Annotated in this window: 54 protein-coding genes (2 of these 54 cut by a window edge); 29 read left to right on the forward strand and 25 right to left on the reverse strand. The window is 55.3% G+C overall.

Going from position 1 to position 57,671, the window contains the following annotated elements:
* From ACEE09_RS05905 to holA, 5 genes are all read left to right on the forward strand, one after another.
* Window positions 1-857, forward strand: partial view of a DegV family protein gene (locus tag ACEE09_RS05905; protein WP_449082949.1) — the 3' portion only. The gene continues 52 nt to the left of window position 1, outside the view; the window shows 857 of its 909 coding nt (coding positions 53-909); its start codon lies beyond the left edge, outside the window; its stop codon occupies window positions 855-857.
* Between the two features lie 167 nt (window positions 858-1,024).
* Window positions 1,025-1,930, forward strand: coding sequence for a helix-hairpin-helix domain-containing protein (locus ACEE09_RS05910; RefSeq protein WP_449082951.1), 906 nt, complete (start codon window positions 1,025-1,027; stop codon window positions 1,928-1,930).
* Window positions 1,927-3,522 (forward strand): ComEC/Rec2 family competence protein, encoded by a 1,596-nt coding sequence (locus ACEE09_RS05915; protein WP_449082953.1) that lies wholly within the window; start codon window positions 1,927-1,929, stop codon window positions 3,520-3,522. Before ACEE09_RS05910 ends, ACEE09_RS05915 begins: the two co-directional genes overlap by 4 nt.
* Complete coding sequence (locus ACEE09_RS05920) at window positions 3,519-4,460, forward strand: ComEC/Rec2 family competence protein (RefSeq protein WP_449082954.1); 942 nt, start codon at window positions 3,519-3,521, stop codon at window positions 4,458-4,460. Before ACEE09_RS05915 ends, ACEE09_RS05920 begins: the two co-directional genes overlap by 4 nt.
* A gap of 54 nt (window positions 4,461-4,514) precedes the next feature.
* On the forward strand, window positions 4,515-5,522 hold the full coding sequence (gene holA, locus ACEE09_RS05925) for a DNA polymerase III subunit delta (protein WP_449082956.1): 1,008 nt from the start codon (window positions 4,515-4,517) through the stop codon (window positions 5,520-5,522).
* A 100-nt stretch (window positions 5,523-5,622) separates the two neighbouring features.
* Here the strand turns inward: holA and rpsT are convergent, their stop codons facing one another.
* Entirely contained in the window at window positions 5,623-5,886 is a 264-nt protein-coding gene (gene rpsT / locus ACEE09_RS05930) for a 30S ribosomal protein S20 (RefSeq protein WP_449082957.1), read from the reverse strand.
* 183 nt (window positions 5,887-6,069) lie between these two features.
* A complete protein-coding gene (locus ACEE09_RS05935) occupies window positions 6,070-6,651 on the reverse strand; it encodes a type II toxin-antitoxin system PemK/MazF family toxin (RefSeq protein ID WP_449082959.1) in 582 nt (193 codons plus the stop codon).
* A gap of 143 nt (window positions 6,652-6,794) precedes the next feature.
* On the opposite strand from ACEE09_RS05935, the gene lepA reads away from it, so the two are divergent.
* Window positions 6,795-8,651, forward strand: coding sequence for a translation elongation factor 4 (gene lepA, locus ACEE09_RS05940; RefSeq protein WP_449082961.1), 1,857 nt, complete (start codon window positions 6,795-6,797; stop codon window positions 8,649-8,651).
* On the forward strand, window positions 8,651-9,901 hold the full coding sequence (hemW, locus tag ACEE09_RS05945) for a radical SAM family heme chaperone HemW (protein WP_449082963.1): 1,251 nt from the start codon (window positions 8,651-8,653) through the stop codon (window positions 9,899-9,901). Before lepA ends, hemW begins: the two co-directional genes overlap by 1 nt.
* A 92-nt stretch (window positions 9,902-9,993) precedes the next feature.
* Here hemW and ACEE09_RS05950 read toward each other — a convergent pair whose 3' ends face one another.
* Window positions 9,994-10,410, reverse strand: a complete 417-nt coding sequence (locus ACEE09_RS05950) for a DUF4870 domain-containing protein (protein WP_449082964.1) — start codon at window positions 10,408-10,410, stop codon at window positions 9,994-9,996.
* Between the two features lie 159 nt (window positions 10,411-10,569).
* The gene (locus tag ACEE09_RS05955; protein WP_449082966.1) at window positions 10,570-11,427 is read right to left on the reverse strand and encodes a DUF3097 family protein; all 858 of its coding nucleotides are present in this window, start codon (window positions 11,425-11,427) and stop codon (window positions 10,570-10,572) included.
* Between the two features lie 174 nt (window positions 11,428-11,601).
* Here ACEE09_RS05955 and hrcA point away from each other — a divergent pair, with 174 nt between their 5' ends.
* From hrcA to ACEE09_RS06015, 12 genes are all read left to right on the forward strand, one after another.
* Entirely contained in the window at window positions 11,602-12,594 is a 993-nt protein-coding gene (hrcA, locus tag ACEE09_RS05960; protein ID WP_449082968.1) for a heat-inducible transcriptional repressor HrcA, read from the forward strand.
* A 46-nt stretch (window positions 12,595-12,640) separates the two neighbouring features.
* Window positions 12,641-13,765, forward strand: coding sequence for a molecular chaperone DnaJ (gene dnaJ / locus ACEE09_RS05965; protein WP_449082969.1), 1,125 nt, complete (start codon window positions 12,641-12,643; stop codon window positions 13,763-13,765).
* Window positions 13,766-13,774: 9 nt separating this feature from the next.
* The gene (locus tag ACEE09_RS05970; RefSeq protein ID WP_449082971.1) at window positions 13,775-14,533 is read left to right on the forward strand and encodes a 16S rRNA (uracil(1498)-N(3))-methyltransferase; all 759 of its coding nucleotides are present in this window, start codon (window positions 13,775-13,777) and stop codon (window positions 14,531-14,533) included.
* Between the two features lie 97 nt (window positions 14,534-14,630).
* Window positions 14,631-15,716 carry a PhoH family protein gene (locus ACEE09_RS05975; protein WP_449083057.1) on the forward strand — a complete coding sequence of 362 codons (1,086 nt, stop codon included), beginning with the start codon at window positions 14,631-14,633 and terminating at the stop codon, window positions 15,714-15,716.
* 4 nt (window positions 15,717-15,720) lie between these two features.
* Entirely contained in the window at window positions 15,721-16,227 is a 507-nt protein-coding gene (ybeY, locus tag ACEE09_RS05980; protein WP_449082973.1) for an rRNA maturation RNase YbeY, read from the forward strand.
* Window positions 16,228-16,230: 3 nt separating this feature from the next.
* Entirely contained in the window at window positions 16,231-17,508 is a 1,278-nt protein-coding gene (locus tag ACEE09_RS05985) for a hemolysin family protein (protein ID WP_449082975.1), read from the forward strand.
* A gap of 39 nt (window positions 17,509-17,547) precedes the next feature.
* Complete coding sequence (locus ACEE09_RS05990; RefSeq protein WP_449082977.1) at window positions 17,548-18,630, forward strand: GTPase Era; 1,083 nt, start codon at window positions 17,548-17,550, stop codon at window positions 18,628-18,630.
* A 152-nt stretch (window positions 18,631-18,782) separates the two neighbouring features.
* Window positions 18,783-20,192 (forward strand): LCP family protein, encoded by a 1,410-nt coding sequence (locus ACEE09_RS05995; RefSeq protein ID WP_449082979.1) that lies wholly within the window; start codon window positions 18,783-18,785, stop codon window positions 20,190-20,192.
* Between the two features lie 109 nt (window positions 20,193-20,301).
* Window positions 20,302-22,047 (forward strand): 2-isopropylmalate synthase, encoded by a 1,746-nt coding sequence (gene leuA / locus ACEE09_RS06000; protein WP_449082981.1) that lies wholly within the window; start codon window positions 20,302-20,304, stop codon window positions 22,045-22,047.
* Window positions 22,031-22,789, forward strand: a complete 759-nt coding sequence (gene recO, locus ACEE09_RS06005; RefSeq protein WP_449082983.1) for a DNA repair protein RecO — start codon at window positions 22,031-22,033, stop codon at window positions 22,787-22,789. Before leuA ends, recO begins: the two co-directional genes overlap by 17 nt.
* 3 nt (window positions 22,790-22,792) lie before the next feature.
* Window positions 22,793-23,572 (forward strand): isoprenyl transferase, encoded by a 780-nt coding sequence (locus tag ACEE09_RS06010; RefSeq protein ID WP_449082984.1) that lies wholly within the window; start codon window positions 22,793-22,795, stop codon window positions 23,570-23,572.
* Between the two features lie 45 nt (window positions 23,573-23,617).
* Complete coding sequence (locus tag ACEE09_RS06015) at window positions 23,618-24,703, forward strand: quinone-dependent dihydroorotate dehydrogenase (RefSeq protein ID WP_449082986.1); 1,086 nt, start codon at window positions 23,618-23,620, stop codon at window positions 24,701-24,703.
* 106 nt (window positions 24,704-24,809) lie between these two features.
* Here the strand turns inward: ACEE09_RS06015 and ACEE09_RS06020 are convergent, their stop codons facing one another.
* Entirely contained in the window at window positions 24,810-25,421 is a 612-nt protein-coding gene (locus ACEE09_RS06020) for a DUF3043 domain-containing protein (protein ID WP_449082988.1), read from the reverse strand.
* Window positions 25,422-25,479: 58 nt separating this feature from the next.
* Between ACEE09_RS06020 and ACEE09_RS06025 the strand changes: the two genes are divergently transcribed.
* The 5 genes from ACEE09_RS06025 to ACEE09_RS06045 all read left to right on the forward strand — a co-directional run bounded on the left by ACEE09_RS06025 (window position 25,480) and on the right by ACEE09_RS06045 (window position 30,543).
* Window positions 25,480-26,874 carry a M20/M25/M40 family metallo-hydrolase gene (locus ACEE09_RS06025; RefSeq protein ID WP_449082989.1) on the forward strand — a complete coding sequence of 465 codons (1,395 nt, stop codon included), beginning with the start codon at window positions 25,480-25,482 and terminating at the stop codon, window positions 26,872-26,874.
* Between the two features lie 85 nt (window positions 26,875-26,959).
* The gene (locus ACEE09_RS06030) at window positions 26,960-27,316 is read left to right on the forward strand and encodes a HesB/IscA family protein (RefSeq protein WP_449082991.1); all 357 of its coding nucleotides are present in this window, start codon (window positions 26,960-26,962) and stop codon (window positions 27,314-27,316) included.
* A gap of 234 nt (window positions 27,317-27,550) precedes the next feature.
* The gene (gene ctaC / locus ACEE09_RS06035; protein WP_449082992.1) at window positions 27,551-28,420 is read left to right on the forward strand and encodes an aa3-type cytochrome oxidase subunit II; all 870 of its coding nucleotides are present in this window, start codon (window positions 27,551-27,553) and stop codon (window positions 28,418-28,420) included.
* Between the two features lie 11 nt (window positions 28,421-28,431).
* Window positions 28,432-30,132 (forward strand): aa3-type cytochrome oxidase subunit I, encoded by a 1,701-nt coding sequence (ctaD, locus tag ACEE09_RS06040; RefSeq protein WP_449082993.1) that lies wholly within the window; start codon window positions 28,432-28,434, stop codon window positions 30,130-30,132.
* 9 nt (window positions 30,133-30,141) lie between these two features.
* The gene (locus ACEE09_RS06045) at window positions 30,142-30,543 is read left to right on the forward strand and encodes a cytochrome c oxidase subunit 4 (RefSeq protein ID WP_449082995.1); all 402 of its coding nucleotides are present in this window, start codon (window positions 30,142-30,144) and stop codon (window positions 30,541-30,543) included.
* Window positions 30,544-30,922: 379 nt separating this feature from the next.
* Here the strand turns inward: ACEE09_RS06045 and qcrB are convergent, their stop codons facing one another.
* From qcrB to ctaE, 4 genes are read right to left on the reverse strand one after another with little or no spacing between them, the layout of a single operon-like run.
* Window positions 30,923-32,587 carry a cytochrome bc1 complex cytochrome b subunit gene (qcrB, locus tag ACEE09_RS06050; protein WP_449082996.1) on the reverse strand — a complete coding sequence of 555 codons (1,665 nt, stop codon included), beginning with the start codon at window positions 32,585-32,587 and terminating at the stop codon, window positions 30,923-30,925.
* Window positions 32,587-33,678 carry a cytochrome bc1 complex Rieske iron-sulfur subunit gene (qcrA, locus tag ACEE09_RS06055; protein ID WP_449082998.1) on the reverse strand — a complete coding sequence of 364 codons (1,092 nt, stop codon included), beginning with the start codon at window positions 33,676-33,678 and terminating at the stop codon, window positions 32,587-32,589. Before qcrA ends, qcrB begins: the two co-directional genes overlap by 1 nt.
* Window positions 33,679-33,727: 49 nt before the next feature.
* Entirely contained in the window at window positions 33,728-34,522 is a 795-nt protein-coding gene (gene qcrC / locus ACEE09_RS06060) for a cytochrome bc1 complex diheme cytochrome c subunit (protein ID WP_449083000.1), read from the reverse strand.
* 50 nt (window positions 34,523-34,572) lie between these two features.
* Window positions 34,573-35,211 (reverse strand): aa3-type cytochrome oxidase subunit III, encoded by a 639-nt coding sequence (gene ctaE / locus ACEE09_RS06065; RefSeq protein WP_449083001.1) that lies wholly within the window; start codon window positions 35,209-35,211, stop codon window positions 34,573-34,575.
* Window positions 35,212-35,448: 237 nt separating this feature from the next.
* Between ctaE and trpD the strand changes: the two genes are divergently transcribed.
* Window positions 35,449-36,489 carry an anthranilate phosphoribosyltransferase gene (trpD, locus tag ACEE09_RS06070; RefSeq protein ID WP_449083003.1) on the forward strand — a complete coding sequence of 347 codons (1,041 nt, stop codon included), beginning with the start codon at window positions 35,449-35,451 and terminating at the stop codon, window positions 36,487-36,489.
* A 68-nt stretch (window positions 36,490-36,557) separates the two neighbouring features.
* On the opposite strand, the gene ACEE09_RS06075 is transcribed toward trpD, so the two are convergent.
* On the reverse strand, window positions 36,558-36,941 hold the full coding sequence (locus ACEE09_RS06075) for a DUF3054 domain-containing protein (protein ID WP_449083005.1): 384 nt from the start codon (window positions 36,939-36,941) through the stop codon (window positions 36,558-36,560).
* A 270-nt stretch (window positions 36,942-37,211) separates the two neighbouring features.
* Between ACEE09_RS06075 and ACEE09_RS06080 the strand changes: the two genes are divergently transcribed.
* The 3 genes from ACEE09_RS06080 to ACEE09_RS06090 all read left to right on the forward strand — a co-directional run bounded on the left by ACEE09_RS06080 (window position 37,212) and on the right by ACEE09_RS06090 (window position 39,258).
* Window positions 37,212-37,670 carry an NfeD family protein gene (locus ACEE09_RS06080; protein WP_449083007.1) on the forward strand — a complete coding sequence of 153 codons (459 nt, stop codon included), beginning with the start codon at window positions 37,212-37,214 and terminating at the stop codon, window positions 37,668-37,670.
* 30 nt (window positions 37,671-37,700) lie between these two features.
* A complete protein-coding gene (locus tag ACEE09_RS06085; protein ID WP_449083009.1) occupies window positions 37,701-38,825 on the forward strand; it encodes an SPFH domain-containing protein in 1,125 nt (374 codons plus the stop codon).
* Window positions 38,826-38,919: 94 nt separating this feature from the next.
* Window positions 38,920-39,258, forward strand: coding sequence for an RNA polymerase-binding protein RbpA (locus ACEE09_RS06090; protein WP_449083011.1), 339 nt, complete (start codon window positions 38,920-38,922; stop codon window positions 39,256-39,258).
* An 80-nt stretch (window positions 39,259-39,338) separates the two neighbouring features.
* Here the strand turns inward: ACEE09_RS06090 and ACEE09_RS06095 are convergent, their stop codons facing one another.
* From ACEE09_RS06095 to ACEE09_RS06165, 15 genes are all read right to left on the reverse strand, one after another.
* Entirely contained in the window at window positions 39,339-40,073 is a 735-nt protein-coding gene (locus tag ACEE09_RS06095; RefSeq protein WP_449083013.1) for a polyprenol monophosphomannose synthase, read from the reverse strand.
* A gap of 114 nt (window positions 40,074-40,187) precedes the next feature.
* Window positions 40,188-41,234: a hypothetical protein gene (locus ACEE09_RS06100; protein WP_449083015.1), complete on the reverse strand. Its 1,047-nt coding sequence runs from the start codon at window positions 41,232-41,234 to the stop codon at window positions 40,188-40,190.
* A 38-nt stretch (window positions 41,235-41,272) separates the two neighbouring features.
* The gene (locus ACEE09_RS06105; protein ID WP_449083017.1) at window positions 41,273-44,113 is read right to left on the reverse strand and encodes a DEAD/DEAH box helicase; all 2,841 of its coding nucleotides are present in this window, start codon (window positions 44,111-44,113) and stop codon (window positions 41,273-41,275) included.
* A gap of 108 nt (window positions 44,114-44,221) precedes the next feature.
* On the reverse strand, window positions 44,222-45,070 hold the full coding sequence (tatC, locus tag ACEE09_RS06110) for a twin-arginine translocase subunit TatC (protein ID WP_449083018.1): 849 nt from the start codon (window positions 45,068-45,070) through the stop codon (window positions 44,222-44,224).
* Between the two features lie 99 nt (window positions 45,071-45,169).
* A complete protein-coding gene (tatA, locus tag ACEE09_RS06115; protein ID WP_449083020.1) occupies window positions 45,170-45,424 on the reverse strand; it encodes a Sec-independent protein translocase subunit TatA in 255 nt (84 codons plus the stop codon).
* A gap of 5 nt (window positions 45,425-45,429) precedes the next feature.
* Complete coding sequence (locus ACEE09_RS06120) at window positions 45,430-45,777, reverse strand: hypothetical protein (RefSeq protein WP_449083021.1); 348 nt, start codon at window positions 45,775-45,777, stop codon at window positions 45,430-45,432.
* A 114-nt stretch (window positions 45,778-45,891) separates the two neighbouring features.
* On the reverse strand, window positions 45,892-47,838 hold the full coding sequence (locus tag ACEE09_RS06125) for a helix-turn-helix transcriptional regulator (protein WP_449083023.1): 1,947 nt from the start codon (window positions 47,836-47,838) through the stop codon (window positions 45,892-45,894).
* 71 nt (window positions 47,839-47,909) lie between these two features.
* Window positions 47,910-48,311, reverse strand: a complete 402-nt coding sequence (locus ACEE09_RS06130) for an FKBP-type peptidyl-prolyl cis-trans isomerase (protein ID WP_237185669.1) — start codon at window positions 48,309-48,311, stop codon at window positions 47,910-47,912.
* Between the two features lie 35 nt (window positions 48,312-48,346).
* On the reverse strand, window positions 48,347-49,402 hold the full coding sequence (locus tag ACEE09_RS06135; protein ID WP_449083026.1) for an FKBP-type peptidyl-prolyl cis-trans isomerase: 1,056 nt from the start codon (window positions 49,400-49,402) through the stop codon (window positions 48,347-48,349).
* Between the two features lie 104 nt (window positions 49,403-49,506).
* Window positions 49,507-50,940, reverse strand: a complete 1,434-nt coding sequence (gene pafA, locus ACEE09_RS06140; RefSeq protein WP_449083028.1) for a Pup--protein ligase — start codon at window positions 50,938-50,940, stop codon at window positions 49,507-49,509.
* 44 nt (window positions 50,941-50,984) lie between these two features.
* Window positions 50,985-51,182 carry a ubiquitin-like protein Pup gene (locus ACEE09_RS06145; RefSeq protein WP_449083030.1) on the reverse strand — a complete coding sequence of 66 codons (198 nt, stop codon included), beginning with the start codon at window positions 51,180-51,182 and terminating at the stop codon, window positions 50,985-50,987.
* Between the two features lie 37 nt (window positions 51,183-51,219).
* Window positions 51,220-52,812, reverse strand: a complete 1,593-nt coding sequence (gene dop, locus ACEE09_RS06150; protein ID WP_449083032.1) for a depupylase/deamidase Dop — start codon at window positions 52,810-52,812, stop codon at window positions 51,220-51,222.
* Window positions 52,813-52,814: 2 nt separating this feature from the next.
* Window positions 52,815-54,500, reverse strand: a complete 1,686-nt coding sequence (gene arc / locus ACEE09_RS06155) for a proteasome ATPase (protein ID WP_449083034.1) — start codon at window positions 54,498-54,500, stop codon at window positions 52,815-52,817.
* A gap of 90 nt (window positions 54,501-54,590) precedes the next feature.
* On the reverse strand, window positions 54,591-55,625 hold the full coding sequence (locus ACEE09_RS06160) for a tRNA (adenine-N1)-methyltransferase (protein ID WP_449083036.1): 1,035 nt from the start codon (window positions 55,623-55,625) through the stop codon (window positions 54,591-54,593).
* A 65-nt stretch (window positions 55,626-55,690) separates the two neighbouring features.
* Window positions 55,691-56,836: a site-2 protease family protein gene (locus tag ACEE09_RS06165; RefSeq protein WP_449083038.1), complete on the reverse strand. Its 1,146-nt coding sequence runs from the start codon at window positions 56,834-56,836 to the stop codon at window positions 55,691-55,693.
* Between the two features lie 103 nt (window positions 56,837-56,939).
* Between ACEE09_RS06165 and ACEE09_RS06170 the strand changes: the two genes are divergently transcribed.
* Window positions 56,940-57,671 carry the 5' portion of a PAC2 family protein gene (locus ACEE09_RS06170; protein ID WP_449083040.1) on the forward strand. Its footprint extends 153 nt past the window's final position, so only the first 732 of its 885 coding nucleotides appear in the window; it begins with the start codon at window positions 56,940-56,942; the stop codon falls past the right edge of the window.

Here is a 57,671-nt window from a genome sequence, read left to right on the forward strand (position 1 = left end):
CCCTTGAACAGCTCAAGGCTGAGGGCGGGTTTAGTGTGCTTGAATTACCTGTTACCGTGGCTGGCCGGTCTGTCAGTGGTGTACCTGCCAATCACATAGATGCCGCTATCGCTTTAGCCCATGCTCAGGGGGAGCAGATACTTACCTCCGGTGGCGCACCGGGCGCTCTCGTGGATATCTATGAACAGCTGGCAGCCCAGGGCTACTCAGCGATTATCTCGATGCATTTATCGGGTGAGCTATCAGGTACCTGCGATGCGGCTCGGTTAGCTGCACGACTGGTCGATATACCGGTGGTCGTCATTGACTCACTGAGTCTAGCCATGGGCTTGGGAGAACCGGTATTGCGCCTGCACCGCCTCCTAGCTAAGGAAGAGGATCTGGAGCAGGCTACTGCCCTGGCTGAGGAACTGTGCGCCTCTACTGAGCTTTTCTTTTTCCTACCTACCTTGGATGCTCTTAAGCGGGGTGGGCGTGTCAATGCTGCTTTAGCGATGGTGGGTCAGATGTTCCAGATCCGCCCTGTAGCTACTATGGTTGATGGAAAACTTCATTATGTTGAGCGGCCGCGCAGTACGGCTAAAGCCATTGAGAAGCTGGCGGCGCTAACTGAGCAGGCTAGTTCTCAGAGAGCTGGCGAATTGCCCTTGGACGTGCACCTAAAAGACGGAGAAACCGCTCATTTGCTGCGGCGGCTAGGGCGAGTAGTAGCTATCCATTACAGCGGTAATAAGGAGCAAGCACTGGACTTTAAGCGCTCTTTGGGGTCGATTGCAGCTGAGGCTGTGGTGACTCCCTTACCTGCTGTGCTCTCTGCCCATTCAGGTTTGGGTGCCCTGGCTGCTGTCATTTTTTAGCTGGTACACAACAGCTGTGGATAAGCAGTTCAGCTAGGTCATAATGTGACGCAACCACACCGAGGATGCAGCGTCTGAGGCAAGAACTCGCCCAGAATGTATGGGAGCTTTTTCCACAGGCCCATTCGACCTTGGCCTGAAATAGGGCAGAGCCCTAGCCTAGGTCTATGTCTCAGAAACCTCCATCCTCCACTGACGATTTCACCCCCGATAGAGGAGAAGCCGCCAACGAGCAGGCTACCCGGCCTGACCCCACTGATTATCTCTTGCGCAGTAGACGGCACGGTGCTGTTTCTGCAAGCGCCCCGCCCAGCCCGCGTCATAGGGCTCTTTTGCAGCGTGCTTTAGCGTCCTCAGATTCGCAGGTCCCTGACCGTGCGGTGTATTCTGTGACCCGGTGGAGGGTGCCTACTGGGGCTCTTGTCCTTCTTGCTCTGGTGTTGGGTGTGGTTGCCCTGTGGCCTGTGGTTTTTTCTGGTGGTGGGTCGTCTGTAGCAGCAATTCCTGTGACTTCTACTGAGAGCGCAGAAGGAGAGACGGTAGAGACTAGCCTAGCTCCTGTAGCTGAAACCTTGCCGACGCATAAAACTGTGCAGGGGGCAGGAACACCTCTGGTGGTACATGTTGCTGGGGCTGTGCATAGCCCTGGGGTTTATGAGTTGCCTGCCGGTAGTCGAGTCAATGCCGCTGTTGAGGCAGCTGGCGGGTTGAGGGCTGATGCCGAGACAGCGATGGTTAATCTGGCGGCAGCTGCAAGTGATGGTAGTCAGATTTATATCCCGACTCACGGTGAGGCTTTACCTCAGGTGCAAGAACCGGCAGGAGTAGGTAGCGGCTTAGCCGGTGCCAGGCAGGGGCAAGGCCATCAGATGGACGCCGCTGGGCTGGTGAATATCAATACTGCAAGTGCTGAGGAGCTGCAGGCCTTGCCGAAGGTTGGCCCTGTTCTAGCTGGATCCATTGTGAGTTGGAGGGAACAGTATGGGGGTTTCAGTTCGGTGGATGAGCTAGGGCAGGTTTCTGGTATTGGGCCTGCGACCCTTGAGGTTCTGCGTCCGCTGGTGACAGTATGAGAGGGGCTCTTACTACTATTCGGGGCTGGCAGCAGTCCCAGGCTGAGCGGGCTGAGCACCGGCGGGTGCAGCCGCGTTTGGTTGATGCCAGACTTGTTTTCCCTGCTGTAGGGCTGTGGGGCTTTACTGCTTTGTGGATTCTGGCTGGTGCGCGGTGGACGCTGGGGTTTGGGGCTTTTCTTCTGGCCCTTGCCCTGGGTGCATGGTGTGTTTCTCATCGGTTCTCACCGGAGCGTGGCTGGTGGGGGAGCAAGAAATCTGCCCAGATTTTAGCCCCCTTTGCTCAGGTCTTGGCCCTTACCTGCTTATTGATTGCGGTGCAGACTGTGGCTTTGCAGGGCAGGGGCTATCTGCACCAGTGGGATCTGATGCAGTCTTTACATGGGCAGGGGGTACGGGTCAGCGCGATTGTGGTTGATGCGAGGCCTTCTTCTACTGGTGGGTATAAAGTGCAGGTAGAAACCCGTGAGATTCGCCAGGGCTTGAAGAGCTGGGATGAGCATATTCGGTTAAGCGTGTATACAGACCAGTTACTGCTTCCAGGCAGTAGGGTCAGCGCAGCAGGTGCCTTGAAGGTGAAAGGGAGCTACTACCGGTTGCAAGGTAAGGTGAGCTTGATAGAGCCACCGGGTACGGTAGGGCCCACCTTTTTGCTGAAGACTGGTTTGCGTGATGTGGCAGTAGAGCAACTAGGGGCTGGGCAGGCAGGTCTTCTTTTGGGCATGGCCTATGGTGATGATTCTTCTCTGCCGGCACAGGCTCTTTCATCACTACGAATAGCTGGTTTGACTCATCTGACCGCAGTATCAGGTGCCAACATTACTCTTATTTTTGTTGTGGCCTATCGTCTGTTTTATTCGCTGTGTGCCCGGCCTTGTGTTCTTATCGTGGTGGGGGTGGCAGCATCTACGGGTTATGTGGTCTTAGTTGGGTTAGATGGGTCGGTGCTGCGGGCCTGGGTTATGGGTCTGGTCGGGGCGCTAGGGCTGGTGCTGGGGCATGGGGCCTACCGTCTGACTTTTCTATCAACCTGCCTCATGGCTCTTGTGATTGCGGTACCGCCTTTAGCGACCCACTATGGTTTTATTCTCTCGGTGGTTGCTACTGCTTCACTTGTGGTGCTGGCACCTGCTATTTCTCGTCTCTTGAGCAGGGGCATCCCCCTGCTTCTTGCGGATCTGCTGGCTATGCCCTGTGCCGCTAGCCTCTGGTGTGCGCCGGTGATTCTTGTGCTCTCTGAATCTTTATACCCCTATACTATTTTGGCTAACCTTGCGGTGACTCCTTTGGTGGCACCGCTGACTGTGCTGGGGCTATTAGCTTTTCTTACCTACTCTTTGGGGTTAGCTGACCCTGTGCTCAATCTTCTCTTGAGCCTTGGGGGCTTCTTAGCGCAGGGGCTACTGAACATTGCTGTATGGTGTGCGAGTCTGCCAGGTAGTCAGTTGCCGGTAGAGCTCACCCCTCTCACTGTAGGGCTGACCTTCTTTGCGGTAGTGGGTATCAGCTGGCTGGTTCTTACCTGGGATAGGGTAGCTAACTCTCTGCCTGAGGCTCGTTTACCTCGCTTGCATAGGGGGAATGAACTGTGAGCTGGTATAGAGGAAAAAGCATTCCCCGCTCTCTCATCAATGGTGCCCTGATTGTTCTGGTGATAGTGCTAGCTGTTGTGCTTCTGCAGCAGCGCTGGCGCACCTCTACACACGCTCCAGATAGCTGGCAGTGGGTTACCTGTGATGTGGGCCAGGGGGACGCCCACCTGATACGAACTGGTCAAAGATCAGCCTATCTTCTAGATACCGGCGATAACTTCGCCGCACTCAAAGACTGCCTCGACTGGTCAGGGGTGCAAGAGCTAGATGCTGTGCTCATCACTCACGCCCATCACGACCATGATGGGGCACTGCATCAGGTTCATCACGAATATAGGCAGCCACCTGTCTTCGTCTCGCCCCATTATCTCAAGGCAGGGGAGCGCCTGCCCACGGATCACACTGCGGCTGCCGGCCAGTTGGCTTCGGGTATGGTCTTCTCTGCGGAGGCTGTGGCTACAGGTACCCAGGGGGAGGATGATCAGCCGAGCGGTCAGGTGCTGTGGCCTCCGCGGCAGACTCAGCAAATTCCCGGTGCAAGCGGCTCTTCTAGCTGGATTAATAACTCTTCACTGGTCATCCGCTGGGTTCTGCCAGCCAGAGAGCCTGGGCAGAGGCCCTTGACCGTGCTCACCACAGGGGACCTTGAGGCGGATGCCGCCCACCGGCTTCTTACTGATGCGGCTGCTCAGGTGCCTGCCGACGTCCTTAAAATTGCCCATCATGGCTCGGCCGGGAGCGGCACAGACCTGATAATCGCGGCTAACCCCTCCCTGGCGCTTATCTCGGTGGGGGCCGCTAATAGTTACGGCCACCCGCACCAGAGTATTCTGGGTTTCCTTCAGCGTAGTTCAATTCCCACAGCTCGCACTGACCAATCCGGGCACCTGGCTCTGACAATGAACGACCAGGGCATTATGCTCACCAGCTCAGGCTAAACCTGCAGAAAACCGCTTTATCTGACAAGATATAAAGGCACCCAAGGAGGATACATGGCACGCACACCCCGCAACCGCTCAGCTGCACCAGATCAGGGCTGGCGCACAGTTCCGCTTGCGCCGCTCGTTCTGCTCTACGGCCCCGAAGAATACTTTGCCTTCCGGGCCACCGGGCGGCTACGCCAGCTCTTTGCCGATGCCCACGGTAGCTATGAGCTCACCAGTCTCTCTGCCAAAGACTACCGGGCAGGGCAGCTTGATGTGCTTGCCAGCCCCTCACTCTTTGATGAACCCAAAATCATTGAGGTCACCCAGGTAGCCTCCATGAGCGATGCCTTCTTGCAAGACGCCCTAGACTATGCTGCCTCACCCCACGACTCCACCCTCGTGATACTGCACCACACCGGCGGCAACAGGGGCAAAAAACTCATTGATACCATCAAAGCCAACAGAGCCTACCCGGTCGTTGAATGTAAGGCCCTCAAAAATGAGCGGGACCGGCTGAACTTCATCATCTACGAATTCCGCTCAGCCCAGCGTTCCATCGACCCGCCCGCAGCGGCAGCCCTGGCAGCAGCCACCAGCGACATCTCAGAACTAGCCTCAGCAGCCCGCCAACTCATAGCAGATGAACCGGGCCCTATCACCGTGGACACCATCGACCGCTACTTCGGCGGGCGCACCGAAGTTACCGCCTTCAAAGTAGGCGACGCCGCAGTAGCAGGTAATAGCAGAGAAGCCATTAAACTGCTCCGCCAAGCCCTAGACACCGGCAGCGACCCCATCCCTATCCTCGGTGCCTTAGCTGCCCGCATGCGCAACATAGCCAAAGTACACGGGGTACGGGGGAACTCCAACCAGTTAGCGGGCGACCTGAAGATGGCACCCTGGCAGGTAGAGGCGGCTCAACGCGATTCCCGCCGCTACGCACCTACTGACCTTGCACGCGTCCTGGCACTACTGGCAGACACTGACGCCCAGCTCAAAGGGGAGAACCTAGATGCCTTCTACCCCCTCGAAAAAGCTGTGCTGGCAATTTCGCAGGCCTCTCGAACCCACTAAACCAGGCGGGCATGCGCAAGGCCCCGCTCCCAATTCATGGGAGCGGGGCCTTACGTCACTTCGCTCTTAGACGCCGGCTAGAGGGGCCGGAATATAGAACTTAGGAAAGCTTGTTGACGAGAACGGTCAGACCGGACTTCTTGTTAGCTGCGTTCTTCTTGTGCAGAACACCCTTAGAAACAGCCTTGTCCAGCTTGCGGTTCGCAACCTGAAGAGCTTCAGTTGCAGCTTCAACGTTCTGAGCTTCAACTGCCTCGTTGACCTTACGGATGGAGGTCTTGAGATCTGACTTGATTGCGTTGTTGCGCAGACGAGCCTTCTCGTTGGTGAGGATGCGCTTCTTCTGGGACTTAATGTTAGCCACGATTAAAAACTTTCTGTTTTTGTCTAATTGGTCGGTGAGGGCTGCGCTGACCGGTCATCGACTGAGCGGCGTGGGGATGCCTATGGCAACCAGTCAGCAGTGCCCGATGACCATCGGACACACAAGGGTTAACTCTATCAGCTCCACCAGCACTTAAGGCAGAGATATAAGCAACATCTCTTCCTAAGGCTGCCGGTAAGCAGCCGCAATAAAATCAAAGGTTTCTCGGTCCATGATGGCACCTTCACGGCGAATACCGGAGGGCTTCAACTGAACCACACGGTTGAGTTTAACCTCAGAGGCCCGGCCTTCTTTATCCCAAGCGCCTGCACCAATATCTAGATAGTTAGGGTCAGTGGTGCGGGCATTAGTGTGATCCTTAGTGGTAAGCATAAGTCCCAACAGGTAGGCACCGGAGCGGCCAACCACCAGGACCGGGCGGTCTTTGCCCTGGCTGTAATCTTCTTCAAAGGGAACCCAGGCCCAGACCACTTCGCCGGGGTCAGCATCGCCATCAAGAGCAGGGGAGTAGTCAAAGGCAACCTGACCGGTATAGTCACCGGGGTAGCCGCCCTTCTCCCAGCTGCCGCTACCAGTGTCCGGACGCTGCTGGCTCCGGGGGTGCCCCTGGCTGCGGCTCTCGGGGTGGCGAGAGGAAACCGAAACCTGCCCTTGATTTTTCTGGCTCTGGTACTTATTCCATTCCCGGTAGATACGCTGACCAATGTTCAGTGCCTGCTGGATGGTTCGCATGGTGATCTTCATAGTCTCTACAATAATCCTTGCTTTTGGGCGCGCAGGCAGACACGCACCGGCTTAATATGAGAAACTGGTTAACTGATTTCTACCGTCAGAGACCCGGTAGGCTCTCTTGAGCTTTCTGAGAGTCGTGAAAGGACCCAACCCACGTGTCACCCTTGGCGACCAACCCGCCCAAACCGGCGGCCACTGACCCTTCTGTCATCCGTAACTTCTGCATCATCGCACACATCGACCACGGTAAATCCACCCTGGCTGACCGCATGCTGCAGGCCACCGGCGTAGTCACCCCACGCGAGATGAAGGCCCAGTACCTTGACCGCATGGATATCGAACGCGAGCGCGGCATCACCATTAAGTCCCAGGCTGTTCGTATGCCCTGGGAAGTGGACGGGGTGAACTATGCCCTGAATATGATTGACACCCCCGGTCACGTGGACTTCACCTACGAGGTTTCTCGCTCCCTAGCTGCCTGTGAAGGTGCCCTGTTGCTGGTTGATGCTGCCCAGGGTATTGAGGCTCAGACCTTGGCTAACCTCTACCTGGCGATGGAAAATGATCTGACCATTATTCCGGTGCTTAACAAGATTGATCTTCCTGCTGCCCAGCCGGAGAAGTATGCTCAAGAGCTGGCGAATCTGATTGGTGTTGAGCCTGAGGATGTGTTGCGTGTTTCTGGTAAGACCGGTGAGGGTGTGCCGGAGCTGCTAGATCGTATTGTTGAGCTCTTGCCTGCCCCTGCTGGTGAAGCGGATGCTCCTGCCCGTGCCATGATTTTTGACTCGGTCTATGACTCTTACCGTGGTGTGGTCACTTATGTTCGTGTGGTGGACGGCAAGTTGGAGCCGCGCCAAAAGATTAAGATGATGTCTACTGGGGCTGAGCATGACCTGCTTGAGATTGGTGTGATTTCTCCTGAGCCTAAGCCGACTGAGGGCCTGGGTGTGGGCGAGGTGGGGTATCTGATTACCGGTGTGAAGGACGTCCGCCTCTCCCGTGTGGGTGATACTGTCACCGGTGCGTATAAGCCTGCTTCTGAAGAGCTGGGTGGCTATGAGGACCCTAAGCCCATGGTGTTCTCGGGTCTTTTCCCCATTGATGGCTCTGACTACCCGGCTCTGCGTGATGCCCTGGATAAGTTGCAGCTCAATGATGCGGCTTTGATTTATGAGCCGGAGACCTCTGCGGCTTTGGGCTTTGGTTTCCGTTGTGGTTTCTTGGGTCTTTTGCACCTGGAGATTGTGCGTGAGCGTCTGGAGCGTGAGTTCAATCTTGATCTTATTTCTACTGCTCCTAACGTTATTTACGATGTGGTTGCTGAGGATGGCACTGCCCAGCGTGTGACTAACCCTTCTGAGTTCCCTGAGGGTAAGGTCGCTACTATTCGTGAGCCTATGGTGGCTTGTACGATTATTGCCCCCAATGAGTTTGTGGGTGCGATTATGGAGCTGTGCCAGTCCCGCCGTGGAACGATGGGTGGCATGGATTATCTCTCCCAAGATCGTGTGGAGCTACGCTACCGTCTTCCTTTGGCTGAGATTGTCTTTGATTTCTTTGATCAGCTCAAGTCGAGAACTCGCGGTTATGCCTCCTTGGACTGGAAGTTCGATGGTGAGGAAGAGGCTGATCTGGTCAAGGTTGATATCTTGTTGCAGGGTGAGAAGGTTGATGCTTTTTCTGCGATTACTCACCGCGATAAGGCTTACTCTTACGGTGTGATGATGACCGGTAAGTTGCGTGAGCTGATTCCTCGTCAGCAGTTTGAGGTGCCGATTCAGGCGGCTATTGGTTCTCGTATTATTGCCCGTGAGAATATTCGTGCTATGCGTAAGGACGTCCTCTCTAAGTGCTACGGTGGCGATATTTCGCGTAAGCGTAAGCTGCTGGAGAAGCAGAAGGAAGGTAAGAAGCGTATGAAGATGGTGGGCCGTGTTGAGGTCCCCCAGGAAGCCTTCATTGCTGCCCTGTCTTCTGGTGAAGAGGGTAAGGAAAAGGGCAAGAAGTAATGCCAGCCCAGCCTCTGGGCGCTCCGGCACCTTTGGACGGCAGAATCCCCGCTGATTCTGCCGTCCGCGGCGTTGAGCGCGATTTTTCTTTGTATGTGCATGTTCCTTTTTGCTCGGTGCGGTGTGGTTACTGTGATTTCAACACCTATGCCATCGAGGATTTTGGCAATGGGGTTAGCTTGGGCACCTATGCTGAGGACGCGGTGGCCGAGTTACGTTTTGCACGGCGGGTTTTGCGGCAGTCGGGTGTGGCTGCCCGTCCGCTCTATTCTGTCTTTTTTGGTGGGGGTACCCCCACTAAGTTGCCTGCATCAGATTTGGTGAAGATTCTGGGTGAGGCTGTTGAGCTTTTTGGTATTGAGCCCGGTGCTGAGGTGACGTGTGAGGCTAACCCTGATTCGGTGACCCGCCAGGACCTTGAGACGTTGAAGGCTGGTGGTTTTACCAGGGTGTCTTTTGGTATGCAGTCGGTGGTTCCTGAGGTGCTTGAGGTCCTTGATCGTACCCACACCCCGGCTAATGTGCCTAAGGTGGTGGCTTGGGCTCAAGAGGCCGGGTTGCAGGTATCGGTTGATGTGATTTATGGGTCGCCGGGGGAGAGCCTGGAGCAGTGGGAGCAGTCGGTTCGGGCGGCTGTCTCTTATGCTCCTGACCATATTTCTGCCTATTCTCTGATTGTTGAGGAGGGCACTAAACTGGCGGCTCAGATTCGCCGGGGCGAGTATGCCATGCCTGATGATGATTTGATGGCTGATATGTACCTGCTGGCTGAGCAGATTTTTTCGGAGGCTGGGTATCACTGGTATGAGGTGTCGAACTATGCGCGGTCACCGGAGTATCGTTCCCGTCATAACTATGCTTATTGGCGTAATCAGGATTGGTGGGGTATTGGCCCGGGTGCTCATTCGCATGTGAATGGTACTCGTTGGTGGAATCTTAAGCACCCGGTGCCTTACGCTAACCGGGTGAGGGCTGGGCAGAGTCCGGCGGCAGCCCGTGAGGTGCTGGGGGAGCAGACCCGTAGGTTTGAGGACATCATGTTGCAGGTGAGGGTGATTGACGGTTTAGAGATTTCTCGTCTGCTAGAGGGTTCTGATACTGCCCAGGTGGAGAGGTCGCTGGATTGGTTGCAGGGGCAGGGTTTGATTGATGCTCAGGCCCGGTTGGGCGGACGCGTGCAGCTCACCTTGCAAGGTCGCCTGCTGGGGGATGCTGTGACCCGGGAATTACTGCCTGATATCGACCGTTAGATTCGTGTATCAGTAAAGAGATAGCAAAAAAGGGGGGCGGTGTGACTTAGCTAAGTTACACTGCCCCCTTTGGGTTGTAGAAGCTTCCTTGCCTATTTCTTGCGGCTGGTGAGCTTGCTGAAAAGACGAGTGTTGCTCTTGTACTGGTAGGGGTTGCCGCGGTTTACCCTGATGCCGGCACGCAGGGATGCGATGGCAAGGTAGGTCCAGGTGAGGGCTGCGATTAGCCCAAAGAGCCAGCCGATGCCCGGAATGTTGCTGAGAACAATAGAGGCTGCCAGCATTAGGGTGGGTAGCAGGGTGAAGTCTAGGGCTTCACGGGATTCTTGTTCAGTGAAGGGGCCACGGCCTCGGTAGAGGTAGTAGATGACGGCCGCGGGAATGCAGCCTAGCACGCCCCCCAAGTGTGCAGCAGTTGCGATGTTGCGGTCTGCGGTAACAGACAGGTGTGCAGCGGTTGCAGATGACCCCTTGTAGGCGGTTGTGGAAGGTGCTGATGCGGTCTTCAAGAATTCTTCTCTTTGAGGTTGAAGGGCAAATGAGTGATAGATGGGGTTCTAAACCCATTGGTCATCATTTTAGTCAAAGCTGGGGGAGGGTGGTATATGTGAAGCCTACGAATTTTTGAGGAGTAGGACGATGTTAGTCACACCGAAAAAACTCTTAGCCTAGGCAGCTTGCCCATCGAGTGTCACAAAGTCAATCAGCTCTTCGACTGGCCCTAAGAGGGTCGGTTCAAGATCGGTGTAGCTATTGACCCGCTGAAGAATCGCATCCCAGCCGGCGCGGACGTCCTCAGATGTTTTGGCTGGGCGGCCAAAGCGCTGCAAGATACCGGTTTTCCAGTCTTCTCCCCGAGGGATCTGGGGCCAGGCCTGTACGCCTAGCACCTGGGGTTTCACAGCCTGCCAAATATCAACGAAGGGGTGGCCCACAATCAGGACGTTATCGCCGGCTCCAGCAACCTGCATGGCCTGCTGTGCTATGCGTTCTTCTTTGCTCCCTGCCACCAGGTGATCGACGAGAATACCGAGTTTTCGGTGGCTAGCTGGCCCAAAAGCTGCCACAGCCCCAGCGAGATCATCGACCCCGTGCAGGGGCTCCACTACGATACCTTCAACCCGCAGATCATGGCCCCACACTTTTTCAATCAGCTCAGCATCGTGCACGCCCTCAACCCAGATGCGACTGGCCCGCGCTGTACGCGCCTGAACACCGTCAAGAGCCACTGAGCCCGACCGGGAAATCTTGCGGGTAGCTGCAGGCTGCTTCTTCTGAGGCTTAATCAGGTTGATGCTGCGGCCTTCAAGCAGGAAGCCCGGGCCCAGGGGGAAGAACTTGATGCGCCCCCGTCGGTCTTCCAAACCTACCTGAGGGCCGGACGCCGTAGCCCGCACCTTAACTGCTGCTCCTACGAAGCCGGTGGCGGCGTCCTCAAGCACCATGCCGGGGGCTAAGGCAACCTGCGGCAGGGTAGGGCGGTGTGGGGTCAAATCGGTCTGGCCCCAGGTGTCTCGGTAGTCCATCGGTGTGCTTCTCACTCTCTCTTATAGGGGCATTAGCCATGAGCGTACCGAGTTCTGATTCTAGTTCACTGGTATTAGAGTTAATGGGTAACTTAGCACTCAAGACCATCAAGTGCTAACCTAACTCTGCAATATTCTTCGCCCCAGAGAAAACCTATGAGCCCAGGAGGTGCCGTGAACCACCCCAGACGCTTGCACGTCCTACAAGCCATCGTTGAAGAATACGTGCACACCCGTGAACCTGTTGGCTCTAAAACCCTACTAGAGCGGCACCATTTGGGGGTCTCAAGCGCCACCGTCCGCAACGATATGGCCGCCTTGGAAGAACAAGGCCTGATTCAAGCACCCCATGCCAGTGCAGGGCGGGTCCCCACCGACCAAGGCTACCGCCTCTTCGTTGACCAAATATCATCCCTACAACCCCTTTCAGAGGCCGAAAAACGAGCAATTCATACCCTGCTCGATAGCGCCGAAAGCGTGGATGAAATGATGAAAACTAGCGTGCGTCTACTCTCATCTCTCACCCACCAGGTGGCCATGGTGCAATACCCTGCCGGCCCGGCTGCCACCGTCCGCCATATCGAGCTGGTGTCCCTCTCAAGCACCACCGTGCTGCTGGTTCTTATTACCGATTCTGGCCAGGTCACCCAGCGTACTCTCACTGTGGCCCATACCCTTGAAGAACTTACAGTAGCCCGCCAATACCTCCTTGACCGCTATGCTCACCGTCCGCTCAACAATCTCACCACCGCAGAAGCGTCCGCCAGTGAAACACCACTCTACGGTGCCCTCCAGGAGGCCTTGCAGACCCTTGCCGCCCAAGACGCCTCATCACAGGTACTCATTGCAGGCACCTCCTATCTAGCTGCCTCCACCGTTGATTTTAGAGGCAGTATCGCCCCGGTGCTTGATGCCTTGGAAGAGCAAGTAGTCCTCCTTAAACTACTGACCGACCTGGAGCATGACGAGCGCGGCTTTGCAGTTAGCATCGGCTCTGAAAACCCCAGTGAGTCCCTGGCTGAAACCTCAGTGGTAGCCAGCAGCTACGGGCCTGGGGGAGCCGCCCACGTAGGAGTCGTTGGCCCCACCCGCATGGACTACACCAGCACAGTCTCCAAGGTCAACGCAGTAGCCCGCTACCTATCTAAGATTTTGGCTCAGGCATAAGCCTGCGCCTGCCCCTTTTACACCAGTCCACCGAAAGAGAGAACCAGTGAGTAGTCACTACGAAACCCTCGGCGTCTCCCGCGATGCCAGCCCCGAAGAAATCAAGAAGGCCTACCGTAAGAAGGCCCGTCAGCTCCACCCTGATATCAACCCTTCGGAAGAAGCCGCCGAGGAATTCAAGCGCGTCTCCCTAGCCCACGATGTGCTCTCCGACCCCGAAAAGCGCCGCATCTATGACCAGACCGGTAACGAAAACGGTACCGCCAGCGGTTTTGGTGGCGGCGGATTCGGCGGAGGCTTTGGAGGCTTCCAAGACATCTTCGACACCTTCTTCAACTCAGCCCCCCGTGGCCCCCAAAGCCGTGTACGCCAGGGGCAGGACGCCCTCATCAACGTCAAAATCGATCTCGAAGATGCTGTCTTTGGCGGCCAAAAACCCATCACCGTGGACACCGCCGTCACCTGCGACCATTGCAAGGGAGAAGGCACCGCAGAGGGCACCCACCCCGAAACCTGCGATACCTGCCACGGCCAAGGCTATATGCAGCGCCAGGTGCAATCGATTCTCGGTACCGTAGTGCAACCGGTAGAATGCCCCACCTGCCGCGGGTTCGGTACCGTCATCAAGCACCCCTGCGCTGAGTGCTACGGTGAAGGTCGTGTGCGTGAACGGAAGACCATCATCCTGAAAATCCCCGCCGGAGTCAGTGACGGCACCCGTATCCGCCTAACAGGCCAGGGCGAAGCTGGTACCGCAGGAGGCCCCAACGGGGACCTCTACATTGACCTGCATGTCAACCCCGACCCCACCTTCCGACGCGAAGACGATGACCTCCTTGCTACCGTCGGCGTGCCCATGACAGCCGCAACCCTAGGCACCACCATCACCCTCGAAACCTTCGATGGGCCCCAAGAAGTGCAGATTCCCACCGGCACACAGTCCGGTGAAGTCATCACCCTCAAAGACCTGGGCGTCAGCCACCTGCACGGCGGCGGACGCGGCGACTTGCGCGTCCAAATTGAAGTGCGCACCCCCACCAACCTCACCGAGGAGCAGAAGAACCTACTCAAGCAGTTCTCCGAGCTTCGCGGCGAAGACCTGCAGGTAAGCGAAACCGTCAACCACAAGCAAGGCGGGTTCTTCTCCCGTCTGAAAGACCACCTCAAATAGGATGACCCCATGAGCAACGCTGTCTACTACATCGAACCTGAAGAGCTAGCAGCTCTCACACCAGGTTCCACAGTGCACCTTACCGGCGATGAAGGGCACCACGCCCTGGTTAAACGCCCGGAACTCGGTGAAGGGCTCGATCTAGTAGACGGCCAAGGGCACCGGGCAATTACCCAGGTCATTGAGCTACGCCAAGACGGCCCTGTGCTTGAAGTAAATGAACTTGCCCAAGATTCAGTGGGCGTAGAAATCTACCTGGTGCAAGCCCTTGCTAAGGGAGACAGGGACATCCAGGCTATCGAGATGGCCACTGAACTTGGTGCCCACGGTATTGTGCCCTGGAGTGCTGACCGCTCAATTGTGCGCTGGAAGATGGAACGGGCCGTCAAGGCTCGGGCTAAGTGGCAGAATACTGTGAAGGCAGCAGCCAAGCAGTCCCGCCGGGCCCTGCTGCCCCCGGTCTATGAGCAGCATTCTACCGGTGAGTTGGCTGCCCTTGCCCAGGAACTAGGGCCAGAGGCTCTCTTCCTGGTACTGCACGAAGAGGCTGAGTATCGCCTGGTGCAGGCCCTGGACCAGCACCTGACCGATCAGGTCAAAGAAGTCTATTTTGTTGTTGGCCCAGAAGGCGGCATCAGCCCCCGCGAACTGGAACTACTAGCAGAAGCTGGGGCCCAGACAGTACTACTTGGCCCCGAAGTCCTCCGCAGTTCCACTGCCGGGGCCGCCGCCATTTCAGCACTCAACCTTGCTCTCAAACGCTGGTAAACCCTCTTCTGCTACAGGTAAAGTAAGAAATACCGCCTACGCTTTGTATCACAAGGAGCTCTGACAGCCCGCACGGGCATCTATGACTACCTCACCTATGGCTAGCAGCCGCCCTCTCTCTGTTGCCCGCACCTTCTCTTTCCGGTCAACCGAAGAAATGGTCGCAGTACTTGGCCCCCACGACGGAAACATCACCCTCATCGAGCAAACCTTCCCCGGTCTGACAATTCGCCCCAAGGGGCTAGATGTGGTCGTTACCGGCCCATCAGAAACCGTAGCCACCACCCTACGCCTACTGGCTGAACTCACCATTCTGGTAGAAAAAGATACCCAGGTTACTGGTGAAGTGGTCAAACGCATCATGGGTATGATGACCGCCAGCCTCTCTCATCCCGCAACCGCCATCAGCCAGAACATTCTGAGCTCTCGGGGTAAGAACATTCGCCCCAAGACCATCAACCAGAAATCATACGTTGATGCTATCGATGCCAACACCGTTGTTTTTGGTATTGGCCCGGCAGGTACCGGTAAAACTTACCTGGCTATGGCTAAGGCGGTGCAGGCTCTTCAATCCAAGGAAGTCAATCGCATCATTTTGACGCGCCCCGCTGTTGAAGCTGGCGAGCGCCTAGGCTTCCTCCCTGGCTCTTTGAACGAGAAAATCGACCCCTATCTGCGTCCGCTCTACGATGCCCTCCACGACATGATGGACCCTGAGACGATTCCTCGTCTCATGGAAGCTGGGACCATCGAGGTAGCCCCACTGGCCTACATGCGCGGGCGCACCCTCAACGATGCTTTCATCATTCTGGATGAAGCCCAGAACACCACGGTAGAACAGATGAAGATGTTCCTTACCCGTTTGGGCTTTGGTTCCAAGATGGTGATTACCGGGGATGTAACCCAGGTTGATCTTCCCGGTGGTCAAGCATCAGGTCTGAAGCAGATTCGTCAGATTCTAGAAGGGGTAGACGATATTCATTTCGCCCTCCTGCAGGCTGAGGACGTGGTACGCCACTCCCTGGTGTCGGATATTGTCAGCGCTTACGATAAGTGGGACGATGCCAAGAACTCGATGGAGCGCCGCCGCAACCGCAAGGTTAAGCGTCAAACTATTGAGGCTGCCGCTGAGAAATTATTGCAGCAGTCAGGTATCGAAGTTACTCCTGAAGAGAAGGCCTAGCCCGGTGAACGTAGAGTTTGAGATTGAAGAACCGGCTGCAGATACTAGCGCTTTTGTGCGCGAATCCTTTGATGCCGTCGATACAAGCACCCTTGAAAAGCTGGTAGCCCACGCCTTTGCCCACATGAAGGTTTCGCCTGAGACCGAGTTGTCAATTGCCATTGTGGGGGAGAGCGAGATGGAGCGTATCCACATGGACTGGATGGATTTGCCCGGCCCTACAGATGTGATGAGCTTCCCCATGGACGAGCTCACTCCCGGCAGTAACGAGGAGCTGGCTACCGGCGTCCTGGGTGATATTGTCTTGTGCCCCCCGGTTGCTGCCCGGCAGGGTGCGGACGCTGGCCACAGCACCCTTGATGAGCTCTGCCTGCTCACCACTCACGGCATCCTCCACTGCCTAGGTTTTGATCATGGGACAGCAGAAGAAGAAGCCGAAATGTTCAGTATTCAACGCAGCATTCTTGAAGAGTTTTTGGGGCGGCCAGCCCCTGTAGAGACGAGGCACTAACCGGTGCTCTCTTCTGCTGTGTTGGCCTGCGTCCTGCTGCTTTTGGTGTTGGTGGGCTATCTGCTTACTGCTGTTGAGTCCTCCTACACCTATCTGCCTCGGTCTGAAGCTCAGCGGTTAGGCAATGAGCCTGAAAACAAGAATATTCGAGCTATTCTTGCTGACCCTGAACCCTATTTCCGGTCCTTGCGTATGTGGCGGGTTCTGGCTGAGGTGTCCTCTGTTGTTTGTTTCTTTTTGCTGGTGCACGATCTCTTTAGCCGCGCCTGGGTCAGCGTCCTGGTGACCTTGCTGGTTATGACTGTTGTAGTCTTTGCTTTCTTTGGTGTGGCCCCTCGCTTGGTGGGGCGCACTAAGCATACTCAGGTCTTCTCTGCTATGGCCGGGATGGTGTATGGTTTGGGTGTTTTAACCCGCCCTTTTTCCTCCGCTTTGACTGCGCTCTCGCGTAAGGTCAGCCCCAAGAATTCTGAACAGGTGACCGGTATTTTTACCGAAGATGAGATTCTTGAGTTCGTTGATCGTGCCAGCACCTCTGCGGCAATTGAGGACGATGAGGCGGAGATGGTTCAGTCCATCTTTGAACTTGATGAGACCCGCATCCGCTCGATTATGGTGCCCCGTGCCGATATGGTCACCATTGATGTGACGGAGAGTTTCGATGACGCTATTTCCCTCTTTTTGAGGTCCGGTTATTCTCGTATCCCGGTCTTGGGGGAGTCTTTTGATGATGTGCGTGGCATACTTTATCTCAAGGACGCCCTGGCTGCCTCCCGTGAGGCGGGGGCCGCTGCCGAGAGCATGGGCCTTGCTCCGCTGATGCGCCCGGTGCGTTATGAGCCTGAATCTAAGCGTGTCATGGATTTGCTGAAAGAGATGCAGCGTGAGTCTACCCACGTTGCCGTGGTCGTTGATGAATACGGTGGCACAGCGGGCCTGGTGACTTTAGAGGATCTCATTGAAGAGCTGGTGGGTGATATTTCGGACGAGTACGATAACGAGAAGCCCGAAATTACTCTCCAAGATGACGGTACTTTCAAGATTAGCTCCCGGTTGAGTATCGTGGAGTTGGGTGAGCTCTTTGGCATTGAGCTTGATGATGAGGACGTCGATACGGTCGGTGGCCTGCTGGCTAAGCACCTGGGGCGTGTCCCAATTATTGGTAGTGAAGTTGTTGTTGAGGGTATCCATATTAAGGCCATTGGATCTCGTGGTCGCCGCAATAAGATTGGTACGCTCTCTGTTTGGGCAGACTCTGTGCCTCAACAACCTGTAGAGTAAAGCCCAGACATTACTTAATCCTGATATTGGAGTATCTGTATGGAATTTGCTTCCTTCCCCGAGGACTACACTGCGGGCTTTGCCGTTCTAGTGGGCCGCCCCAACGCCGGTAAGTCAACCCTCACCAATGCGCTGGTCGGGCAGAAGGTCGCGATTACTTCCAACCGACCTCAGACTACCCGCCATACTATTCGTGGCATTGTTCACCGTGAAGATTTCCAGCTAGTTCTGGTTGATACTCCTGGTCTGCACCGCCCGCGTACTTTGCTGGGTGAGCGTTTGAACGATATGGTGGCGCAGACTCTTTCTGAGGTTGATGTTATTGGTTTCTGTATTCCTGCTGATGAGAAAATCGGCCCTGGTGACCGTTATATCGCCCAGCAGCTAGCGGCATCGGGGAATAAGCCTATCGTTGCTATTGTGACTAAGGCCGATAAGGTGGGGCACGAACAGCTCACCGAGCAGCTTTTGGCTGTTTCGGCTCTGGGTGATGAGATTATGAGTGCTGAGCGTGTTGCTCGTAAGCAGCGCCGTGAGCGTCAGGAACGGAAGAAGAAGGGTGATGAGCTTCCTTTCCGTAAGGGGAGCGGCCCGGCTGCTAGCCGTACTCAGGGTAAGGCTACCCCTGCACCGGTTAATGACGGCCGTGGCGGCTGGGCAGATATTATCCCAGTTTCTGCGGTGAAGGATTACCAGGTAGAAGAGGTCGCCAAGCTGCTTTCCTCTTACCTGCCTGATTCGCCTCCGCTCTATCCTACCGGTGAGTTGACTGATGAGCCTGAGGCTACCCTTGTTGCTGAGCTGGTGCGAGAAGCTGCCCTCGAGGGTGTGCAGGATGAGTTGCCTCACTCGGTGGCTGTGACTATCGAAGAGATGGAGTTGCGGGAGGGGCGTAGCGCCGATAATCCTCTGCTTGATATCCATGTCAATCTTTTTGTGGAGCGTGACTCCCAAAAAGGAATTATTATTGGTAAGCGGGGCGCCCGATTGAAAGAAATCGGCCAAACTGCTCGCAAGAACATTGAGGCTCTGCTTGGGACCAAGGTCTTCCTCTCTATTCATGTGAAGGTAGCCAAGGACTGGCAGCGTGACCCCCGTGCCCTAGGCAAACTGGGTTTCTAATTCTCTTTGTATCAGGAGTTTTTCTCAGCTTTCTTGGCTAAGCTGGGCTGAAGAATCGGTTAGAACCCCCTACCGTCGACGAATCGGAGATAGCATTTATGGCGCCACAGGGTCACCCCTCGCAGCGAGTTGTTACGCCCCTGGGGCGTCATATGAGCAACCAGCCTCTTAAGTCTCAGCGGGTCAAGTGGGTAGCGCTTTCGTGCGTTGCTCTGCTCACTATGGTGGTTGCTTTTGGTGGCTTTGCTCTGATGCGTTTGCGCAGTAACGTGCAGACTGCCGAGATTAATATCGGTGAGTTGTCTTCGGATCTTGCCACTGGCCCTCTTGATATTCTCGTTATTGGTTCTGATACCCGTGCGGGCAATAATGACGTTTACGGTACGGCTGAGGATGCAGCTTCTGGTGCTCGTTCTGATGTCATGATGCTGGTTCAGGTCAGTGAGGACCGTTCAAACGTCAACGTTATCTCTTTTCCCCGCGATTTGATGGTCGATATCCCCAAGTGCACAGATGCCACGACGGGGCAGACCTACCCTGCAACTTCTGAGACTCAGATTAATGAGTCTCTTCAGCGCGGTGGGCCCGGGTGCACGGTAGCTACTATTAGCAACCTGACGGGCGTGGCTATTGACCACTTTATGCTGGTGGATTTTAACGCTGTGAAGGCTCTATCAAGTGTGGTAGGTGGCGTTGAGGTGTGCGTAACTGAGCCTATTGACGATACCTATAGTGGTCTCAAGCTCTCTGCTGGTACATCAAGTGTTGAGGGTGAACAGGCTCTGGCTTTTCTTCGTTCTCGTCATGGCTTTGGTGATGGTAGCGATACTGCCCGTATTCAGGCCCAGCAGAGCTTCTTAGCTTCGTTGCTGCGTAAGGTGCAGTCAGAGGGCACTCTGACTAACCCGTCGAGGTTGCTCAGTATTGCTGAGGCAATCACCCAGAATGTCACTATCGATCAGGAACTAACTCACCTAGGTAATTTGGTGAGTATAGGTTCCATTTTTGCCAGGGTCGATTTGAGCAAGGTGGTCTTTGCTACCGTCCCTAACGAGCCTTACCTCTACGATGGCAATAAGCTCCAGCTTTCGGCTGATGCTCAGGCTTTTTTCACTAAACTTCAGAATGATGAGTCCCTGGTTGAGCCAGTTTCTCCTGCACCTGCCGAGGTCAGTGAGACGTCTGCTCCTGCTGCGGAGCTGACCTATTCTCTGAGCGTGAGTGTTACCGATGCTAGCGGTGTTGAGAACCGAGCGGAAGAGCTGGCCCCTAAGATTGAGCAGGAAGGCTTTACCTCGGTTACTGTCGTATCTTCCGATGCGGTTTACACTGCTTCAACCATTTACTACCCCTACGGGTATGAGGCTGAGGCTCAAGCTATTGCGGATATCTTTGGTATTACTTCCTTGACGCCTTCGGAGCAGTACCTTGGTATTGGCCTTATCCTGGGTTCTGACCTTGCTGAGAGCGACACTATCGCTGCACCCGCTAGTGAACTTGCCACGGGTGTTACAGGTCAGACCGCCGATCAGGTGACCTGTCAGCAGTCCTTCAGTTACTAATCATCCTAGCCATATTCTCATGTGATGGACGGTTGCTAGCAGGTTCTTCACCGATGGGCCGTGTACGATACCGTGGCTGCCACTTTTCACCTCATCTAAGGTCAGTACGATGAAAAATTTCCAGAAGCCTGCACCCATGCCCGTGCACAAGTACGTGCCTTTTGATCAGCAGATTCAGGTCTCCCTCCCAGACCGCACTTGGCCCGGTAAAATCATGACTGCTGCTCCACGCTGGTGTGCAGTGGATCTGCGTGATGGCAATCAGGCTCTCATCGATCCCATGGACACCGAACGTAAGCTGGCTATGTTCAAGCTCTTGGTCACCATGGGTTATAAGGAAATCGAGGTTGGCTTCCCCTCAGCCTCAGCCACCGACTTTAACTTCGTGCGCACTCTCATTGAAGATGGGCTTATCCCCAACGACGTGACTATCCAGGTACTGGTGCAGTGCCGTGAGCATCTAATTCAGAAGACTTTCGAAGCTCTTGATGGGGCCCCTAAGGCTATCGTGCACTTCTACAATTCGACATCGGTTCTGCAGCGTCGTGTAGTGTTTGACCAGGACCAGAACGGCGTCTTGGACCTTGCCCTCACCGGTGCCCGTCTCTGCAAGAAATACGAAGAGCAGTTGGCGGGGAACACCAAGATTACCTACGAGTATTCCCCGGAATCCTTTACTGGTACCGAACTGGAATTTGCGGTACGGGTGTGCAATGCTGTGACTGATGAACTGGGTATTGGCGAAGGTAAGGAAGTCATTATTAACCTGCCTGCCACCGTTGAGATGGCCACCCCTAATGTCTACGCTGACTCTGTAGAGTGGGTGAGTCGCCATCTGACAAATCGCGAGTATGTCATTCTCTCCTTGCATCCCCACAATGATCGGGGCACAGGTGTTGCCGCAGCGGAGTTAGGCTATCTGGCAGGTGCAGATCGCATTGAGGGCTGCCTCTTTGGTAATGGGGAGCGCACCGGCAACGTCGATTTGGTTACCTTGGGTTTGAATATGTACACCCAGGGCATTGACCCTCAAATCGATTTTTCTGATATTGATGAGATTCGTCGGACTGTAGAGTACTGTAATCAGCTACCTGTGCATGAGCGTTCGCCGTACAGTGGTGACCTGGTTTTTACGGCTTTCTCAGGTTCACATCAGGACGCCATTAAGAAGGGCTTTGAGCGTTTAGAGAAGGACGCTGCTGAGCAGGGTAAGACCGTCGATGATATGGTGTGGGCTGTTCCTTATTTGCCGATTGATCCTAAGGATTTGGGGCGTTCTTATGAGGCTGTTATTCGTGTGAATTCTCAGTCGGGTAAGGGTGGTGTGGCCTACCTTTTGAAGAAGAGCTTTGGTCTGGATTTGCCTAAGCGTGCTCAACAGGAATTTTCTGCTATCGTGCAGGCTCAGACTGATGCCCGGGGTGGCGAGGTTGAGAGTAAGGCTCTGTGGGATATTTTTGCTGATGAGTATCTGCCCACTGATAAGACTGGTTCCCGTTGGGGTAAGTACCGCATTGAGTCGCTCTCTATTGATTCTAAGGAGCATGGGGAAACTACTATGCGGGTTGGCCTGAATATTGATGGGCATACCTATAACCGTGTGGGTCAAGGTAGTGGCCCGATTGAAGCCTTGCAGTCGATTTTGGCTAAGGAGGGTGTGGACGTCCGTGTGCTGGACTATTCGGAGCACACCTTGGCTTCTGCAGCAAGTGCCCAGGCTGCCTCCTATATTGAGACAGCGGTGGGTAGCAGGGTTCTGTGGGGTGTTGGTATCGATAGTTCAACGACTCGTGCCTCACTCAAGGCTATGATTTCAGCAGTGAACCGTGCGATACGTGATGATGTCTACAACTAAGGCTATTGGTGATAGCGCTATTGTTTTGCGCACCCAGGATTTGGGGGAGCATGACCGCATTATTATTTTGGCAACTCGACAGCATGGTGTTGTGCATGCGGTAGCTAGGGGAGTGCGTAAGAGTAGCTCAAAGATTGGGGCCCGGCTTGAGCCTTTTATGCTGGTCGATATTTCGGCTGTTCCGGGAAAAAATCTTGCTACGATTTCGCAGGTTGTAACTCGCAGGGCCTATCTGGGCCCTATTGTCAGCGATTACACTCGCTATACTGTAGCGACTGTTGTGGCTGAGGTTGCGGAGCAGCTACTCAATCATGAGCAGGAGCGCCTTGAAGAGCAGTTCACGCTTCTAGCTGGGGCGCTGTCAGCTTTGGCGCGGGGCGTTTACCCGCCCCACCGCGTCCTTGATTCGTATCTTTTGCGTGCCTTGCATAGGGCTGGCTGGAGTATGGCTATCGGTGCTTGTGCTGTTTGCGGTGTTCTTGATGAGCTCACCTATTTTTCTCCTGCCTTGGGGGTTGTGTGTACTGGGTGCGCCCGGGGTGGTGATTTTCCTCGGTTGAGCCCTTTAGCGCCTGCAGAACCTGCCTATTTGGCGGCTTTGGCTAGAGGTGACTGGGCTAGAATTTTGGCTGAGCAGTCGTCTGCTCTGTTGCAAAGGGCAGAACGGCATATTATTGATTATGTGCAGTGGCAGCTTGAGCGGCCGCTTAAAACTCTGTCTACCCTTGAGAAGGAAATCTAGTACATGACACCAGTGAAGCCTTATAGCCACCCCAGTGGTGCTTTAGCTCCTGCGATTCCGCGTAAGTTTGTTCCTCAGCATGTGGCTGTGGTGATGGATGGTAATGGGCGCTGGGCCAATGAGCGTGGCCTGCCTCGAACTGAGGGGCACCGTGCTGGTGAGGCTGCTTTACTTGATGTGGTGGCTGGCGCTATTGAGATGGGCATTCCTTTTGTTTCTGCGTATGCCTTTTCAACGGAGAATTGGCGCCGTAGCCCTGATGAGGTTGCTTTTATTATGCGGTTTTCTTCTGAGGTTCTAGAGCGTCAACTTGAGACTCTTAAAAGTTGGGGCGTGCGGATTCGCTGGGCTGGTCGCCGCCCTAGGCTGTGGACGTCGGTTATCAAGCTCCTTGAAAAGTGCGAAGAGGAAACCAAGCACAATACTGTGTGTACGTTAACTATGTGCGTCAATTATGGGGGGCGGGCAGAAATTGCGGACGCGGCGGCCTTGATTGCTGAGGACGTTGCAGCTGGCCGTATCAAACCTAAGCAGGTCACTGAAAAGACCTTCCAGAAATACTTGGATGAGCCTGACCTACCCGATGTTGATCTTTTCCTCCGCACTTCAGGGGAGCAGCGTTTCTCGAATTTCCTTCTGTGGCAGAGTGCTTATGCTGAGATGGTCTTTATGAACGTGTTGTGGCCCGATGTTGATCGGACTGTGCTCTGGCAGGCTGTGGAAGAATATGCCTGCCGTGACCGCCGGTATGGTGGGGCTGTTGATAAGGTGGCCACTTCCTAAGTTTCTCTCACACTAGGCGTAAGCCGCGGCAGAAAGGGGCCCTATATGCGGATCTACCCAACCCTGTTCACACTCTTTTTCAAACCCATGGATGCTGAGAAGGCCCACCACCTGGGCATGTGGGCGGTGCAGACTCTTCGCCGCACCGGTGTTTCACGCCTGGGTGAGCGCTTTTTAGCGCCCCACCCGTCACTGGCAACTGAGGTGATGGGGCTTTCTTTCCCTTCACCTTTTGGTATTGCTGCTGGCTTTGATAAGGGTGGCACGGCTATTGCGGCTTTGGGTCAGCTGGGGTTTGGCCATGTTGAAATTGGAACTATTACTGGTCAGGCCCAGCCGGGTAACCCTCAGCCTCGTCTTTTCCGTCTGGTAGATGATAAGGCCATTATTAATCGCATGGGTTTCAATAATGATGGGGCGGCGGTGGTGGGGCCGCGGGTTGCGGCAGCTCGTGCCGACCTTGAAGCGGAATACCGGGGTAAGGTTCGCCCTATCATTGGTGTTAATATCGGTAAAACTAAGGTGGTAGCTCTTGAGGATGCTATCGAGGACTACCTGGTAAGTACTAGGGTTCTTGCGCCTCAGGCTGATTATCTTGCGGTGAATGTCAGTTCACCTAATACTCCGGGTCTACGGGATCTTCAGGCCATTGAGACGCTGGAGCCTCTGCTGGAGGCTGTGCGTGCTGAGGCTGATCGGGTGGTACAGGGCCGTCGTGTGCCTTTGGTGGTAAAGATTGCCCCGGATCTTGCAGATGAGGATATTAAGGACGTCGCTGCGATGGCTCTCCGTCTTGGGTTAGACGGTATTATCGCGACTAACACCACTATTGCCCGTGAGGGGCTAGGGCTGGTGAGTTCTCAGAGTAAGATTCAAGAAATTGGGGCTGGTGGCCTATCGGGTGAGCCGCTGAAGAATCGTTCTTTGGAGGTTCTACGTCTGCTTAAAGCTAAGGTTGGGGATCAATTAGCTCTTATTTCGGTAGGTGGTGTGACGACAGCTCAGGACGTTGCTGACCGTCTGAAGGCAGGGGCCAGCCTGGTGCAGGGGTATTCAGCTTTTATCTATGAGGGGCCGCTATGGGCAGCTCACATCAATCGTGGACTACTGAAATTGGGGAAAACCCGCTAGACTGAACACGTGAGATCATGACGTAAAGGGGCGCTACCTCAATATTGAGGTAGCGCCCCTTTGAATTTAAGAGCAAAGCTCTTGTGGGGTGGGCTGCGGTGTAATTTTACTTGGGGTATTCGCCGCGCTTGACCTGAGGCTTCGGCAACCGGAAGCGGCGGAGCATCATCACGCGATTGAAAGCGTAAAAGCCGGAACGGGGCTCGATGGAGCCAAACTTTTCGATGAGTTTCTTTTTGAGCCCGCGCCACATAATCATGTAGTCGATGACCCAGAGCAGAATCATGCCCCACATGAAGAAACTGGTGTATGGCTGCATGTTGGGGGAGAAAAGCCCCACAATGAAAACAGCTAAGATGACGATAATCATGATGTCACCCAGATTGAAACGAGCATCGACATAGTCGCGAATATAACGACGCTGGGGGCCCCGATCGTTGACGGGCAGAAAGCGTTCATCGCCAGTCTGCAAGGCATGCTGCTGCTTAGCGCGTAGCTCACGCTCGGCCTCACGCTGAGCGTCCTTTGCTGCCTTACGGTCGGCAGGAACCAGGGGAGTGCGACGGGCTGCTTCACGTTCTTTGCGGGAGGGGGTAGGGCGCCCCTTAGGCGCGGTGTACCCCGGCTGGTGAGGTTCAGGGCTTTCGGCTGCTACAGGGGTAGCTTGGGCAACCACAGAACCAGTATTATCTGATGATTTCTTATTACGACCTAACACTCCTTAAGAATAACCAAGTTCATGCGTAGATATATAGTTGAAGCGTATTCTGAGATGTATGACAACACATGATTTCGATTTTTCTGCCCGCCCATCTTTGGCCGCCTATATCGAAGAGAATTTTGAGACTCAGCTTGAGCGTTTAGCAGAGCTTGTAGCTATCCCTTCGGTTGCCTGGGAGTCTTTTGATCTTTCTGAAGTGCAGCGTAGCGCTGAAAAGGTGAAAGAACTTGCTGAAGAAGCTGGTTTTGAGAGTGTTGAAATCCTCTCAGCTGAGTATGGTGGTGGCCAGCAGGGCATGCCTGCGGTCGTGGCTCATTCGCCAGCTGCACCAGGTTTCCCGACGTTTTTGCTCTATGCCCATCACGATGTTCAACCCGCCGGTGACCCTTCTTTGTGGGATACTGAGCCTTTTGTGGCAACACGTCAGGGCGATCGTCTCTATGGCCGTGGCACTGCAGATGATAAGGCGGGAGTCCTTGTTCATTTAGCTGCTTTCACAGCGGCACGAGAAGTACTAGGTGATGACTTTAAGGTCGGTGTCACTCTCTTTATTGAGGGTGAGGAAGAAGCCGGTTCCCCTAGTTTCGAGAGCTTTTTGCAGACCTACCGCGATAGGCTCGCTGCGGACTACATAGTTGTAGCAGACTCAGCCAATTGGAAGAGGGGAGTACCTGCCCTAACAGCAAGCCTGCGAGGGGTCGTCAGCGGTGATATCTCAGTAGGGGTAAGTAGCCATCCTGTTCACTCCGGTGTGTTCGGTGGCCCTCTTCTGGACGCCAACACGGTCTTGATCCAGTTACTTGCTACCCTTCATGATTCTCAAGGTTCAGTTGCAGTTGAAGGTTTGGTGATTGCACCTGAACCTGATGTTGAATACCCTGAGGCCGATTTCCGTGCCGATTCAGGAATCCTCGACAGCATGAACCTAGCAGGTCGCGGTTCAATCTCATCACGCCTCTGGTCTCAGCCAGCTATCTCTATCATCGGTATGGACATCACCCCGGTTGCCGAATCGTCAAACACCATCGCTGCACGAGCCAAGGCGCGCATCAGCGTCCGCCTCGCCCCTGGCCAAGACCCCACCGCAGCCCACCGTGCTCTTGCCAAACACTTCGCAGAGCACAACCAGTACGGAGCAGAGGTTACCTATCAGGCCGAAGATTCAGGACAGCCCTACCAGGCCGACCTTACTGGTAGTGGAACCCAACTAGCCTTGGCAGCCCTGGCAGAAGCCTGGGGAGTAGAGCCAGTCACTACTGGCCTAGGCGGGTCTATCCCCTTCATCGCCACCCTCACCGAGGTCTACCCAGAGGCTCATATTCTCATCACCGGCATCGAAGACCCAGACACCCGCGCTCATAGTGCTAATGAGTCCCTTTTCATCCCAGATTTTCACACAGCAATCTTGGCTGAGGCCTTGATGCTGGCAGCAGCTCATACCGCGCACTAAGGTATTCACTCGACCGCGAACATCTCGCGCCTTGCACCCAAGACGCGTAAGATTGACATCAAGATACCCCACGAAAGGATTGCTTATGTCTGAGGCAGTACTTGATGAACTTCCCACCCACGGTGTGAACCTCACCGAGGTAGCAGCGCAGAAGGTTCGCTCCTTACTCGAACAAGAAGGACGTACCGACCTACGCCTTCGTATCGCCGTACAGCCCGGTGGCTGTTCAGGTCTGATTTACCAGCTCTACTTCGATGAGCGGGTACTCGATGGGGACGCAGTACGCGACTTCGACGGGGTAGAAGTGATTGTTGACCGTATGAGCGTTCCTTACCTCGATGGTTCAACTATCGATTTCGAAGACACCATCCAGAAGCAGGGGTTCTCGATTGATAACCCTAACGCCCAGGGTTCTTGCGCATGTGGAGATTCTTTCCACTAGGAAGTGCCTCAAACAGTTCCCTGAAGTGGGGGTATGCTCCGGCATGCCCCCACTTTCTTATCTCCGCTTACTCAAACGTGAAATACTTACGTAATGACACGTCAGTTCGTTGACAGGTTGTCACCAGAAACACCCGTTTGCGGGTAAGCTCGTATTGAAAGAAAAATCACTTGGATTAGGGCTGTCCGCACACAGCACCAGGTGACACGCACATCGCTACAGGAAGGGCCGTCTGTGAGTTCGCAGCATCGAACCAGCAGCATGGGGCTTAAAGGCAAGGCAGTAGCCACTGCCAGCGCCGTTTCAGCGCTGCTCTTGACCGGTTGTTCAGAACAGGCATCAGTGGGCTGGCTGCCTACTCAGCGTGGTGTAACCGATAACGCCGATACCATCATGAGCCTCTGGATTGGTACATGGATTGCCGCGTTGGCTGTAGGTCTAGTGACCTGGGGCCTCATGCTCTGGTGCATCATCGCCTACCGTCGCCGCAAGTACGAAACCGGCTACCCCCGCCAGGTGAGCTACCACGCTCCGCTAGAAATTTTCTACACCGCTATCCCGATTATTCTGATCGTCAGCTTCTTCACTTTCTCAGACCAGGCCGAGCGTGAAATCACCGCTCCCAAGTCTGAGACCGCAGCCGTCACCATCGAGGTCTACGGTAAGCAGTGGGCCTGGGACTTCAACTACCTGGACGAAGACGTCTACTTCGCTGGTGTGCAAGCACGCCTAGACAAAGAAGGAAAAGTCGGGGTAGAAGAGACCCTCCCAACCCTCTACCTGCCCGTCGACTCAACCATCGATTTGCAGCTTAAGTCTCGTGATGTCATCCACTCCTTCTGGGTCCCCGCTTTCCTTGAGAAACGCGACACCATCCCGGGCATGACTAACCACATGTACTTCACCACCGGTTCCGAGCCCGCACGCTACCAGGGTAAGTGTGCTGAACTCTGCGGTGAGTACCACTCCGAAATGCTCTTCAACGTTGAAGTTGTCAGCCAGAAAGACTACGACGCCTACATCCAGTCACTGCGCGATATGGAGAACATTGGCCGTCTGGGTGATGAGTACAACCGTAATCCCAACATGAACACCAAGAACTAAGAGGTAACCCCGTGACTACTCCTGAGTATTCAGATGAGACAACCGGTAGCGTTGTTCCGCGGGTGGTTCCCAAGTCCAAGGGGCGAATCATCGTCAACTGGCTGACGTCCACCGACCACAAGACCATCGGGTACATGTACCTGATCGCTTCGTTTATTTTCTTCTGCTTTGCCGGTGTCATGGCTCTGCTAATGCGCCTTGAACTCTTCTCTCCCGGTATGCAGTTCCTCGAAACCAAGGAACAGTTCAACCAGCTCTTTACCATGCACGGCACCCTCATGCTGCTCATGTTTGGCACCCCGCTGTTCACCGGTTTCGCTAACATTCTGGTGCCCCTACAGATTGGTGCCCCCGATGTTGCCTTTCCCCGCCTGAATTCCCTAGCCTTCTGGTTCTTCCTGTTCGGGTCTCTGGTAGCTATCGCTGGCTTCCTCACCCCCCAGGGTGCAGCCTCCTTTGGCTGGTTCGCCTATGCCCCCTTGAACAGTGCCACCTACAGCCCCTCTGTGGGTGGAGACCTCTGGGTCTTCGGTCTAGCTCTGCAGGGCTTCGGCACCATCATGGGTGGTGTCAACTTCTTGACTACCATCCTCTGCATGCGTGCCCCTGGCATGACCATGTGGCGTATGTCGGTCTTCACCTGGACCACCCTGATCACCTCCATCCTGATCATCATGATCTTCCCGCCGCTGGCGTCCGCCCTGTTCGCCCTCGGTATGGACCGTCGTCTCGGTGGCCACATCTTCGACCCCGAAAACGGTGGGGCTGTGCTTTGGCAGCACCTCTTCTGGTTCTTCGGGCACCCCGAGGTTTACGTTCTGGCGCTGCCCTTCTTCGGCATCGTCTCAGAAATCATTCCTGTCTTCTCCCGTAAACCGATTTTCGGTTACAAGGGCCTGATTTTTGCGACCATCGCTATCGCAGCACTGTCCGTTACCGTGTGGGCCCACCACATGTACGTTACCGGCGCGGTCATGCTGCCCTTCTTCTCTTTCATGACCATGCTGATTGGTATTCCTACCGGCGTGAAGTTCTTCAACTGGATTGGCACCATGTGGCAAGGCTCCATCACCTTTGAGACTCCTATGCTCTGGGTTATTGGCTTCCTGGTTACCTTCCTCTTCGGTGGTCTGACCGGTATTATCCTGGCCTCCCCGCCGCTGGACTTCCACCTGTCTGACTCCTACTTCGTAGTTGCTCACTTCCACTACGTCATCTTCGGCACTCTGGTCTTCGGCATGTTCGCTGCCCTCTACTTCTGGTGGCCTAAGTTCACCGGCAAGATGCTCAATGAGCGCCTGGGCAAGATCCACTTCTGGCTACTCTTTGTCGGCTTCCACATGACCTTCCTCATCCAGCACTGGCTGGGCGTTGACGGTATGCCCCGCCGCTACGCAGACTACATGCCTGAAGATGGCTTCACCTGGATGAACCAGCTTTCAACTGTAGGTTCTATGATTCTGGCAATCTCCATGATTCCTTGGTTCTGGAACATCTACACCACTGCCCGCAACGGCAAGCGCGTTGAGGTTGATGACCCCTGGGGCTTCGGTGGCTCACTAGAGTGGGCAACTGCCTGCCCGCCCCCGCGCCACAACTTCACCGCCCTGCCCCGTATTCGCTCAGAGCGCCCTGCACTTGATCTGCACCACCCTGAGCTGTCCACCAACAATGACATTGCCGCGGCAGCCCGCCAGGCTACCGCAGGCTAGGAGGCCACAGTGAAACTTCTTGCAAAGATTTTCGGTCTCATCGGTATCTTCTTGATTCCTGTGGGTATCGTCTACGGTTTCATGACTCACTTCACCGAATGGGCTGGTTTCCCCGCCATTCTGGCAACTGCTGTGATGTGTCTTTTCCTCTGGTACTTCCTGAGCTTCACCGATAAGAAGCACCCGGAGATGCCCTATGAGGATCTTGACGGAGAAATCGCTGACGGTGCTGGTGACTACGGTTTCTACTCACCGTGGTCATGGTGGCCCCTCTTCATCGGTCTTGCCTGCACCATCGTTGTTGTTGGGCTGGCAATTGACTGGTGGATCGTCCTTATTGCCATTCCTTTCGCAGCAGCTGCTGTGCTGGGTTGGGTTTACGAGTACAGCCGCGGCGACCACGCCCACTAAAACAGCCTTATAGGTTCAACAGGGGTGGGGCCCCTCTCCCATGGGAGAGGGGCCCCACCCCTGTGCTGTGTACAGCCAGCAGCTGCTACGAGATAGTGGTGGGGGTCAGGACGGCACAGGACGGCACAGGACGGCACAGGACGGCACAGGACGGCACAGGACGGCACAGGACGGCACAGGACGGCACAGGACCAGCGTCCGCCCTATCTTCAGCGCTACTGAGGCAACACGCCGAACCGTAGACGAGTTCCTCGATACTTTTTTCAAGGTTTCAGCACACCTCCGTGAGCCAGTCTCTCTCATCTTGCCCGATTGTCCTGCTTAAAGGCATGTGGGGCACCCCATCAGGGGTGCCCCACATGTTTACTACAACCGTATTTTATTGTTCGATGGGTTCAGCTTTGTGAGAGCCAACCGCAGGTGAACCGTGCGACTCTTGGTGAGCGGCTTCGAGTTCGGCGGGAGTTACAGCAACCACGCGATCTTCGAACCAGATCTTTGAGAGACCTGCGCGGGTCTTCTCGATTAGACCTACCTTACCCTTCTTATTGGGCTGTGCCGGGATGGGTTTGGGGGATTCGAAGGAGACGAGCTCGTAGCGGCGGTACTCGTCCAGGGGCTTGTGAACCTCGATGAATTCGCCGTGGGGGAGCTGGACGACCTTACCGGTTTCGATACCGTGCAGTACGAGCTCACGGTCCTTGCGCTGCAGGGCCAGGCAGATGCGCTGGGTGATGAAGAAGCCGATGAGGGGACCGAATACGAAGGTAAAGCGGAGCCAGTAGGCGACGTCATTCAGTGAGACGTGGAAGTGAGTTGCGATCAGGTCGGAGCTTGCCGCAATCATCAAGGAGGCGTAGCCGATGATGCCTGCTACACCTACACCGGTGCGGAAGGGGGCGTTGCGGGGGCGGTCCAGGATGTTGTGAACACGGTTGTCCTTGGTCACCCACTGCTCAATCCAGGGCCAGAAGACCATAGACATCATGACTGAGCCAGCCATGAGAGCGAAGGGCAGCAGGACGCTGAGCACCCAGGTGCCACCGAGGAATTCGAATTCCCAGGGCCAGGGCCAGACGCCGGGCCATAGGCGGAGGGCGCCATCACCGAAACCTACGTACCAGTCAGGCTGGGTGCCAGCTTGTACCGGTGAGGGGTCGTAGGGGCCGTAGTTCCAGATCGCGTTGATGGTAAAGGTCGCCCCGAGGAAGGCGATGATACCGAAGACGATGAAGAAGAAGCCGCCAGCCTTAGCTGCGTAGACCGGTCCGACGGGGAAGCCAACGACGTTGGTTTCGGTGCGGCCGGGGCCGGGGTACTGGGTGTGCTTGTGCAGTACAACCATGAACATGTGGATAGCCACCAGCAGTAGAAGCATGGCTGGGATAATCATGATGTGCAGGGTGTAGAGGCGACCAATCACTGCGGTGCCGGGGAACTCGCCGCCAAAGAAGAAGAGCGAGATGTAGGTACCGACGAGCGGGATTGATTTGAGGATGCCATCGATGATGCGCAGACCGTTACCGGAGAGGACGTCATCGGGCAGGGAGTAGCCGGTGAAGCCTGCCAGAATACCGATGATAAGCAGGGTGCAACCGACGACCCAGTTCAGTTCACGGGGTCGGCGGAAGGCGCCGGTGAAGAAGACGCGGAGCATGTGCACGGTCATTGCCATCATAAACATGAGGGCGGCCCAGTGGTGAATCTGGCGCATGAGCAGGCCACCGCGGACGTCAAAGGAGATGTCCAGGGTGGAGGCGTAGGCGGCAGACATGTGGGTGCCCTTCATGGGGACGTAGGAACCGTCGTAGGTTACTGACACCATGGTGGGGTTGAAGAAGAAGGTCAGGAAGGTGCCTGAGATGATCAGGATGACCAGGCTGTAGAGGGCGACTTCACCGAACATGAAGGACCAGTGGTCGGGGAAGATTTTGCGACCAAATTCTTTGACGATACCTGAAGCACCAACACGCTGGTCAAGGTAGTGGGCAATACGACCGGTTGAGGTTTTTGCCGTGTAATCAGATTGCATTGACGTTGACATTATGCTTCACCTGCCATTTCCTTCATGTGCTGTGCACGCTCCCAGTAGCCGGGGCCAACGGGTTCGTGGAAGTCACTTTGTGCAACCAGGTAGCCTTCTGCATCAACTGCGATGGGCAACTGGGGTAGGGCGTGCCCTGCGGGCCCAAAGATGACCTTGCATTCTTCTGCCGCGTCGAAAGTTGACTGGTGGCAGGGGCAGAGCAGATGGTGGGTGCGCTGCTCGTACAGGGCGATGGGGCAGCCTACGTGAGTACAGACCTTGGAGTAGGCGTAGATGCCGTCCACGTTCCAGTTTTCACGGCCGGGGGTGACTTTCTTGATGTCAGCGGGGTCCAGGCGCATGAGGAGCACAACGGCCTTTGCCTTTTCCTCTAGGTAGCCGTTCTCGTGGGTCAGGCTGGAGAGGGTTTCGGGTAGGACGTGGTAGGCAGAGCCTAGGGTGACATCTGCTGCCCTGATGGGGGTGCCGGAGGGGTCGCGCACTAAGCGGACGCCTTCGTCCCACAGGGTGTACTTGAGTACTGAGGGGTCTGCCGGGCCTAGGTCACGGAAGAGGGTGACGAAGGTGAGGGGAGCGAGGATAAGGGAACCGATGAGGGTGTTTCGAAGGAGTGGGCGTCGTTTGATGCCTGATTCTTCGATAATGGTTTCAACGATTTCTTGGGCCTCTGCGCGGTCCTCTTCAGAGGTGACCGCGTGACGCTCTTCGACCATCTCGCGGTCGGGCATGAGTGAGCGTGCCCAGTGGACGATACCGATACCGATACCGAACATGGCAAAAGCGATGCCCAGACCCAGCAGAAGGTTCTGCAGGCGAAGCATATTGTTTGCTTCGGGGTTCATGACATCGTAGAAGTTGCCGCTGACCTCTACACCGAAGTAGCCAATCCAGAAAAGCAGGGAGCCCAGCATGGAGATGACGAAGAGCAGAACTACCTGTCGTTCGGCACCCTTAGCTTTTTTGGTATCGACGTCGGTGAGTCGGGGGGCATGCGGGGGGAGTCCGGGGTTAGCGAACTTCTCCTGGTGTGCCTCCGCAGAGGTAACTACGGCGACTTCTTCATGTGCGCCGTCACTATGGTTTCCCATGTGTTGCCTCAAATCTTCCTTGGTACGAAATTTATGTGTGTGGGTGAGCTTATGCAGCTCGTGAAGTGAGCCAGAGGGTGAATGCTATGACGATGACTAGGCCGAGGGTCCAGATGAGCAGACCTTCAGATACGGGGCCGAGTGATCCCAGTTTGAAACCACCAACTGATGTGTTAACTTCCTGGGACTTCAGGTAGGTAATGACATCGCGCTTTTCTTCGGGGGTGATGTTTGCGTCGTTGAAGACGGGCATGTTCTGCGGGCCGGTTTCCATGGCCTCGTAGATGTGCTTCTCTGAAACGCCCATGAGGGTGGGGGCAAACTTACCGCGGGTTAGAGCACCACCGACACCAGCAGCGTTGTGGCACATGGCGCAGTTTGCTAGGAATACCTTTGCGCCGTTGGCAGCATCGCCCTGGGCAACATCCAGGTATTCTTCCTCGGGGATGGTGGGGCCGGCGCCAAGTGATGCAACGTAGGCTACGAGTTGCTGAGTCTGCTCATCATTGAACTGGCCGGGCTTAAGCTGGGCCTGAATGCCTTGCATCTGCATGGGCATGCGGCCGGTACCTACCTGGAAGTCAACAGCAGCGGCACCTACACCGATGAGGGAGGGGCCGTCGGCGGAGCCTTCTGCCTTGGTGCCGTGGCAGGTGGCGCAGTTGGCGAGAAAGAGTTTCTGGCCTTCTGAGATGTCTTCTGCAGTGTAGGTGGTGCTTGTAGCGGCTTGAGCCTCGTTAGTAGCCGTGGCAACTGCGTAGAGGCCACCAGATAGGAGGAGGGCAAGGGCAAGCAACACGAGAGCTGCGAGCGGATGACGTCGCTTGTGAGAAAGTGCTTTCACGTCGTTGTTCCTTTGTGTGTGCTAGTTGGTTTACTTTTAGCGGTTACCGGTTACTTAAGGAAGTAGACGATGATGAACAGGGCGATCCACACGATGTCTACGAAATGCCAGTAGTAGGAAACAACAATTGCTGAGGTTGCTTCGTAGTGACCAAAACGCTTAGCGACATAGGCACGGCCGATGATTAGCAAGAAGGCGATGAGGCCGCCGGTTACGTGCAGGGCGTGGAAACCGGTGGTGATGTAGAAGGCTGAGCCGTAAGCACTTGATGCGATAGTCATACCTTCAGCGACAAGGTTGGCGTATTCGTAGGCCTGGACGGAGACGAAGAACGCACCCATGATGAAGGTGAGAAGGAACCATTCGACCATGCCCCATTCGCGGACATTGAAGATGGAACCGGTGCGGCGGGGCTTGAGCTGCTCAGCTTTGAAAACACCGAACTGGCAGGTAACAGAGCTCAGTACCAGCACGATGGTGTTGGCCAGAGCGAGAGGGACTTCAAGCAGCGGTGTGTTCTCGGCCCAGATATCGGGGCGAGAGGCGCGCAGGGTGAAGTACATTGCGAACAGGCCGGCGAAGAACATGAGCTCGGAGGCGAGCCAAACAACGGTGCCAACAGACACCTGATTGGGTCGATTTAGGGCGGTATGCGCCGACTTACTGGGGGTATGGGTTGCAGTTGTCACATAGACATTATGTCTGTAAAACTGCCCGTGAACCAAGAGGTAAGGGGGTTTACTAGCAGGTGTGTTGTAAATTGTGGACGTTTACCCTATTATTCTGCGGGTTTTGATAGGGTATTGCCGACACGTTGTATGTAAAACTTGCGTAACTCAAAGCTTTGCCGGGCTGGTTATGACGGCATGAGGCCTATGTGTCTTGTGAACTCGCTCGAAGGCTTAAAGAACCGTAGAATGTGAGCTATGACAGGCACCATTACATGGAAACGTATTCTTAACCAGCTCGTAGCTCAGCAGGAGCTCTCTCCAGATCAGATCACCTGGGCTATGCAAGATATTATGTCGGGTTCTACTCCGGAAGCGATTTTAGGCGCTTTCCTTCTTGGGCTTCATGTTAAAGGTGAGACTCCTGCAGAACTAGCAGCCTTAGCTCAGGGAATGCTTGATAAGGCAGAGCCTATTGAGGCAACCCGGGATGCTGTAGATATTGTGGGAACTGGGGGAGACCAGCAGAATACTGTCAATATTTCGACCATGGCCTCTCTCGTCATTGCCGGTGCTGGGGTACCCGTCATTAAGCACGGTAACAGGGCTTCTTCGTCTTCAAGTGGTAGTGCAGATGTTCTAGCTGAGTTGGGCATTAACCTTGACTTGAGCGTTAAGGACGTTGCCGGAGCGGTTGATGCCGCTGGTATCACCTTCCTTTTTGCCCAGGTTTTTCACCCCTCCATGCGGTATGTAGCGCCGGTTCGTCGCGCCCTTGGTGTTCCCACGGCTTTTAATTATCTTGGCCCTATGACCAACCCAGCCCGTGTACGTTCCTCAGCTATTGGGGTAGCTGACCCTGCAATGGCTGAAAAGATTGCTGCAGTATTTGCATCTCGTGGTGACCATGCACTGATTTTCCGAGGTAATGATGGCCTGGATGAAATCACCATTACTGGCGCATCCCAGGTGTGGGAGACCACCGAGGGGGCAGTAGAGCATCATGTGTTAGCCCCCACTGATTTTGGTATTGAACTTGCTAGCCTGGATGATTTGCGTGGGGGAGATGCCCGCCATAACGCTCAGGTTTTTCATGAGGTACTTGATGGAGCTAGTGGCCCTATTATGAATGCGGTTCTGCTGAATGCTGCGGCGGGTCTTACTGCCTACCGTCCGGTTGATCACCGTCCTTTTGCAGAACGATTTGAGGACGCCTTGCAGGAGGCTCGCAGATCAGTAGAGACAGGCAAGGCTAAGGCTGTACTTGAACGATGGGTTTCCTATAGCAACAGTAAATAAATATCAAAGGTCGGCCCCAGAGAATCTGGGGCCGACCTTATTTCTTCAAAGACTATGATTCGTTCATTCTATGACTTACGACGCAGAGCCCACAGGATCAGACGCCAGCCAACCAAGAAGAGTAGAAGGGTGATAGCAGATACAATCACGAAGGCGGTTGCAGCGGTGTCACCAAACGATAGGCGCAGGCCGAGCCCAAGCACCAGGGTGCTAACCCACATCATAAGACCTTCTAGTAGAAGGGGAAGCTGACGCCTAGATTTCACCACCCAAATACCTATATGGCCAGCACCTGCAGCTATCAGGAAAGGTGCTGCGGTAACCAGTATCTGTGATAGAGATTCACCGTGGCTCACAAGTCCAAGGGCAATAAACAAGAGGACGAGGGCCAGATCGACAAGGGCACGAACTGGCTGGGAAAGATATTTGCCTGAGTCAACTGAATTGCGCATAGCTTTACTCTAACGCAGTCAGGTGCCAACTATGGTCGCAGGTATCGTGAGGGGCGAACTATGGGGCGCGCTGGCGTATGGAGGGGAGTATTTTTATGTCTACTTTACATAATGTATATTATCGGCTTTATGGATATGTAGTTGAGCTGGTCAAATTCTCTTTTACTTGACCACCAAAGGCACCTGTCATCACAGGCTAGAACTAGCAGAGAAGAAGTTCATCAGGGAGAATAGATAAAGTACCAGCACACCAACCTGTGGGAGGTAGACATGATTGACTGGTTTACTCAGAACCTTTGGGCCTTCTGGCTCACCGCTGCCCTAATTCTGGCTATTATCGAAATTCTGCTACTGGACTTCGTCTTTCTCATGATGGGTCTAGCCGCGCTGTCGGTAGCAGCAAGCACTCCTTTCATAGATTCATTTGTCTGGCAGGTTGTTCTTTTTGCGGTCATTAGCATTGCCCTGCTACTGGGTCTCAGGCCACCACTCATTAGGCGCTTCCACCAAAGTTCCCCCGATATTGCCATGAATTCTGATGGGCTCATCGGGCAAGAAGCCCTCGTAACCCAGACAGTCACCGACCAGACTGGGCTAGCCCGGGTTGCTGGTGATACCTGGACGGCCCGCCCTGAAGATAGCCAGCAGGTTCTACCTGAAGGGTCCAAAGCAACCGTAGTAGCCATCCGCGGGGCAACTGCTTACCTAACTCCCCTCAGCAGAAATTAAACTTTAACTTTAAAGATAAGGTCGTAACCTATGACAGCTCCATTACTGACAACAACTATCCTGCTCACCGCCCTTGTGCTGCTGGTTCTCATCACCCTGCTCAAGGCTGTACGCATCATCCCCCAAGCCCGCGCTGGCATCGTCGAGCGTCTGGGTAAGTACCACACCACCCTCAACCCGGGCTTCCACGTAACAGTCCCCTTTATCGACCGCGTCCTACCCCTCATTGACCTGCGTGAACAAGTCGTGTCGTTCCCCGCACAATCGGTAATTACCGAAGACAACCTGGTCGTTGGCATCGACACCGTGGTCTACTTCCAGGTCACTGACCCCAAGGCAGCCACCTACGAAATCACCAACTACATCCAGGCTGTCGATGAGCTCACCAGCGCCACCTTGCGTAATGTGGTCGGTGGCCTCAACCTGGAAGAAACCCTGACCTCACGCGATCAGATTAACACTGAGCTCCGAGGTGTTCTCGATAGCACCACCGGGCGCTGGGGCATCCGCGTTTCCCGCGTAGATATCAAGGAAATTCAGCCTCCCCTCTCTATCCAGGACTCCATGGAAAAGCAGATGCGAGCAGAACGCGACCGTCGCGCCGCCATTCTGACCGCAGAAGGCCAGAAACAATCTCAAATTCTCACCGCAGAAGGTGACTCACGCGCAGCCATTTTGCGGGCAGAAGGTGAAAAGCAGTCCCAGATTCTCACCGCAGAAGGTGATGCGAAAGCAGCAATCCTTCGTGCAGATGGTGAAGCTCAGGCTATCCAGAAGGTCTTCCACGCTATCCACGCCTCAAACCCCAGCCAGAAGCTACTGACCTACCAGTACTTGCAGACCCTGCCCAAGCTGGCTGAAGGCGATGCTAATAAGCTCTGGTTTATCCCTACCGAATTAGGCGATGCCCTGCGCGGTATCGGCAATGCCTTCTCACCCCAGGTAGATGACGGTACCCCCGAAGGTGAAGAAGATTCTCACCAGGTAACTCCCCCAGCCTCTACCCTGGTCGATACCCCGGTTATCCGCGTCACCCCTGAAGATCTCAACCCCAACCTCGATAAGCTCGATAGCGGTGTAGAAATCCCTCAGGACGGCGAGCTGCCCACCAGCGAATCTGCTCAGGGCCCAGCCCCGCACACCCCTGGCGCCTAATGGTTATAATAGATATTTGGCCTGCACGGTTTAATTCGCCTTTGAGCGCTCAAAAGCCTGCAAGCAGTTCAATCACCGTTTATGGAGGAAGAAAATGAGCGATCGCAGCTTGCGCGGTATGCGCCTGGGTTCACAGTCAATGGAAACCGAATCAGGCGTGGAGCCGGCTCCCCGCCAGCGTGTGGAATACCGCACCGAAGACGGTGAACGAGTCTTCGTAACCTTCGCTCAGGAAGCTGAAATTCCGGCAACCTGGCCCGCTAAGTCCGGCAAGGAAGCCTTCCTGGTTTCTGGCGATGGCAAGGTTGAAGAGAATACTGAGAAGCCCGTTCGTACCCACTGGGACATGCTCCTTGAGCGTCGTAGCGTAGAAGAACTTGAAGAGACCCTACAGCAGCGTCTTGAAATCTACCGGGAGCGTCACGCCCTCTAAAAGCCCTTTCTCATAAGAAGTGCCCCACCAGCTACCTGGCGGGGCACTTCTTTATCCTCGTCTTCTATCGACGCAAAGAATTATTTCTTCAGCAGTGAGCGTAGGCGCTGCGCTCGCGCGGTAAGGCCCCAGCGGGTCACCTTAGTCATGGAATCGACGATGATGTGGCCATCCATCTTTGAGCTACCAATTTCACGTTCCACAAAGGTGATAGGTACTTCTACGATCTTCAGACCGGCCTGCTCTGAGCGCCAGGCTAAATCGACTTGGAAGACATAGCCCTTAGAGTCAATACCTTCAAGGTTTAGCTTCTGCAGGGCTTCACGGCGGTAGGCGCGGTAGCCTGCGGTAATGTCTTTGACCTTGGTGCCGAGAATCAGGCGGGTATAGAGGTTGGCACCTCGGGAGAGAATCTGGCGGTGTGCCGGCCAGTTCTTGGTTTTGCCGCCGGGTACATAGCGGGACCCAATGGCCAAATCTGCGCCGCTCTCAATGACCTGCAGGAGCAGGGGTAGCTGTTCGGGCTGGTGGGAGCAGTCGGCATCCATCTCAACTAGCACATCGTAGCCAGCCTCTAGGCCCCAGTCGAAGCCTGCCAGGTAGGCCCCGCCTAGTCCGTCTTTGACGGTGCGGTGCAGTACGTTGATGTGGCTGTCTTCTGCTGCCATAGAATCGGCAAGCTGGCCGGTGCCGTCGGGGCTGTTGTCGTCGACAACCAGGATGTCGCAGTCGGGTACGGCTGCGCGCAGGCGCTCTACTACGATGGGAAGGTTTTCCTTCTCATCGTAGGTAGGAATCACGGTTAGTACTCGCATGCGGTCTCCTTGTCATGGCCAGCCCGAATGATAGGACGGCGTATAAACCAGTTTTTCATTATATAGGTAAGTGGCGTCTGAACGTCTAGCACCAGCAGGTGGTCTAGGTGATACCTAGCCCACTTTCTGCCCGCTGTGGTATAGGCCTACGAGCTTGGGGCGGGGCACATCCGGGGCGAGAACAGGAAGCAGCGGGGTGCGTCCGCGCGGGTCGGTACTCCAGGCCGAAATGCGGCTATCAGGAGTTTGCACTATCAGCTCGGTAGTTTCCCACAAGGCGCAGTGCGCCGGGGCCCCTGGCACAAGCTGGCCGGTGAAGGGGTTAGGTGCGGACGCTGCGCGGTAAACTGCACGGGTGCAGGCAGCGAAAGCGGCACGAGCTGAGACAGCATCTTCTGCATGAGTGGGGTTAACCGCCGCATTCACCAGCTCCCAGCCCAGAAGAGCTGGAAGCTGACCAGGAGTTGAGCCCAGGGTGACAGTAGCACCAGCAGCCAGGGCCTGACTGAAGGACTGTGCAGCTTGGTCGAAGTTCGTTGAGAAGCCCAGGGAAACCTGAAGCTCTTTGGCTTTGTCCAGCTCTTGCGAGGTGAGCATGGTCAGCCCTTCAAGGCTGGGGCTCAGGCGTAGGCAGGCCAGGCTATCAAGGGGCTCCAGCAGGGCCAGGTACTCCCCCACCTGCGAATTATCAGTAACCACTAGCAGAAGCTGTAAATGCTCTTCTGCAAGGCTCCCCAGCACGAGCGGGGTGAGCTGCTCCGGTGAGGTGACATAAACACCCCGGACGCCCTGGGGCAGACTACCAGCCTCATCAAGGGCAGTTACGCTCACATAGTAATCAGCTGCCACCGCCGGGTGCGGTGCCGGTAGCTCCTGAACAGAATCAGTCAGCAGCAGACGGGCATACCCGTAACCGGCAGCCGCCAGCTCCCCCAAGACGGTGGAGGCGTCCGCACCGGTCACAGAGGCAGCTGCTAGAGCAAAACTGGGGGTGACCAGGCTGCCGCCTAGCTCCTGAACGGTCATGGAGGAATCGGCGATAGAGCGGGCACCGGCGTCCTGCCCCACCCATTCCACCTGCCCCTCATTCATCACCAGGGCTGTGGCAAAGGGATCAGCTGGGCTATAGACAGAACCATCGAGCAAGACAGAAGCAGCCATCGGTGCTCTCCTTTCAAAATAACTGGCGGTCAAGCAGACTAAAGCTGGGTGGCAACCACGCCACGGCGTAGCAGATTAATAGCCGCCTCACACTGAGTACGCAGCTGGGGGTCAGATGAAGACACATGGGCAATCTGGTCAAGACTATCGATAACCTGCTTAGTCCACCGCACAAAATCACCGGCAGCCAAATCAGTGCTCTCAATAGCCTTAGCCAGACTCTTACCGCGCGCCCACTTATAGACAGGCCAGACCATACCAAAATCAGGTGAAGCGGTCTGCGGGAGGCGGTGAAGCTTTTCGGCATCATTAAGCTTATTCCAGTGCTTAAGCACGGTCATCAAGGCCTCTTCAACCCCCTGCCCAGGGTAGCGAGACAGCAGACCCAACTCATCGCGCTTAGCCTCATACACCAGGGCAGAAACCACCGCAGCAGTCGATGCAGGGTCAAGCCCCCGCAAAAAACCGTCCTCCAAGCAGAGGGAGGTCAGTAGATCTTTTTCGCCGTAGACCCGGCGCAAAGAAGCGCCACGGGCTGTCAGCACCCGGCGACCCTCAACCGTCTCAACGTAACCGTAGCTAGCCAGAAGCTGGGTGATACGCTCAAAGACCTGGGCAATGGTATTGGTGCGCCGCTCAATCTGACGGCGCAAACCGTCCGTATCACGGGAGAGACGGTACCAGCGTTCAGCCCAGCGGGCATGGTTTTCCCGGTCAGAGCACCCGTGGCAGGGGTGCTGACGCAGGGCCCGACGCAGCTCTTCAACCTTCTGCTCATCCCCACGTTCACGCTCATTAAAGTACTTCTTCTGAGACCCCGACCGGGCAGGTAGCCCCTGGTAGAGAGCCTCACGCATACGAGAAGCCATATCCCGGCGGTCCTTAGAGGTCTTACCAGTGAACTTCTTGGACACCTTAATCTTAGAAATCGGCAGAACCGGCCCATCCAGATCACGGGGGTCTAGGCGACGTATCTGCGCAGCCAAGGTCAAAACCGATGGACGCGGGTCATCAAGGGACTCTGCCCGAGACAAGACCACAGCAGGGCCCGCATTACGCCCACGCGGGATCTCAATAATATCGCCGGGCAACAAGTCAAGGACGGAGGCCACCGCCTGAGACTGCCGCAAACGGCTCCGGCCCTTCTCAGCCTTCTTCTCTAGATCTTTAAGGTCCCGGCGAATCCGGGCGTACTCGGTAAAATCTCCCAGGTGGCAGGTCATGGCCTCTTCAAAACCGGCCAGGGCCTTTTCGTTCTTCCGCACTCGAGACGCTACACCCACCACCGACTTATCAGCCTGGAACTGGGCAAAAGAACTTTCCAAAATTTTCTTAGTGCGCTCCGTACCAAACTGGGCAATCAGGTTAGCACTCATATTATAGGTGGGCTTGAAAGAGGAATTAAGCGGGTAGGTGCGCTTAGAGGCCAGACCAGCAACCTGCTGCGGTTCAAGCCCTGGCCGCCACATAACCACAGCATGACCCTCAATATCAATACCTCGACGACCAGCACGGCCAGTTAGCTGAGTGTACTCCCCCGGCGTGATATCCACATGGGTCTCACCGTTGAACTTGGTCAGCTTTTCTAGCACCACCGAACGAGCCGGCATATTGATGCCTAAGGCCAGAGTCTCAGTAGCAAAGACCATACGGATAAGCCCCTCAGAGAAGAGAGCCTCAACAACCTCTTTGAAAACCGGCAGCAGACCAGCATGGTGGGCTGCTACACCCCGCATGAGCCCCTCACGCCACTCATAAAAACCCAGCACCGCCAGGTCACTGGTCTCAAGCCCAGCGGTAGCCTCAGCAATATAGGCACGAATAGCCTGGGCCTCAGCATCGGTCGTGAGGCGAATATCGGCGTCAATGCACTGGGATACCGCAGCATCACAGCCGATGCGCGAGAAAATAAAGCAGATACCCGGTAGGAGGCCTGCCTTATCAAGGGAACGAATCATCTCCGGGCGGCTAATACGCTGGGGGCGGATGGGGGCGCTCACTCCGCTGTTACTGTTTCGGCGCTCGCGCTCATAGCCCTGGGACTGGTAGCCCTGGTTACGGCTGCGCTTCCCCTTACCCAGGCGGGAGAAGGATTTACCACCGGCACCACGGGAAGGACGCGGGCGGCGACCTACCCGAACCAGCTCGGGGTTAACCTCTGGCATGTCTGTGGCGGCTGCGGCGTCCTCAACGGTGGTGTCCCCAGCGAAGAGGTCCATGAGGTGGTGCCCCACCATGACGTGCTGCCAGAGAGGCACCGGGCGGTGTTCAGAGACGATGATGTCTGTCTGCCCGCGCACAGTATCGAGCCAGGCACCAAATTCCTCAGCGTTGGAGATTGTGGCAGAGAGGGCGATAACAGAGATGGATTCTGGCAGATGGATAATGCACTCTTCCCATACGGCCCCGCGGGAACGGTCGGCCAGGTAGTGAACCTCGTCCATAACCACATAGCCCAGGTTGGCTAGGGTGGCAGAATCAGCGTAGAGCATGTTGCGCAGCACCTCGGTGGTCATAACGACCACGGGGGCTTCGGAGTTGATGGAGGTGTCACCGGTGAGTAGCCCCACGGCGTCCTGGCCATAGGCTGCTACCAGGTCGTTGTATTTCTGGTTGCTCAGGGCCTTGATGGGGGTGGTGTAGAAAGCTTTTTTCCTTTGGGACAGGGCCAGGTATATAGCAAACTCACCCACAATGGTCTTACCTGCACCTGTGGGGGCAGCGACGAGCACACCTCTGCCGCTCTCCACCGAGGTGCAAGCATCACGTTGGAAGTCATCCAGGTCAAAGCTTAGGGTTTGTTCGAAGCGGTGGAGAACGGTTTTGGAGAAGGTGGCGCGCTCTTTAGCGCGCAGGTACTGTTCAGCGTAGCTAGCCATATAACTAATCTTAGGCGGTAGATTTCAAGCAGGTGTGCTGAGGGCCATCTTTCGTTTCAGCGCGAACAAAAAACCGCCCCGGCATTCAGTGCCGAGGCGGAAAAAGATTTAGGAGCGGCCGAGCTGGTCAAGCTCTTCAAGGCTAGTGGCGCGACTCAGTTCATCGTCAGTAAGCCCCTCTACTAGTTTGGCGTTGCGGCGATCGCGGCGTTTGTCGTTGAGAATGGCGATACCGATAGCTACAAAGAAGAAGAAGAGGAGGGGCAGCATAAGGTAAAGCATTGACATGATGTCGTTACCGGGGGCGGCTATTGCAGCAAGTAGGCCGACGAGCACAACGACCCAGCGCCAGGATTTGAGGATAGTCTTGCCTCGAATCAGGCCGATGAAGTTAAGACCTACCAGGACAACCGGCAGTACAAAGGCGATACCGAAGACCAGCAGAAACTTAACCACAAAACTGACGTAGACATCAGCGGTGAAGAGGTTAGTGGCACCGTCAGGGCTGAACATGGTGAGGGTGCTGACTGCGGTAGGGAGTACCCACCAGGCCAGGCCGGTACCTAGAAGGAACATGGGGATGGCAGTAAAGACGAAGCCTAGGGTGTAGAGCTTTTCCTTACGGTAGAGAGCCGGGGTGATAAAGGCCCAGAGCTGGTAGAGCCACACGGGGCTTGCGATAACCAGGCCGATGTAGAGGGAGATGCGCACCATCTGATCGAAGGGAGATGTTGCGGTGGAGTAGTTAAGAGCAGCGGTACGGCCTGCTTCTGTGTTGATAGCGTAGACCGGGGCGCTGATAGCCTCCATGAAGGGTTCGTAAAGGAAGAAGCCGCCGATGGCGCAAATAAAGGTAGCAACGGCCGCTTTAATTAGACGGTTGCGAAATTCGCGAAAGTGTTCGCCGAGGGCCATGGTGGCCTGGGGGTTGTTCTTTCGGCTGGTTGTTTTAGCCATGGGTGCCTTCTACTGAAACTCTAGGAGCCCATAAACCCGTGCTCTGGCGGTCAGGGCACGGGTTGGGCGGTTAACTCACGAACGCTCTGAGAGGAGAACTTAGTTCTGTGAGCCCTTGTTCTGGTCGGTGGTGGGGTTATTGATAACTTCACCGGAAACAACAGAGCCGTTGGTGTCGTTGTTTACTTGGTTGTTTTTCTTGGAGTCATTCTTCAAGCCATCAACTTCTGATTTGAAGATACGCATGGACTGGCCGAGGCTACGAGCCATGCCAGGAAGCTTGGGGGCACCAAAGAGTAGAACAATAATGATGAGGAGGATAATGAGGTGGACGGGGCCGAGATTAGCGAGCACGAGCGTTACCTTTCTTGGAGACGTTTAAGGTCTCCGATGAGTTGGGGCTGTCCGAGTTCGTCACGGCGCTGAGAGCGGCGGCGGGCTCGGTCGAGCGTTCGAGTGTTTTTACCCTGGATATAGTCTGCGTAGGCACTTCCAACGGGGGTGAAAAGAGCTGGTTGAGGCTCTTCTCTCAAGGGCTGGGCGTAGTTAGCCTGCCCCAGCGCATCTGTGATGTGAGACTCCCAGTCTTGAGCGGCATCAAGTGCACCCAAGGCTTTGCGGAAAACCCGATAAAGTAGCCAGGCTAGTAGGCAGAGCGAACTCACTACGAGTACGGTCCACAAAACTATCCAAAACCACCAAGGCATAATTCCAATTATATATCCCATCTGGCTTTAGTTTTGAAATTATTTTGCTGTGTGCTTGCACTGATTATCCTGGGGTATAGGTGGGTATATTATTCCGCGGCTTTTACTGCTCCCCTAGTCACCCAGCAGGTCTAACAGTTCTTCACGCAGATAGGCAGGGGTCAAGAGGCGGACGGTCGGCCCCAGGTCTATCAAAAGGTGGATAGCCCACAGGGTATGGGCAAGGGGTATCTTATAGAAAATTGTGCCCTCCTCATCGGCTATTTCTAGGGCGTAGCGGCATAAGGTGCTGTGGGTTTTCTCGCGCACAGCCGCAGGCAAACTTTTTGCAACAGCCAGAATCATGGTCTCAGCTGCCACCTGGCCACGGGTTAGCTGCGTGAGCCAGGTCCGGGGGCTAATGGGGGCGGACGCCTCACCCTGCTGCCCGTCCTCAGTCAGCCTTGGGTGGGTGAAGGCCTCGCCCTCTAGCGGTGTCATACTCATGATCTGGTCGAGTCTAAAATGCCGCATCTGCCCGCTCAGGCGGCACCAGGCTTGAAGATAACGGGGGCCGTTATCGACAATGAGGGCTATGGGCTCAATAACTCGCTCAGAGATAGAACGGTGAGAACGGTAGACAATCTCCAGGGCAATCTTCTCATCAAGAGCCCGCTGAATCAGGGGGTCTAGGTCAGCCCGATATACACCCACCCGCCTAGCCAAGGGGGCCTGCCCAGTAGCACCTTGTGAAGCAACCGACGCCCACACCTTCTGACGTAAATGACTGTAGAAGGACTCCGTATCGAGGCTCGCTGATAAGTCCAAAGCCAGACTCAAAGCCAAAGCCTCAGCACCGGTCAAGGACACACCGCGAGTTAGCACCTGCTGGCCCCTCAGAGTCACAAACCCGGCGGGGCTCACCTCAAGCGCCAGCGACTCAAAGCCCACACTACTGGCTAAGCCTTCAAGCTGGGCACGAGCCTTCTGCTCGGTGGTCGAGAAGAAATCTGCCAAGGTAGCAAGAGGCAAACCACCGGTACTTTCGACCAAAGAAACCATCAGCAGAAGCCTCATCAACTGGTCAGCGGCACTTTCCCGAAACCGCTGGGCCACCACCGGTTTCCACGACTTAACCCGGCTAGGGGCAGATAAACCAGGGGCCTGGGAGTGCCAAGTCCGCAACTTTTGCCGTAGCCGGCCCTCTTCATCAGCTACCCTTTGCTGGTAGTCCCCCAGCTCACTAGCCGCCGCGTCATCAGGTAGCCGGTGCGTGCGTCCGCTCTTAATAGCCTGCACAGCAGACTCCACCACCCCATAGGAGGGAGCAAACTGAAGCTCACCAGAGCCCTCCGCCACCCCCAAAGGAAGGCTAGCTACCTGCCGAACCTGCTCAGGTTCTAAGGCAGCAAGCTCCTGCACCATAGAAAAGGACGCCGGCGGCTGCGGCCCCTCAATGGCAAGAAGAGACAAGCCCACAGCCCTCTCAAGCCGAAAAATCCGCTGAGCCTTCCGGAACCTATCCCAGCCCACCAAATACCAGTGACCAAACCGCAACCCAAGACCCCAACAAGCCACCGACCGCACCTCATCTCGGCCCGCATAACGAAAACTCACACCCTTACCCTCAGCAAGAGCCGCAAGACACTCAGCAACCCCCGGAACCGTAGTAAACCGGGCAGGCTCCCCCAACTCACCACCCAAACGCTGACCAACACTCGCACCCACCTTCAACAAAGCCGCGCGAGTAAGCCGCTCCACCTCCGTACCCTCCCAAGCCCTAGCACAGTGACTGAGCACCACCACATCAAGAGCAGAAAAATCAGCAACAGGCTGCGACGTAGATTCCAGCCGATAGACAAAACCCAGCCGAGAACGATCAGCCCGCTCAGCCACCAGCTCAACACCCAAGGCCCGCAAAACCTGCTTATCACGCTCAAACATACGCTCAAAAGCGGCATCAGTAGCCGCCACATCATAACCGGGCACCCTCTGGCGCAAAGCATCACGATCAATCCCCCAGGGGGCCGATGAGAGCACATCAAGTAAGGCAGCAGCACGTTCAACAGCTTTAGAAGTCACATACATAAAGATAGTCCCCGGCTCTTTCGAACCGGGGGCCAAACACGCTAAGGCTCAGACCTAGAGCAGAATTAACGCTTAATAACGTCTACCAAATCCACCACAAAAATCAGGGACTCATTAGGGCCAATAGCAGAGCCAGCACCGCGTGAACCATAAGCCATCTCGCTAGGGATCTCCAGGCGACGGCGTCCGCCCACCTTCATACCTAGCAGGCCCTCGTCCCAGCCACGGATAACCATGCCCACACCGACCTGGAAGCGCAAGGGTTCGCCACGGCCCCATGAAGAGTCAAACTCTTCACCGGTGGAAAAAGCAACACCAACATAGTGAGCTGAAACAGTATCACCAGCCTCCACTACCTCACCGGCACCCTCAATCTCATCAATGATGATGAGCTCTTCGGGGGTACCGCCTTCAGGGAAATCGATTTCAGGCTTGCTACGGTCGAGATTACGCTGACCAAATGACATAGGTTATACCTTTTCTACTGGAATGATAGGAAAACTTAGTTGTTTGTTGAAGCGGTTGCTTCGGCGCTCGCTGACTCAGAGGCTGAGTTTGTGGCAGTTGCACTAGCATCTGAGGTTGCTGATGAGGTCGCGGAGGCACTAGCCGACGCGGTAGCGGTGTTAGCAGGTGATGTGCCTAGAATATCTACAACAAAGACCAAAGCACCCTCAGGGCGACCACTACCGCCGGTATCTTCACCGTAGGCCAGTTCACTGGGGATAACCATGAGCACGCGGGAGCCAACAGTTTTACCAGCTAGCCCCTGCTGCCAGCCTTCAATGACGTTATTCAAGGGGAAGGGGGTGGGGGTGGTGCCATAGCTATTATCAAACTGTTCACCATCTGACCAAGCTACACCAACATAGTTGACGTATAGAGTGTCATCAGCCTTAACAGTAGCGCCGGTACCGGTCATCAGATCTTCAGTGTAGAGCTCGGTGGGGGCATCGCCGCGGTCATCGGCCAGGGTCAGGGTTGCGGTGCCGTTATCGGCCAGGGAGAAGCTCTCCAGGGCTGGGGACTTCTTCTCGTTCACGGTGCCTTCAGCGCTCTTGAGTAGCTTACCTGAGACAGTGTAGACCTCTACGTTGGTGGGGGTGCCAGCTGAAACGGTGGGGGCTGGTGTTTGAGCTGTTACCGGCCCAGGAACAAGATTGGTGGAATAAGAGAAGGACATACCGACCTTTGCGCCCACCAGAATATCGTAAAGCTCAGGAGCAGCCTTCTTCAGATCCTCACCCACCGGGATAATCATGGGAGCATCGCCGTAGGTGGTTCCCGCGGACGTACCATCAGCACCATTAAAGACGGTTGCTTCAACCAGCAGGTTGTCGCCATCTTCGATAGTTGCGCCCTCGCCGTCCTCAATCTTGTAGGCTTCAGTGCCATGGGCTGCAAAAGGAGTTGCGAAGGAAACCGAAGGTTCAGCGGTTGCCCCATTGATGGAATAATCAACCTCAGAGAGGCTACTGCCGTTGTCGCCGCCGCAGGCAGACAGAAGCAGAGCAACCATGGCGGCGCTGGATGCGAAAAGGGCTGGCTTTTTCTTCACTAATTTCACTTTCCTTAGGTTGCGTCTTTCTACAGAACGCTTTTCTTCACCGCGTACATACTAGCGGATAGAGCTGAAAGAGATCTGGTAATTCTCTGGCTCGCCTAGATGAAAGGCGGTGACCAGGGGCCCTGCGAGCCTGTGGCTAAGGTAGCGATAAGCTCTTCTAAAGCCGCACTTTCAGTAGCGAAAGGGTCTTTACACACAACGGTCAGGTGCGGCTTATTGTTGAGTTTAAGGTGCACCCAGTCAACGGTAAAGGGCTCCCCAGCATTGCGGGCAGCACTGATAAAGCGGCCACGCAAGGACGCCCTGGTTGCAGGCGGGTACACGGTGGCATGAGCGATCTCATCCTGGCTGATGAGATTTTTGACCAGACCGTTGCGGGTCAGCAGACCAAAGACACCACGGGCGGGGTCAATATCGTGGTAGGCCAAATCAAGCTGCTGGATTTTAGGGTCATCATAGCCACTGGCTCCACGGGCAATATAGGTATCAAGTAGCTTCTTCTTGATAGCCCAATCAATCTCAGTATCAATCAGAGAAGTATCGCCACTTTCTACAGCATCAAGAGCCCGCTCCCAGAGATCAAGAATGTAGGGGACATCCTCATGGTGGGCGCCCTTCTCCTCGATATACCGGCAAGCTGCAACCTGGTAATGACGCTGTAACGTAAGGGCATTTGCCTCCCGACCATCAGCCAGAGGGAAGGTAGCGGTGCCGGTGAGGTCATGGGAGATGACGCGCAGGGCTGTAGCCGTATCTTTAATTTCAAAATTTTCGAGGGGATAGTAGTCCTCGAGCATACGAAGCACCAGATCCGTGGCACCAAGCTTGAGCATAGTGGTTGCCTGGGACATGTTGGAGTCCCCATTAATGACGTGCATACGACGATAGAGCGTGGCATCGGCATGCGGCTCATCACGAGTGTTAATAATGGGGCGGGCACGGGTAGTGGCCGTTGAGGAACCCTCCCAGATATGGTCGGCTCGCTGGGAGAAAGAGAAACTAGGCTCCCCCTCTACCCCCAGCGGACGTCCGCCCCACTGCGGCGGACCATCAGCGTGAGCTTTACCCGCACCCACAACAATCTGACGAGTAATCAAAAAAGGAATCAGCGAACGCACCAGGCGAGAGAACTCCACCTTACGTTCAAGCATGTAATTCTCGTGAGATCCAAAAGAATTACCGACCGAATCAACATTATTTTTGAAGAGGAAAATCTGCCCCTGGTGGCCCTCAGCTTCTAGAGAGTCCTCAGCCTGGTTAACCAGGTCATTCAGCAGGAACTCCCCCGCCTTATCCTGAATCAAGGCATCACGAACTGAGGCTGTCTCCGCGGTGGCGTATTCGGGGTGAGAACCCACATCCAGGTAAAGACGCCCCCCATTGGGCAGGAAGACGTTAGAGGAACGCCAGGTATCAACCACCGGTTTGAAGAGCTTACGAGCAGCTTCTTCAGGGGCCAAAGGCCCAAGCCCTTTCGGGATGTATCTGATACCAAACTCAGTTTCAATGCCGAATATTCTGCGTTCCACGGTTCTTCCTTAGCGTTGAGGGGCGGGATGGGTCAGGCGAGGCCCTACTGGCCGCCCTTTTGTACGAAGCCCTTGACGAAGTCTTCGGCGTTTTCTTCCAGCACACCGTCAATTTCTGCTAGCAGGTCATCAATATCTGAGACGGCCTGTTCATTCACTTCGGTATTCTGGCTGGCAATAGCTACCTCTTCTACCTGCTGGGCGCTGGTTGAGGTAGTGCTCTGACGCTGGATACGTTCCATAGTTTTCTCTTTTCTCTGCGGTTAAAGGCTAGCTAGGTTACTGATCAGCAAGAATAGTAAAAAGCTGATCAGCATGTTCTAACCCCAAGTGGGGTTCTACAAGGTCGGCGGTAAAATGCTCCGGGTCATCCATCGTCAAACGATGCAGGTCAATGGAGAGAGGGTTACGCACTGACAGCGTATCCCAGTTAGCGCCAATCACCTCATCAGGCCAGGTAGTAATGAGCTTACCGCGTAAGAAAGCACGAGTATCACGCGGCGGTTCTGCCGCAGCCCGAGCAATCTCTTCGCCGCTAAAGAGCGTGCGCATACGCCCCAGGGCAACCAGCTTATGGTAAAGACCCTTGTCGGGGCGGACGTCCGAATACTGCAAGTCAATAGCAGCCAGTTTAGGATCCCCCCAGCTCAAGCCCCGATCAACGTAGCCTTTAAGTAGGGCATACTTCGCAACCCAATCCAAACGGTTCGCTAAAGACAGCGGGTTACTCTCAAGAGCTGTCAGCACTTCATCCCACAGGTTCAAAATCTCTGCGGTTGCCTCATCGGGGTTAGACTCTAAAGCCTGAGCAGCGTCAAGGTAAACCCGCTGAATCTCTAAGGCGCTCATAGTACCCCCACCGGCCAGAGGCAACTGGGCGGTAAAGGTCAGATCATGGCTCACCGTGTGCATGGCAGAAACCGCATCAGCCAGCTTAAGAGCAGGAACCGCCTTGGCCTCCACCAGGTTAAGCACCAGGGCCATAGTGCCGAACTTCAGCAGGTTAGAAGTATGCGAAAAATTAGCATCCCCGGTAATCACATGCAAACGACGGTAGCGGCTACCATCAGCATGGGGCTCATCACGGGTATTAATCATAGGACGGCGCACAGTGGTTTCCAGCCCAATAGTACGCTCAAAAAAGTCAGCCCGCTGAGATATCTGAAAACCAGCCTGCTCCCCCGCTACACCCAAGCCCAGACGCCCTGCCCCCACCATAACCTGACGGGTAGCAAAGAAAGGCAACAAGGCAGCAGCCAGGTACTCAAAATCTACAGAACGAGGCACCAGGTAATTCTCATGGGAACCATAAGACTGCCCCTTACCGTCCGTATTATTCTTATAAAGATTAACCGCAGGCATAGCTGAACTATTATTTGCAGTCACCTTTTCAATAGTCGCTACAGTCTGGGCAGCAATATAATCACCAGCAGCATCCCACAGGACGGCATCACGCGGGTTCGTCACCTCAGGCGAGGAATACTCCGGGTGAGCATGATCCACATAGAAACGAGCCCCATTAGGCAAAATAGAATTCATCGTGACCGCATCCCAGTCGATACGCTCAGCAAAATACCCAGCCTCACTCAAAGCCTCAGCAGCAATATCTTCACTGGTCAGCAAATGGGCAGTATCAGTGAGCTGGGTAGGGTGAGCCTGCTCCCGCGACATCTCAAAGCCACGAGCATCCACCAAAGGCGCCTCAGAACCATACTCCCAGCGCGTCTCAAGCGCCGATGAAAGCTCCTGCTTAAAGAGAGTGTCATAGGTGTTCACCACAAAGGCAGAAAGCACCGTAGGGTTAGCCTGAGGCTGATTCGGGGCATGCACCCCATACTCAGTTTCAGCGCCCATAATACGACGGACAGACATACCTAAACCCCCTCACCCTGACTGACAGCACGAGCAGGAGCCGCATTCACCACACGCCCACGAACATTCAAGGTAGAAAGCACATCCTCAATCTCACTGGCCTGAGGAACCTCAACCTGATCCTCAAACTCAGCCCGCACCGCCTCTAAAAGATGCTCAGTGCTCATACCCTCAGCACCAGTAGACAGATAGGACTTAATAGCCAGTTTCTTAGCCTGATTGACGATATTACGAATCACCGCACCAGAGAGGAAATCACCGCGCAAGAGCCAACGGCTAGAACCGTCCTCCATATCAACACTAATGTAACGGTTAGCCGGCTCCCTTGAAAAGAGATGCCCCACCACAGTATCAATCATGCTAGCCACAGCCTGCTGCTTCGACCCAGCCTGAGCAACCTCACGCTGACTAATCGGCAAATCCTCCGTCAAGTAAAGACCAAAGATTTCAACAGCACCAGCCCGATCCGGGCGGTTAATACGAATCTTCACATCTAAACGACCAGGACGCAAAACAGCCGGATCAATCATGTCCTCACGGTTAGTCGCACCAATAACAATCACATTATCCAGGCTCTCCACACCATCAATCTCAGCCAAGAGCTGAGGCACAATAGTAGTTTCCACATCCGAAGAACGACCCGAACCACGCGTACGGAAAAGCGACTCCATCTCATCAAAGAAAACCACCACAGGGTTCCCAGCGCGAGCCTTATCACGGGCAGCCGAAAAAATATCGCGAATCTGACGCTCAGTCTCACCCACATACTTATCAAGCAGCTCCGGGCCCTTAATATTCAAGAAATAGCCCGTCTTCTTCCCGCCCTCAGAACGCTCCGCCGCCCGAACCGCCAAAGAATTAGCCACAGCCTTAGCAATCAAAGTCTTACCGTTACCGGGAGGGCCATAGAGCAAAATACCCTTAGGCGGGGTCAACTGGTATTGCCGGTAAATCTCCGGGTGCAAGAAAGGCAACTCCACAGCATCACGAATCAAATCAATCTGAGCACCCAAGCCACCAATATTGTCATAGGTAACATCAGGAACCTCCTCCAGCACCAGCTCCTGAGCATCCGTAGCAGGAACCACAGAAGTCACCATCTGAAGACGCGAATCATAGGTAACAGCATCACCCACCCGCAAAGCATCCACATCCAGGGCACCTGAAATACGGGCAACCGCCTTAGACTGATTCGGCAAATCAACCACCAGATGCTCCGAATCAAGCACCTCACGCACCGTCACCACATCACCATAACCCTCAAACCCCAGCGACACCACAGCCTGAGTCTGGTCATTGAGCAGCACAGTCATACCCGGCTTCACCTGAGCAATCGGCAACAAAGGAGAACAGGTAATACGCACCAGACGGCCACCCAACAAAACATCAAGATGCTCTTCAACCTCAGCCGGAGTCTTACCCTCAGCAAGATCCTGATAGGTCATCGTAGCCCCACTAACCCCCAACACCAGAGCCGAATTCAGAGGCGGGGAAACATCCTTAGACAAAGCCAAGCGCAGATGCTCAATTTCGTTCTTGGTCTTCGTCAGCGCCGCCACCAGCTTCTGATTGCGCTCGCCAGCAGTCCGCAGCTGCCGGTCAAGGTTACGGCGGCTATCGTTAGCTAGGTTGAGCTGGCGCAGAATACGCTCGTAGTCCTCCGATGAAACGGGTAAACGTTCACTCATGCTGTGGGCACTTCTTTCTGGTCACGACTCACTGGTGAGTCACAGCCCCGCCACCTCAACTATCGACGGTGGCGAAGCCTTCTTAGGGGTTTACTTATTGTGGTTCTGGTCAGTCTCAGCAACCGTAGCTTTCTGAGCTGCTGCTGCGGCCTTTTCGGCCAGGCTCAGGGCATCTCGGCCAGCACGGCGTAGCTTACGGTCAGAGACGTTGCGCTCACCTAGAGCTGCGGGCGTCCAGGCATTCATGTCCTCTTCAGAGAAATCAGTCTTTGATGCACGACGCTTAGGTGCCAGGCGCTCTGCCCCATCAGCTAGGCGGCGGGCTGTGATAAGGAAGCCCGTGTGAGCTACCATGCGGTGGTCAGGGCGCACTGCCAGACCCTCCACATGCCAGCCGCGGACCATGGTCTCGTGAGATTCCGGCTCGGTGAAACGGCCATCGGCGCGCAAGGCCTCAGCCACACGCGAGAGCTGGGTGACGGTGGCAACATAGCAGATAATGACGCCGCCTGGTGCCAGGGCTGTAGCCACAGCATCCAGACATTCCCAGGGGGCCAGCATATCGAGCACGGCACGGTCCACGCTGCCTGGCTCCTCAACCTCGCCCAGAGCCTCAGCCAAATCACCCAGGGTCAGGGACCAGGCCGGGTGCTGCCCGCCGAAGAAGGTTTCGATGTTACCGCGGGCAATATCAGCGAACTCCTCGCGGCGTTCAAAGGAGCGCAGGTGCCCGCCGTCGCCTACTGCACGCAGCAAAGCGATAGAGAGCGCACCAGAGCCGACACCGGCCTCAATCACACGAGCACCGGGGAAGATATCGGCCATGGCCACGATCTGGCCGGCGTCCTTGGGGTACACCACGGCAGCGCCGCGGGGCATAGAGAGCACAAAGTCCTTATAGAGCGGGCGCAGGGCCTGGAATTTGATGCCTTCGGAGTTTTCAATCACGCTGCCCTCAACGTTGCCGATGAGCTCACTGTGCTTAAAAAACCCGCGATGGGAATGGTATTCCCCGCCTTCTGCCAGGGTAATGGTGGTCATGCGTCCGCGATCATCGGTCAGCTGGACGCGTTCTCCCGGGCGGAAGGGGCCACGGCGGTTGACACTACCTGTAGGGGTACTCATAAAGTCAGATTTCTCTTTCGATTTTGGTCTAGTTTCTTCTATTGTCTCAGAAAAGCGCCATGGGGTCATTTAGATGAAGACGTGCCAGCGCCCACGGCAGAAAGCCCCACCCGCGTCATAGCCTGAGAGGTTATCAGGCCCACGGTAGTAGCACCGTCCACAACCACCCAGGCGAGATTCTGCCCCTGCTGTTCTTGAGGCAGACGGTAGTGGGCGAAACCGCTACATTCATCAAGAGTGTCGATGGAGCCAGCTGTGAGGGGAAGCGAACGAGCTGCAACCGGCTGGGCAATAGAAACCAGGGGCTGATGCGCAAGAGAACCAAGAGCAGCAGCTAAGGTGGCCGGGTCTACCCAAGCTAGAGGGCGCTCCCCTGCCCCGATTTGCTCTACAAGAAGGAGGGGGGAGCTGCCGTCCCAGTCTCGGCAGGCGCCACCGATAGTGCTTCGCCCATCGACAAACTGGGCTGGCACCATTAGCGAAGACGCCCGCAAGGGGTGATAAGGGTCTGAATCCTGGGCTAATCGCCTGAGAGTATAACGGGTGCCCTTCCATAGGTAGAAGGCTAAAGCCCCGGCTACAAGCAGAACCCAGAAGGAACGCCACTGACCCGTAAAGAGTAGGACGCTGACCAGTAATGTGAGCAGGAGCAGACCCGTATAGGCTGTCACACGAGTTGCCACCGATCGGCGCCCAACCACCATGAAGATAATTGCCTCTAAAGCATAGCCACCGTCTAAGGGGAAGGCTGGTATGAGGTTAAAGAGGCCGATGGCAAGATTAAGTTGGGCCGCAAGAGCAAACCCGAAGAAATCAGCTGACCCCGTTGCCAGCCATACCAGCTGGCACAGGGCGGCTATCACACCGTTGATTATCGGGCCCGCTACCGCCACCAACGCTGAGGTGCTAGCTGAGGTAGCCTGCATTCTCGTCTGACCACCCCACATGTTAAGGGAGATAGACGAAATATTCGCACCCCGAGCACGGCCAACTACAGCATGGGCCAGCTCATGGGCGAAAACCCCCAGAGCTAAAGTGCCGGCAACCACGCCAGCAGCCAGGTAGCCCTGCGCCACTGATAAAGACGGCAAAGAAGCTAGATTCAGGCCATAGCCCACCAGAACCACAGCCATTAAGGGGAACCACGACCAGCGCAGGTAAATAGGTGCACCCGCAAAAGAACCGATGCGTAGACCCGGATAGGAACCCATACCCTATTACCTCCTGAGCGCTATTCTGCCGGTGCAGTTCCCCCCAGCCTCTTTAGTCTATTACGTCTAGAGGTTATGGCCTATCAGGGGTAGGATATGGGGGGTGATTAATCAGCCCCTGCCTCTCAACGCTCTCGACCGTTTTGCAACCGCCTCAGCCCAGCCGGGCCATGCCCCTACAGTGCTCCTGGTCAGTTTTAGTGGCTGGAATGACGCCGGTGATGCCACCATCGAAGCCTTCCGCGCTATCTGGGAACACTACCCCACTACACCCATGTCAGGGTTCGATACCAGCGGCTGCTACAACTACACTGAGACCCGCCCCCTCCTGAGCATCGACGATAAGGGCACCCAGCGCATTACCTGGCCCGAAAGCATTTTTACTGAAGCGCAAACAACATCCGGTATCCGCCTGCTCACGCTCTCCGGGCCCGAACCCTCCATGAACTGGCAGACCTACAGCGACCGCTTCAAAGACTTCATAGCCCAAGAAAAGATTGACCTGGTTGTTTTCTGCGGGGCCTTACTCGATGAGGTTCCCCACACCCGCCCCCTGCCACTGAGCGTCACCAGCTTTACCAGCAGCGTCCTTGCCCTCGATGGGGTAGAAACCAACACCTACCAGGGCCCCACAGGCCTGATTGGTGTGCTGGCCTACGAAGCTGGGAAGGCCCAGATCCCAGCTCTCTCACTGTGGGTATCAGTGCCCCACTACCTACCAGAGCCACCCCACCCCAAAGCAACCTTCACCTTGCTCTCTGCCCTCGAAGCTATACTAGGGTTCCCCCTGCCCCTAGAGCGCAGTGCAGATGACATCGCCAACTGGAACCACCAG

The sequence above is a fragment of the Rothia sp. 88186D007BW genome (assembly GCF_053544215.1).

Excerpts from the sequence above, each read along its gene's own strand:
- ACEE09_RS05910 (WP_449082951.1), top strand. The coding sequence starts at position 1,025 with ATGTCTCAGAAACCTCCATCCTCCACTGACGATTTCACCCCCGATAGA.
- ACEE09_RS05915 (WP_449082953.1), top strand. The coding sequence starts at position 1,927 with ATGAGAGGGGCTCTTACTACTATTCGGGGCTGGCAGCAGTCCCAGGCT.
- holA (WP_449082956.1), top strand. The coding sequence starts at position 4,515 with ATGGCACGCACACCCCGCAACCGCTCAGCTGCACCAGATCAGGGCTGG.
- ACEE09_RS05935 (WP_449082959.1), bottom strand. The coding sequence starts at position 6,651 with ATGAAGATCACCATGCGAACCATCCAGCAGGCACTGAACATTGGTCAG.
- hemW (WP_449082963.1), top strand. The coding sequence starts at position 8,651 with ATGCCAGCCCAGCCTCTGGGCGCTCCGGCACCTTTGGACGGCAGAATC.
- ACEE09_RS05955 (WP_449082966.1), bottom strand. The coding sequence starts at position 11,427 with ATGGACTACCGAGACACCTGGGGCCAGACCGATTTGACCCCACACCGC.
- ACEE09_RS05970 (WP_449082971.1), top strand. The coding sequence starts at position 13,775 with ATGAGCAACGCTGTCTACTACATCGAACCTGAAGAGCTAGCAGCTCTC.
- ACEE09_RS05975 (WP_449083057.1), top strand. The coding sequence starts at position 14,631 with ATGGCTAGCAGCCGCCCTCTCTCTGTTGCCCGCACCTTCTCTTTCCGG.
- ACEE09_RS05990 (WP_449082977.1), top strand. The coding sequence starts at position 17,548 with ATGGAATTTGCTTCCTTCCCCGAGGACTACACTGCGGGCTTTGCCGTT.
- ACEE09_RS05995 (WP_449082979.1), top strand. The coding sequence starts at position 18,783 with ATGAGCAACCAGCCTCTTAAGTCTCAGCGGGTCAAGTGGGTAGCGCTT.
- leuA (WP_449082981.1), top strand. The coding sequence starts at position 20,302 with ATGAAAAATTTCCAGAAGCCTGCACCCATGCCCGTGCACAAGTACGTG.
- recO (WP_449082983.1), top strand. The coding sequence starts at position 22,031 with ATGATGTCTACAACTAAGGCTATTGGTGATAGCGCTATTGTTTTGCGC.
- ACEE09_RS06010 (WP_449082984.1), top strand. The coding sequence starts at position 22,793 with ATGACACCAGTGAAGCCTTATAGCCACCCCAGTGGTGCTTTAGCTCCT.
- ACEE09_RS06015 (WP_449082986.1), top strand. The coding sequence starts at position 23,618 with ATGCGGATCTACCCAACCCTGTTCACACTCTTTTTCAAACCCATGGAT.
- ACEE09_RS06025 (WP_449082989.1), top strand. The coding sequence starts at position 25,480 with ATGACAACACATGATTTCGATTTTTCTGCCCGCCCATCTTTGGCCGCC.
- ACEE09_RS06030 (WP_449082991.1), top strand. The coding sequence starts at position 26,960 with ATGTCTGAGGCAGTACTTGATGAACTTCCCACCCACGGTGTGAACCTC.
- qcrB (WP_449082996.1), bottom strand. The coding sequence starts at position 32,587 with ATGTCAACGTCAATGCAATCTGATTACACGGCAAAAACCTCAACCGGT.
- qcrA (WP_449082998.1), bottom strand. The coding sequence starts at position 33,678 with ATGGGAAACCATAGTGACGGCGCACATGAAGAAGTCGCCGTAGTTACC.
- trpD (WP_449083003.1), top strand. The coding sequence starts at position 35,449 with ATGACAGGCACCATTACATGGAAACGTATTCTTAACCAGCTCGTAGCT.
- ACEE09_RS06075 (WP_449083005.1), bottom strand. The coding sequence starts at position 36,941 with ATGCGCAATTCAGTTGACTCAGGCAAATATCTTTCCCAGCCAGTTCGT.
- ACEE09_RS06080 (WP_449083007.1), top strand. The coding sequence starts at position 37,212 with ATGATTGACTGGTTTACTCAGAACCTTTGGGCCTTCTGGCTCACCGCT.
- ACEE09_RS06085 (WP_449083009.1), top strand. The coding sequence starts at position 37,701 with ATGACAGCTCCATTACTGACAACAACTATCCTGCTCACCGCCCTTGTG.
- ACEE09_RS06090 (WP_449083011.1), top strand. The coding sequence starts at position 38,920 with ATGAGCGATCGCAGCTTGCGCGGTATGCGCCTGGGTTCACAGTCAATG.
- ACEE09_RS06095 (WP_449083013.1), bottom strand. The coding sequence starts at position 40,073 with ATGCGAGTACTAACCGTGATTCCTACCTACGATGAGAAGGAAAACCTT.
- ACEE09_RS06100 (WP_449083015.1), bottom strand. The coding sequence starts at position 41,234 with ATGGCTGCTTCTGTCTTGCTCGATGGTTCTGTCTATAGCCCAGCTGAT.
- ACEE09_RS06105 (WP_449083017.1), bottom strand. The coding sequence starts at position 44,113 with ATGGCTAGCTACGCTGAACAGTACCTGCGCGCTAAAGAGCGCGCCACC.
- tatC (WP_449083018.1), bottom strand. The coding sequence starts at position 45,070 with ATGGCTAAAACAACCAGCCGAAAGAACAACCCCCAGGCCACCATGGCC.
- ACEE09_RS06120 (WP_449083021.1), bottom strand. The coding sequence starts at position 45,777 with ATGCCTTGGTGGTTTTGGATAGTTTTGTGGACCGTACTCGTAGTGAGT.
- ACEE09_RS06130 (WP_237185669.1), bottom strand. The coding sequence starts at position 48,311 with ATGTCATTTGGTCAGCGTAATCTCGACCGTAGCAAGCCTGAAATCGAT.
- ACEE09_RS06145 (WP_449083030.1), bottom strand. The coding sequence starts at position 51,182 with ATGGAACGTATCCAGCGTCAGAGCACTACCTCAACCAGCGCCCAGCAG.
- dop (WP_449083032.1), bottom strand. The coding sequence starts at position 52,812 with ATGTCTGTCCGTCGTATTATGGGCGCTGAAACTGAGTATGGGGTGCAT.
- arc (WP_449083034.1), bottom strand. The coding sequence starts at position 54,500 with ATGAGTGAACGTTTACCCGTTTCATCGGAGGACTACGAGCGTATTCTG.
- ACEE09_RS06160 (WP_449083036.1), bottom strand. The coding sequence starts at position 55,625 with ATGAGTACCCCTACAGGTAGTGTCAACCGCCGTGGCCCCTTCCGCCCG.
- ACEE09_RS06165 (WP_449083038.1), bottom strand. The coding sequence starts at position 56,836 with ATGGGTTCCTATCCGGGTCTACGCATCGGTTCTTTTGCGGGTGCACCT.